This window comes from Budvicia aquatica DSM 5075 = ATCC 35567, from assembly GCF_000427805.1.
GTDB classification, from domain to species: Bacteria; Pseudomonadota; Gammaproteobacteria; order Enterobacterales; family Enterobacteriaceae; genus Budvicia; species Budvicia aquatica.
Genome location: NZ_ATYS01000018.1, coordinates 57672 through 115342 on the forward strand (window position 1 = coordinate 57672; position 57671 = coordinate 115342).

Sequence of the window (57671 nt, forward strand, 5' to 3'; positions counted from 1 at the left end):
CTATCTCTGCAGATAATCCGGCAGATGGCCCGACCCGTGACGTTTACTATATTTATACCATTAATGAAAATAAGAAGATCATGGTGTATCGCAATGAAGATACCGGATGGAGCTTCCCGTTCTACTTCAAATTCAATAGTGCAGATATTCAGGCTCAGGCTCAATCAGCTAACGATGCTAACCAAATATCCCGTATCGTTCATTACGGATGGCGCTTTAATATGATGAATATGTTTAAAAATATCGTCTCCATTAAGCCTGTCGATAGTTTTGAGGCATCAACCTTCTCTTTCTATACCATATTGAAATTTGCAGGCTGGTTTATCTGGCTGGCGTTAATTTTGGTTCAGTTGGCGATACCCGTCATGATTCGTCGCAGAAGGGAACGCAAAGAGCTGGCCCGCCCTGATGGTTCTATCGTCGAATAAATAAAGCATAACGGCGACTGAAATAAACTCAGCCGCCGTTATTTATTACCCGCCCATCTATTCTGCCATCAATCAAAAAAAACTAATGACGGACAGCAGAGCAGAGCTCACTCTGACTGAGTAACGCTTAGTTTAAGATACTCTTAACAAAAGCAATAATTTCCTGATTCTTGCCCTGCTCAAATAGACACTGCTGGAAACGTTGACCGCCAACGGCTGTTTTAACCAGCTCAGGATCTATTGCCTTCAAGGTATCCAGATAGTTGTCTTTAATAACGGCACTTTTCACTTGGTTTAAAATGCCGGCATTGCGCACCTGTGGTTCTTTACGCTCAACCGGATATCCTTCCCCTTTACGACCCGTAAAGGCTTTTTCAAAGATATAACGGACGTTCAGTTCCGCTCCCCAGCCAAAGCCTTTGGCGAAAGGCAAAGATAAAGCATTACCATTATTAATTTGAGCAAATAGAAATGCATCAGCCGGGTCAATACAATAACCACAAACTACGCCCGGGTGGATATTTAAAGACATTAACGCACCTTGCCCGGTACCACATCCGGTGACAACAAAATCAACCGCTTTAGCATTCAACAAGATGCTGGCCATAATACCCAAGTGAATATAGGTCAGGTGATGATCTTGTTCATCGCTCATACCAACGTTAAAAACGGCGTCATTATTACCAGCAGCCACAGCCTGAAGTTGCTCAAGAACTAAAGCATTTTTAGCCGCCTGGCTATTTTCCATCATCAGTGCAATATTCATTTTTTCTCCCCAAAATAACCATTAAACAGATATTGATAAATAAAATATATTTACATCAACTCAGCGTTAGCGAGCCAGCCATCCGCCATCAACAGCGATGGTGTAGCCATTAATATAATCAGATGCCGAAGAGGCAAGAAATACGGCCGGTCCCATTAGATCTTCAGGTAATCCCCAACGACCGGCAGGAATGCGCTCTAAAATTTCATCATTACGGGCCTGGTCGGCGCGCAGCTGTTGAGTATTGTTTGTCGCCATATAACCCGGAGCCAGCGCGTTAACGTTTATGCCATGCTTGGCCCATTCGTTAGCTAATAAACGGGTGACGCCCATAACGGCGCTTTTTGATGCCGTATAAGAAGGAACCCGAATTCCGCCCTGATAGGAAAGCATAGAAGCAATATTAATGATCTTGCCACCGGTGCCTTGTTTAATAAACTGGCGTGCAACGGCCTGTGACATAAAGAATACGGTTTTGATATTCAGGTTCATTACGTCATCCCAGTCTTTTTCACTGAATTCCAACGCATCCTGACGGCGAATAATACCCGCGTTATTCACCAGAATATCCACGTGACCAAATTGGTTTATCGCCTGCTCCAGCAACGATGGGAGTACGTCTAATTTGCTTAAGTCAGCCTTCAGGCTCAAAAAACGGCGTCCTAACGCGGTCACTTTTACGATGGTATCTGCCGGTTCTACAACGTTAATACCAACGATATCGCAGCCAGCCTGGGCTAAACCAATGGCCATACCCTGCCCCAAACCTGTATCGCAACCAGTCACAATTGCGACTTTACCTTGTAATGAAAAGTTATCGAGAATCATAGTGTTTCCTTAATACCCGGGCGTTAGTGGCCCAAAAATGGGGACTACGAGGTTTCCCCGCCATTCAAAGTGACTTAATACACCCACATTGATATTGCGTAATGGATGAGTGTGGATGTAGATCTAGTTTTGGCTATCTTAGTGGCGTTAAGTTTACCGCTAATTTAAGTTCCACTCAACAAAATAAAACATCGTTTTATTTTTTATGAAATAAATAACCAAGATTAATAGCTCGCTAATTTAATTAAAATTTATACTGCAACCCAATGCGTAAACGCGTTTGACGCTGATCGGTCGTTTTACTTGCACTTACGTTACCTACCTCGGTATATGGTGCCCAACTGGCATCATAGTTCCATAATACCTTTAGGTTATGCTCGTAATCCCACTTGTTATTATTAAAGCGAACCTGATCGCTGTGCTTATAAATATAGTTATATTCTAATCGCCAATCTTGATAGCGGTAGCCTAACCAGAATTCTCCGCGGTTAGTTTTTACATCATCCTTTCCTTTTTTAGTTTCACGCGTGTATTCATAGCGATAACGCCCATTTAAATAAATATCGTTATCAAAAGTATGTCCTACGGTGAGATAAGGCTTATAGGTACTATTGCTTTCAGAGGATTCAAGCGTAAATCCAGGCTGGATAAACCATTGGGGGGTGAATTTATATTGATAGCTTACGCTGCTTTCTGTACCGTTACTGACAATATCATTAAAGGCCTTGTTCTGGTCATCACCGCCAGATTTCCATTTTGTTTCCAATGAAAAGCCAAAACCATTGTCAAAACGATGTGAGATAGCAACGCGATCTTTATTAACTTTACTGACATCTAACCACTCATGTCGCATATCAATAGTTACCGCTGAAACTTGAACTGAGGTTAATAGTAGCCCCCAGAACATTAAAGTCTGTTTAGTCATGAAAATATCCCATCAGTATTTAATAAATAAATTTCTAAAAATGTTTATATAAAACATATTATTTAACGTCAGACTGGATAAATATATTATTATCGTTAATCTGACCAACGACAGCATCGGCATATTCCGCAGGTCGGCTGCGAAGTGAAATATTTTTCTCGAATATTCCTTGCTTTTCACTCTGAGTATAAGGGCCTGGTCTGAATATAAAATTAAAGCGTTTATTGTCTATTGCTGTGTTATTACGAACCACCAGCGCCCCGGGATTAAAATTATCAGTAAACCCGTCCATGCCATTTTCTATCGCTAAACTGTTAGATACCTGATGGGCCACCGGCAAGCCTTCACCGCCAAGTTTAAAACCATTATTCACATTGCGTAGCGCGATACTATTTTCAATAGTCACTTGGCCATTAGGACCATCTTCAATCTTGTTAAATAAGTCATAGCCGTCGTCAATATTGTCGTGTGAAAAACACGAAATCAGCTTATTGCCCTCACCTACTCGCATTTTCACTGCAAAACCATCCGCATTAATCCTGCCCGGATCTCTATTTCCATAGGACTCTGAATTAGAAATGACATTATGGCTAGCCCATAGCGGACGACCAATTCCTGCCGGAGATGCGACCCAAATTCCAGTGTCATCAGCATGATGAGCAACCACGCGATCGATCAGATTGTGGCTCCCTGAAATATTAAAACTCTTGGTGGTAACGCTAATACCTTGAATATCCCAATAGCTGGCCTCAAGATTTAGCCCATGAAATTCTACATTTTTACCCAAAGGGCGAAGCTTCTTAAGCTTTTGCGGCGTACTACTTACGGTGGCGGGCAAGGTAGTTAAAGGATAATCGCCATTAATCAACCAAACGGTCCCTCCGGGAACCACCGCGGCAAGCGCAGTCTCGATATCCAGAGGAAGTTCATTACTGCCGTCATTCCCTAAGGTTCCATTTGGTGATACGAAGATATTTGCCGGGTCGGCCAATTTAATTGGCTCTACCTTGATAACATCACTTAAATTTTGCCCATCTTCAGTGACGAATTGATAACTTAGCAAGGTTTGTTTCGGCCCCAACAAAACAGCAATAGATTGCATTTCTCCGGCAGCCACAGGTTGTTGCGTCACTAAGTTGGTTCCGTTGCCAGCAACGGTAAGTTTCCCACTCTGATTACTACGCAGTTGGAAGTTATACTCAGGTGTTGCAGAAATTCCCGCCGAGGCAATTTCAATTTTTGCTGGCAGTGGTTGTGCCACAAAGGTCTCATCTTTGGATGCTTGGTGTTCACTCATCGTAAGATTGGCTTGCTTTACGGTAATTCTGACATTGCGTGAAGCAAAAAAACCGACATAGTAACCCTCTTTGTCCAGTTTAGTGATGCGTTCGGTTCCGCCTGTTTTTTGAATCACCCAATCATCAGTGCCTATCGGGGCCCAAGATGATTCAAATCCATCATCACTACGTACCAACCGTAGCTTAAAGCTCGGCGTTTTATTGATATCTAAATCATGTTTATAGGGCTGACGCTTAATCTCTACTCCTGCATTTCCCCATGAGTTAACTACACCATTGCGTGAAATCATAGAGATCTGAACTTTATGATGCGACGTTTTATCCTGCGTCATTATCGCGTTCATCACCATATTCGATGCGGCCGGAAACTCTTCATACCCGGGCTGAACTTTCTCTAGCCGAGGCTGACCTAGAATGTCTCGCACCAATAATCCCGCGCCTTCTTGCCCGGCAGGTAAAGCGCCATTTTCCGGCCCAAACTGTTCAACATAAATTTCGGCGTCTAATTGCATATTTGCATTGGCCGGCAGGCGCGTGTAATAGAAGGTTAATCCATCATGACTGTTACCTATCTTTCCCCCCCGGCTTTCAATATCAACGGGCGTTATTAACTTACCGCCTTCAGATGGCACCGGTTGTCCATTAGCTAGTGTGACCTGATTTATTCCTATTTTGTCCGGTAAAACATTGGTAGCAAAATTGACATCGGTAGACTGACCAAAAGTCACTGTCTTCCATACCAAGTCATTTACGTCCGGTAACGTTTGTACACTCGCGCCGCTAAAACTCACCGCGGCCAATAGCAATAGAAGAATGCTCTTCATTTCCATTTCCTTCATGCGTAAGACATCATTCCCGCCCGATGTCGGGAATGCTCTTTATAATGTAAGTTCTATAAATTCGTCTGATTGGTTATGCGGGTTCTTGCTCTACGGTATCATCGTTTTCAGCAATGATGACCTCAGGCGCAAGTTTCATCTTCTGGCAAATATCACTCTTTCCCCAGCACTGCTCATAGGGGTAGCCAACCAAGGTTTCAATCACTTCGCGAACATCGGGTGCAATATCCCCTTGTCTACCACCGGCTTTAATACGAGCCACTTCGCCTAATATAATCAGGTGGGTTTTACGGTTAAGCGTCATTTGACGACTAAACACAATCGCCACCAGGGCTAAGACAATCACGCCGCCAAAGAAAACCCAGGAGATAGCATTCATTGCACTTTCAGGCTGAACGTGTGATTTAGACTGGAAACCGTAGTAACTAAGGATAGCTCCCATAATAAAGACAATGATTGACCGAACAATTTTTCCTGAGAATGTCATTGCCCCGGCAAAAATACCTTCACGACGACGACCGGTAAACACTTCATCAACATCAGCTAAGAAGGTATAAACAGTCCATGGGATATAGTAAACGCCCCCGGTACCCAAACCAAAAATCACCGTAATACCGATAATAGCAATAGTCGCAATGTGTGGTGGCAGGCTAAAAAAGTGCAGCAAGGAATAACAACATACGGCGAAAATAACAATGCTTAACGCCCATATATAGGGCTTACTGAAACCTCTTTTGACACAAATACCGATAAATACTGCGGTAGAGAATAGCTGTAATATGGCATTAAGACTATTCAGTCCGGCGAGAATAGCCGGATCGTATTGCAAAACAAAAATAACATAGTAAGTAAATACCGAGGCAAATAACCATTCGGCACCAAAGCCAAATAGATACATTCCTAAATGTTTACGAAAAACACGCAAATAAAACGTTGACTGCATATCTCTGAATAAAGAGACTAACGTCTCCCATAGCGACATTTTTTTCTTAATAACAGCAACACCTTCATCTATTCTTTCCCACGAAAATCGATGTAACATGGCAATAGCAAAGAATAAAATCAAACCATAAGTGATACCGGTGTAAAAGAAAGGCTGTGCAGATTCTTTACCATAAATAAGGATAAACTGACCGGGAATAAATGCGGCTAGAAAATTTGCCATTTTACCAAATATCGCTTTATATCCAGTCAGCTTGGAGCGTACGGCAAAATCCTCTGTCATCTCAGTGGCTAATGTTTCATATGGCACCATCACTGAAGTATAAATCAATTCAAAAATAACATAGGTGCTCAGATAATACCAAAAACCAAATCCTTCAACCCAAAGTAAAGGATAAAACATCATTAATGGTGCACCGATTAACAAGAAGAAACGCCGGCGACCAAAGCGTTTTCCTAGCCAAGTATTACCAAAGTTATCCGTTAAATACCCCATAACTGGATTACTGATCGCATCTATGACACTCGCGACAGAAAAGATAAATGATGCTTCCAGTAATGTCAGTCCACAAAACGTAGTATAAAAATATAACAACCATGCTCCGGCTATCGCGAGCGCACCACTACCAAGTAAATTACCCCCGCCATAAGCTAATTGATGCCCCAGTGTAACTCTTTTTCCATTTCCCAAAGGTACCGTGTTACTTGCCATAACATTTAAGCCTCATTTAATTGAAACATTATTTCATTTTTATAGGACCGACATTTTATACTTTTTAGCGGAAACGATTAATGTGATAACCATCACACTAAAATATAAATGAATTATATTTATTATATTTTTGGGAGATAGGTAACACGCATTAAAAATTAAATATTTAAAATTAAAAACAATTAATAAATAAAATTAAATTTATGATTATATAAGTTAATCAACCACATCATGAGGTTAAGTATGTAACTTAAATTAAATAAACAAATTTATATTCAATTAACATAACAACATTGATGTTATTACTTAGCATGCTTATATTCACAACCCATATCATGCAAACAATACTTAGAATAACATCTAATAAAAGAGACCTATATCTCCAAATAGATTTCAGGATATCTATAAACTAATACCCATCGGCTAAATATCATATTTTCTGTGATAACCATCACATAAACCATGCCCCCCCATTGGTCTAATTGATAATGTCGGTATTATTTTCTAATTATTGAAATATCGTTTCATTTTATATTGGCTAATAATTGCAATAGCTATTGAATAAAATTATGGAGAACATTGTGGCTAAAGGTTCAACGATTAAACTTGATTATCACCATTTTAAAGATGCCGAGACCGGTGCCGAGGTTGTGCGCCTGACTCCGACGGATGTCCTGTGCCACCGCAATTATTTTTATCAAAAATGCTTTACCAACGACGGCAATAACCTATTATTTTCCGCTGAATTTGATAATTATCGAAACTATTACCTGCTTGATTTGCAAAGCCAGCAGGCGGTACAGCTTACAGAAGGTGCAGGAGACAATACTTTCGGCGGTTTTTTATCTCCCGACGATCGCTTTCTCTATTACGTAAAAAATGAACGTGAACTTCGCCGGGTCAATATCGAAAATTTAAATGAAGAAACCGTTTATCGGGTTCCTGAAGAATGGGTTGGATATGGAACTTGGGTTGCTAACAGTGAATGTACAAGTTTAGTTGGAATAGAAATTGCCCGCGAAGATTGGGTTCCACTTACCGACTGGCAAGTTTTTCATACTTTCTTTACCAAAAAGCCGCGCTGCCGTTTATTACGTGTTGATCTTAGCAGCGGTGAATCCCGAACGATACATCAAGATACTACATGGCTTGGACACCCCATCTATCGCCCCAATCAGGATAGCTGTGTTGCCTTCTGCCATGAAGGCCCGCATGATTTAGTTGATGCTCGTATGTGGCTAATTAATGAAGACGGTAGCCAAATTCGAAAAGTAAAAGCACATGCTCCGGGAGAAAGCTGTACTCATGAATTTTGGGTACCTGATGGTTCTGCACTGATGTATGTTTCCTATATGAAAGATCAACAGGAACGTCATATTTGCCGCTTTAATCCCGATACTGGCATCAATGAAGTGGTTATGACGATGCCATCATGTTCACATTTGATGAGTAATCATGATGGCAGCATGCTGGTTGGCGATGGTTCAGGAACGCCGGTTGATGTACAGGATGCCCAAGGATACGCGATTCAAAACGATCCCTGGTTATACGTATTCGATGCAAAACAACAGCGTCAAGCTCGCCTGGCTGCTCATAATAGTTCATGGCTAGTATTGAATGGTGACCGACAGGTAACCCATCCCCACCCTTCTTTTACACCCGACAATCGTCAGGTTCTTTTCACCACTGACTATGAAGGTACGCCGGCACTTTATCTGGCAACCCTGCCACCAAATCTATTCGATCGGTAATCGTTCGATACTCTTAAGGTATTACTATGTTTACATTTAAACAAAACACCATTTTACAAGACTTAGGTAACGGCATAACCAGACGTATTCTCGCTCACGGCGGTGGAATGATGGCCGTTGAAGTCAACTTTGAAAAAAATGCTATTGGCCCGCTGCACAGCCATCCGCATGAGCAACTAACCTATGTATTATCCGGTCGATTCAGCTTTACCATTGATGGGGAAACGCACAATGTCGCAGGCGGTGACACGCTATATAAGAAACCTAACGTTGTGCATGGTTGTATCTGCTTAGAGGCGGGAACGTTACTCGATACCTTTACACCACAGCGTGAAGATTTTCTTAGCTGAGCTAGGTTAACTAAGCATTTTGGATTATTGGTAGCGGGATGCTTACTTCCTAGGCAGAAGCCCTTATCTTACTATTAGGGCTTCTGCCTAACCTACATCAACTCCCTTGTTTATGGCTATATCCCATATAGTCAAAAATAGTGTTGATAAAACTGGTTCCGGTTAGCCTTTTTAAGCTCCCTTCTGCACAGGCAATTTCATCATAGGTGAGGACGTGGTCTCGGCGAATATCTTGGCCATAAATAACAACCGGCACGGGTTCGCCGGTATGTTCCCGAACTTCACAAGGTGTTGAATGGTCCGCAGCAAGAGCAAAGTAGGTATGTTCCGGTAGCCGCTCAAGTATCGCTCCAACCATACGATCGTAACACTCTATCGCTTCAACTTTCTCAAAAGGGAGATTGTCATGCCCGGCAAGGTCGGTGGCCTTAATATGCACAAATACCAGATCGTTTTGTTCTATTGCCTTCAACGTCATTTCTGCTTTCAGCGCAAAGTCAGTCTCCAGATTAGCGGTAAAGCGAGCGTCCGTCTGAATGTCGAATCCAGTCAATTTAGCGACGCCAAGCACCGTGGTCTCACCGGCAATACAGCACCCTCTGAACCCTTGGCGCTGCGGGGTAGATTCAAGTTTCTTAAAGTTACCGGCCCCCCTGGTCAGAATAAAGTTTGCCGCCAGTTTCCCTTGAGCTTTACGGCGTAAATTCATTGGGTGGGCATCTAAAATTACATGGCTTTTTGCCAAAAACTCATTCAGTAATCTGGCGGTTTTTTGCGCTGAAGATGAGTTATCCGTAGCGGTCACTTGCAGATAGCGTTTCCCCTGATGTGGCTCTTTCGGGTCTGAGTCGGTAATTTTATCGCTTAAGTCAGGGCCCCTTAAAATTAATACGGCACGATGCTCTGTTGCCGGCCTGAAGTAAGCGGTAACGTCATCGCTCAGCTTCATACCGGTGATAGCCTTAGCCAGCTCTTCGGCACTTTCACTGATCCTTCCCGCTCGACGATCGATTACTACCCCCTGTTGATCGATGGTCGCCAGATTACAACGTAAGATCACATCACCTTCTTGTACGTCCATATCGATACCGCAGGCTTCAATTGGACCTCTTCCAGGGTAATCTGCCGGATCTCCGCCAAACAAAATCAGATGGCCCATATCGGTACCAACAGGAATTCCGGGGGCAAGAAGATCGACCATTCCACAAATACCCTGCGCTGCCAATTTGTCTAAGTTAGGCGTGGATGCTTTTTGTAATGGTGTTAAACCGTTAAGCAGTGGATTCGGCCTGTCGCCTAATCCGTCAGCTATCGCGACAATCGCTTTCTTATAATACATAGATACCACCCCTAACCTGTGAATAATCCGATAACTTTAAACCACGTGAATAAGGCGATACTGATAACAGACGCACCGATGAAACACGTAATCATAGCGTACTTAATTTGGTCGAGTATGCTGAAGTAACCCGTAGAGAAATATATGGCGTTAACTTTAGAATGCGGTGGCAGCGTAATGGTGTAGCTGGTAGTAATTGCCGCTGCCAATGCTAAACCCACAGGGTCCATATCTAAGGTTTTTGCCAAAGCGATAAACGAAGGAATTAAAATGGTGACTCGCACTGTTTTACTGGTAAAAATCAGGTGGCTATACATACTGATAAACACAACCAGCACATATACCGCCGTATGACTCATATTTTCCATACCTAAGGTATTGACGACTTTACCAATCAGCCACTCTGCCCCTTTTGATTTTTCAAGCGCATTACCCGCAGCGTAGGCTCCGGCAGCAAATAGCATCAGATCCCATTTTATTTTAGCTTCGGCCCAGCTCAATATCCCTATCCGAGGTAGCAGACAAAAAGTAGCCGCGATAATCGCCGTCATATAAACGCTGATGCTGAAGCCAAACCATGCTTTGTGGTAGTCAGAGGTTGCCCACAACATTACCGTACCAAGAAAAATAAATAGCGTTCTCAGTTCTATCGTTGATAGACCTCCCATATTCGAGAGTTCTGTACGTAGGCGCGTCATACCTTCGCCAAAGGTAGACTCACCCTTGAATGAAAATACCCGTAATCCGATAAAAAAGGTTATTCCCATCGTGATAATCGCGGTGGGCATCGCTGCCAGCAACCAGTCCATATAGCCAATAGTTGAACCAGTCAGGTCATTAATAAAACCTACGGCAATAATATTACCGGCGGTGGCGGTCAATACGCCGGAGGTGGCCAGAGCATCTGCCTGAACGCCTTGTAGCATCATAACGCGGCCAAGATTACTCTCGCCCGGCAAAGCCTTATACACTTCCAACAAAATAATACAGATTGGAACCATCAGCGTGGCGCGTGCCGTTGTCGAAGGAACAAAAAAAGCCAGCGCGAAGTTGATAAATACCAGAATGAACAGGGTCTTCTTGGGGGTTTTACCGAAATGAGTAACCATATACAGCGCGAAGCGACGCGCCAGATTCGATTTAATCATGGCTGAAGTAAGCACAAAAGCCGATACCATTAGCCAGATAACTTCATACCCTAGAGTCCCTAACACTTTTTTCTCTGCCCACGTATTGGTCAGGCTGAGTAAAATAATCGTAATCAGAGAGGTTAAATAAATCGGGATCGGACAGCTAACCCACATAACTAAAGCAAATACAAAAATAGCAATTGCCTGCTGGCCTTCTTTGGGCAGGCCTTCTGGCGTAGGCATAAAAAATAAAATAAGGAACAGAATAGCCGCGACAAAAAAGCCATACTTTTTCATCAAAGATTCGCCGCTGCCTTTTCCTGCCTTATCCGGACTGGTACTGGGATTTTGCATGTGTTTATTTTCCATTGTTATTTGCCGCCTGAGTTGTTGATTTTTTAATTATTTATTTTCAAATAACTTATTACTTACTTATAAATAAAATACTTTAGTACTTTTTTTATTATCGCTAATGTGTTTTAGTCATCATAGTTCCGTTGTTAAAGCTAAAACAATTCGATTTATTTTTAATAACTATAAGAAAAACCTATAGTAGAAATTTGAACGGAGAATAATAATGAATATTGGGCGACTTAAAACATTTATCGTTTTAACCGAGCATTTGAATTTTTCAGAAGCAGCCGAGCATTTATTTTGTTCACAGCCTAGTGTTAGCATGCAAATTCGTACCTTAGAAGAAGAGTTAGGCTGTGTTTTATTTGACAGAATAGGAAAGAAAATACATTTAAATCAACAAGGTGAGGCATTTAAGCCTTATGCTAAACAAATAATAAACCTGTGGCAAGAATCTAAGGACAACGCTCAACAAATAGGCTCTGGAGAACAAGGAACGCTATCTTTTGGCTCTAGCAACTTTGTTGGTGTTTATTTAATCCCTTCATTATTAAATAACTTTAAAACTCGTTTCCCTAAGGTAAAAATCAATATTCAAATTCGTTCTTCGCCAACATTACTTAAGCAACTTGAAAATAATGATGTCGAATTTTTAATACTGTCGGACAAGATAAAGATAAATGATAATCTTTATCAAACAAACCTGTTCTATCAAGATGAGTTAATTTTAGTTGTTCCTGCTGGCCACCCGTTAGCTGAAAAACAGAATATTCAGCCACACATGCTAGAGAATTACACCCTACTTTGGAAACCGGAACACTCGGCTACCCGTGAATTTTTAGAACAAACGTTGAAAGGCCAATTAATATCCATTTCAAACTATATGGAAATAAGCAGTCTTGAAGCAATAAAACAAGGGGTTATTCATTCGCTGGGCATTGCTTTTATTTCTCGATTTGCAGTAAGCCAGGAACTAAAAAGCGGGATCCTAAAACATGTCACTATTCCCGAGCTAAAAATCAAACGGGGAATTATGTACGTTACCCGCAAAGATAAAATTCTATCTCCGGCGGCAAAACAATTTATAGCGCTATTACAAATGATAAAAGAATAAGGTTAACATTAGGTTAGCCTTACTTTGTGCCCGCCATAATGGTTTAACGTGGTTTACCCAAAGACGTTTTACATCAGCTGCTTTTCGACATCGGGTATTGGTATAACGGTCGGTACGATGCTGTCCGGTTGGTGATTTGTGATATTTGACGATGGAGTAGATCGCTTAAATCGGACGGAGCTCCCTGCCTGTGACCGACTATTAAGTAACAACGGTTATTTAGACCACCCAACATAGCTATATAAATTTCGCCCTAAGATCGGTAGAATTCGCCCTAATTCCAAGCTGTCATCAACACCGAAGAATCCCTCTTCCGCTGTATGGCACGATATCTATGAGTTTTGAGTAATGTCTAATACTACATCCACGGCCCCAACTATCGGCTTTGTTTCACTCGGCTGCCCTAAAAACTTAGTCGATTCTGAGCGCATCCTGACTGAATTACGCACCGATGGCTATCAGGTGGTTTCAAGCTATGAAGGTGCCGATCTGGTGATCGTCAATACCTGCGGCTTTATTGAAGGCGCGGTACAAGAATCACTAGAGGCCATTGGTGAAGCCTTAGCTGAAAATGGCAAAGTCATTGTTACTGGCTGCCTGGGCGCTAAAGAAAACCAGATTCGTGAAGTCCATCCGAAAGTATTAGAAATTACCGGGCCACATAGCTATGAGCAGGTTCTAAAACATGTCCATACTTATGCACCAAAGCCTGAATATAATCCATTCACCAGTCTGGTTCCGGCTCAGGGGATTAAACTCACCCCGAAACACTATGCCTATTTGAAAATCTCGGAAGGCTGTAACCATCGCTGTACGTTTTGCATCATTCCGTCAATGCGTGGCGACCTCGACAGCCGCCCTATCGGTTCAGTCTTAGATGAGGCTAAACGTTTAGCCGAAGCCGGCGTTAAAGAGCTGCTGGTAATCTCTCAGGATACCTCAGCATACGGCGTTGATATCAAACACCGTACCGGCTTCTGGAATGGTCAGCCGGTAAAAACGGATATGGTCAGCCTGTGTGAACAGCTGTCTTCACTCGGCGTTTGGGTACGTCTACATTACGTTTATCCTTACCCGCACGTTGATAACGTTATTCCATTGATGGCCGAAGGCAAAATTCTGCCTTATCTGGACATTCCTCTTCAGCACGCCAGCCCGAAAATTTTAAAGGCGATGAAACGCCCGGGTTCCGTTGAGCGTACCTTAGAACGCATCAAACGCTGGAGAGAGATTTGCCCTGAGCTGACGTTACGCTCAACCTTTATCGTTGGTTTCCCCGGCGAAACCGAAGAAGATTTCGCCATGTTGTTAGACTTCCTGAGTGAAGCAAAACTGGATCGTGTTGGCTGCTTTAAATACAGTCCGGTTGAAGGCGCAACCGCCAATGAGCTGGATGACCAAGTGCCGGAAGATATTAAAGAACAGCGCTTCCATCGCTTTATGCAACTTCAGCAACAAATCTCTGCTCAACGGTTACAGGATAAAATTGGTCTGACCTATCCGGTTATCATTGATGAGGTTGATGAAGAAGGCGCAATTGGCCGCAGCATGGCCGATGCCCCGGAAATTGACGGTGTGGTTTATCTTAATGGTGAAACCAGCCTTAAGACCGGCGATATTGTTCAGGTTAGGATTGAAAACGCTGATGAATATGACTTATGGGGCTCTGTCGCCAGGTAAGTTTCTACTCTTAGTCAGATAGAATCAGGGCACTCTTCGGAGTGCCTTTCTTTTTTAACAAAAATCCCCCGCTTACTCTGTTCGGTACTATTTGTTACCGTTTTTGAAATAACACTTGCCTTCGATTACGTAATGACTATATATTCACTTTATTCGATTTTTTAGTCATTTAATTTGTATTATCTTCGGAGTTGTTGCTATGAAAAAAGTTGTTACTTCATTATTACTAGCCGGTGCTGTTTTATCTGCTCAGGCTGCAGAACCGATTCGTTTTGCCTCATCAGCAACTTACCCTCCGTTTGAGTTTATGGATAAGGATAACAATATTGCCGGGTTTGATATCGATCTGGCTAAAGCCTTATGTCATGAAATGAAAGCCGAATGTACTTTTTCCAATCACGCCTTTGATAGCTTAATTCCCTCTTTAAAATTCCGTCGGTACGATGCCGTTATCTCAGGTATGGATATTACCCCTGAGCGCAGCAAACAGGTGCTATTCAGCCAGCCATATTATGCAAACTCTGCGGTGTTGATTGTACGTAAAGGAACCATCACCTCGGCAGATCAAATGGCCGGAAAAAGAGTCGGTATGGAGAATGGTTCAACTCACCAAAAATACCTGAATGAAAAACATCCTGAAATTAAAACCGTTGCCTATGACAGCTATCAAACGGCGGTTATTGACCTGAAAAATGGCCGGTTAGATGCCGTATTTGGTGATACTGCTGCGGTCAATGAATGGCTGAAAACCAGCCCTGAGCTGACAACTGTCGGTGAGCATATTGCTGACCCGGCCTTCTTTGGCGCAGGCTTAGGCATTGCTGTACGCCCGGATAACACAGAGCTGATGGCTAAGATCAACACCGCGCTTGATGCAATGAAAAAAGACGGTACCTATAAAAAAATCAGCGACCAGTGGTTCCCGCAATAAGCCTATTTGCTGCAAACTAAACGGCCTCTTGATGGGGTAATGCTTGTCAGTTAAGCATTTCTATATGATGTGACTCCACTCAATCGTCATCCCGGCGAAAGCCGGAACGCGAGCCGTAGGTGAAGCAAACATTCGCGTAGCGAATGGCCCAAAGGGTGAGCGCCGCGAATCATCCAGGTTTTAGCTAACCCGCTGGCATTTAGCCTAAGGGCTGGACCCCGTTTTTCAACGGGGTGACGAGGGTAATGGTTCCGTGATAACTAGGCGAATCATTGGCTTAAGTTTATTGACTGCCCTTAACTGATCGGCATTACCTCTTTATGGGGTCGTTTTTCGTTATGCCATAGACAGATTCAAATGATATCCTGATGGCTCTTTTTCCCCCTGAGCAGAAGGATTCGGCCCGTGCATTATTTACTGTATACCTCACCCGTTGGCCCGCTACGAATTGTTGCTGATAGTATAGGCCTGCGCCAACTTTGGTTACCTAATGAAGTCGCAGCGCGCCAACCTGACAGTTCATGGACTGAAGATGCTAACCACCCGATGATTAAACACGTCGTCGAAACGCTAAATAGCTACTTTGCTGGTGAGCCGGTCAGCTTCGATCACATCCCTTGCGAACCGGTAGGCACAGAATTTCAAAGAAACGTCTGGGCACAGCTGAGAACTATCCGTTACGCAGGCGTTATCAGCTACGGTGATATTGCCGAGCAGCTCAATAATCCCAAAGCCGTTCGCGCCGTTGGCGGAGCCGTAGGTCGTAATCCTATCGCAATTATATTGCCATGTCATCGCGTGCTCGGGCGGGATAATACCCTTACCGGCTATTCAGGCGGACTGGATGTTAAAAAGGCGCTGCTGGCGCTGGAAGGCATCAATTACAAAGGCTAAAACGCGGCACACAAGATCTTTACTGCCGGCGTAATAGAGTCAGCACTTCGTAATGGGCGGTATGCGGGAACATATCAAACAGCTGGACCTTGATAACCTGATAATCCTGTAACCGCCGGAGATCGTTAGCCATCGTTTGAGCATTACAACTCGAATAGAGAATATAGGCCGGTGACATCTCGCTAAGATATTGACAAAGCAGCTCACCTATTCCCCGCCGAGGCGGATTAACTAAAACTAAATCCGGTACGGCATGGTGACTTTCAGCAAACCGGGTCGAATCTAAAGCATCAAAATGTATATCCGTTAACCCAATGGCCTGAGCTGATTTTTTAGCACACTCAATTGCTTCCGCGCTAATTTCAATACCGGTCAGTGAGATATTAGGCGTTTTGGCTGTCGCACAATGTAAGCCAAATCCGCCTACGCCACAAAACAGATCCCACATACTGCTGACGTCTAATACCGAAACCCAATCTCTGGCCGTTTGGTACAGTTTTTCGGCCACTAGCGCATTAGTTTGAAAAAAACTGCGCGGGCGGATAAACAACGGAATATGGTTAAACTGTTCTTCCAGCGACTCCTGCTTCGTCAGGATAATTTCCTGCTCACCTTCCAGCACCGCCATATGAACCGGCTGAATATTGACCGAAATAACCCGTAACTGAGGAAGCTGTGACTGCAACCACGGCAGCGCATTCCTCAGCTGTTCTAATTTAAGCTCTGAGCGTAAAACAAAGCGCAGCATCAGTCCGCCGCTGGCCCGGCTTTCAGTCAATAAAATAAACTTGAGCTCACCTCTTTTACGTTCGACGTTATAGGGTGTCAGCCCGGCCTTAGCGATAAAAGTTTTTAATAACGGAAAAACCGCACTCATCGACTGAGGGTACAAAGGACAATCACAAAGATCGATTGCCACGCCCTGTTTTATCGGTAAGCCTAAAATAGGACGCTCAACGCTGCCGCTGATAACCATTTTGGCTTTATTACGGAAAGCGGATTCTGCACCGGTGACCGGCTCGAGTAAGTTATCAATGATTCTTCCTGCCATCAACTCGGTCAGGTTTTGTTGTTTATCAGCCAGTTGCTGTGAATAGGGTTTATCTATCCACTGGCATGAATAGCAAAGCCCTGCGGTATGTAGCGCACACTGCATTAGATATGACTCCGGGGCTTATGGCTGGAAAAGGATATTGGAAAATAAAACAGAGACATTGATTAATGCAGAGTATGGATAACCGGTGAAATGACCTGAATGTCTTCCTCACCTTCATCGTTGTCACTGACGGTCAAAAGCTCATTAGCTCTTGCTTCCATAATAATTTGGGTGGTCTGAGCCTCACCTTCTTCCAATAGCAGACTGAACTGCTCAATGGTAATACCGGCAGTTACGCTCAGTGACTGGCAAATGACCATTTTAGGTAAATTATCATCCTGAATATCGATAAACACTTTGGTTGTCAGTGACGACGCATTGATTTGGCTAAGATCCGCAACTAACGGAATTAACGCAACCGGCCGAATTTCCGCCACGGCAGAAAACAGAATAACGTTTTCGAGCAAATCGACCTTTGCATCAAAAATACCATTAATGTTCTGTAAGTGCGGTAAATGCAACGCTTGGCATGAGTCACATTCAAAAAAGGAGACGCCCAACTGCTCAAGCCAGCGACGCATTAGGGCTAAGTCAGGGACGATCAGCGTTTCCATTGTGGTATGCCCTCGGTAAATCTAAAAAGAAAGTGCAATAGGATACGGAATATTACCTTATTTAGCACCTATTGAGGTAAGTTATTGTAAATTCTTACCTGAACCGGAGAAAAAAGTGGCCTTACAAAAATTTCAAAATATGGATCCTCATATGCTGTTAAGTATCGTAAATATGAAGTTGAGAGATCAATATTCATCGTTAAACGATCTGGCCCGCAGCTATGATATTGACGCAGAAGCATTATGCAAAAAGCTCTCTGAGGCGGGTTATCACTACCAAACGACCAGTAATCAGTTTAAGTAACATTAAGCACAGCGGCCACCCAGCGGTAACCGATGAGCTATCATGCCACCGCTCGGCAGCATGATAGCTCAATGTATCTGGCTATCGGGTTGCCCACCCTTGCTTATGCAGATATTCCAGAATAAACGGACGGCTTTCTTTGGCTACCGTCGCTGAGATTTGCTCGCTCCAGTTAGCGTGTTTTTTGTTGTCGGTTCTGGCTTCATAATAAGCCTCAATATGTGCATCATACTCAGCCAGAAGCGCTCTGTTTAGCGGCTGATAGTGATTTTCATGCATAATAATTCCAACAGGCAGCCGCGGTTTTAGTTCCGGCTGCTGATCCGGATGCCCTAAGCACAGGCCAAACAGCGGTAATACATGTTTGGGTAGTTCAAGTAACTCCGTTACCCTGCTGATATTATTTCGCAAACCACCAATATAAACGCCACCCAGACCAAGAGATTCTGCCGCCGTTAACGCATTCTGAGCCATGATTGCGGTATCAACAGACCCCAGTAATAACTGTTCAGCAAAACCTAATTGGGCCTCAGGGCAGATCGCTTGATTACGATGGAAGTCAGCACAAAACACCCAAAATTCAGCGGCCTGAGCCACGTACTTTTGGCCACCGCTGGCTTCAACCAGCGACTGGCGTAAATTATGATCGGTCACCCGAATAATCGATGTGCACTGTAGAAAGCTGGAACTGGAGGCGGACTGAGCGGCTCTGATAATTGCATTGCGTTGCTCTTCGCTGATAGCTTGTGGTGTAAAAGCCCGTATGGAACGGTGCGCGCATATTAGCTCAATAGTTGGTGTCATTAATAAAGCTCCTGCCACTCGATGACATGTTCAGAACATGGTTATTGTTGAATTTTAGACTGTGTTTGACCGATAGATATTGTTTATTAGACTAACAGGTAATTACTACTTTTTTTTATTGCTCATGGCGGGCATAGTAGGCTCAGTGTTATTATGTCATTGGCTAACGGCAAAAGGCCGTAAAAAATTTAAATCCTTAAGGAGCATTCATGTTTGTAGTTATTTTTGGACGTCCTGGTTGTCCTTATTGTGTTCGTGCTAAAGAATTAGCAGAAAAACTAAGTCAAGAACGTGAAGACTTCAGCTACAACTACATCGACATTCACGCAGAAGGCATCACTAAAGCCGATCTGGAAAAGACTGTCGGTAAGCCGGTTGAAACCGTACCGCAAATCTTTGTTGATCAGGTTCATATTGGTGGTTGCACTGATTTTGAAGCTTACGCAAAAGAAAATTTAAGCCTGTATCAATAAGTATTGGCTCTTTAAATAAAAAACCGGGTGCTCAATGCAATCCGGTTTTTTATTTGCCTGACTTTCTGTTGCCTGACACTCTGGCGACTGAATACCGTTAGTCGCGTTGTTCTCTTGAAATACCAAAGTGCCGATAAGCATGTTGAGTAGCCATCCGCCCTCTCGGCGTGCGTTGAATAAATCCCTGTTGAATCAGATAAGGCTCTATAACGTCTTCAATGGTTTCGCGTTCTTCACCAATTGCCGCGGCTAGGTTATCCAGGCCAACCGGGCCACCCATAAACTTATCGATAATGGCTAAGAGTAATTTACGGTCCATAAAATCGAAACCTTCAACGTCGACATCTAGCATGTCCAACGCCTTGGTTGCCACATCACCACAAATCTCGCCGTTAGCGCGAACTTCGGCAAAGTCTCTGACTCTTCGCAGCAAACGATTAGCAATACGCGGAGTGCCTCTGGCTCGACGAGCAATATGATGAGCACCCTCATCGCTCATTTCCAGCCCCAAACATTGGGCACTGCGGGCAACGATATATTCCAGATCTTTAACCTGATAGAACTCCAGCCGCTGAACAATGCCAAAACGGTCGCGCAACGGTGAGGTTAAGGAACCTGCGCGGGTCGTTGCCCCGATTAAGGTAAAAGGTGGCAAATCAATTTTAATCGAGCGGGCCGCCGGACCTTCTCCAATCATGATATCCAGTTGGTAGTCTTCCATTGCCGGATACAGTATCTCTTCAACAACCGGAGAAAGACGGTGGATTTCATCGATAAATAGAACGTCATGAGGCTCAAGGTTGGTCAGCATCGCCGCCAGATCGCCCGCTTTTTCCAATACCGGGCCTGAAGTGGTACGTAAATTAACGCCCATTTCATTAGCAACAATATTAGCCAACGTCGTTTTACCCAATCCCGGAGGTCCAAAGATCAGTAAATGGTCAAGTGCGTCACCGCGCAGCTTTGCGGCCTGAATAAAAATTTCCATTTGCTCGCGTACATGAGGTTGCCCTACATATTCACTGAGCAATTTTGGCCGCATGGCGCGATCAATAGGATCTTCTTCTTCAAACTGCGCTACGGGTGAAATCAAACGGTCGGCTTCAATCATGCTATGTCTCTTTCAGCTTAAAGTGCCGCACGCAGTGCTTCACGAATCAGGGTTTCACAATCCGTATTTGGCTTCATGACCTTACTGACCAAGCGGCTTGCTTCCGGTGGCTTATAGCCCAAAGCAACCAGGGCAGAAACAGCTTCGGCTTCAGCATCATTATCTGCGCTTTTCGACGGGCTCAGCGGTGGTAAATCTGAATTGTTATTGAACAGATCGCCATTCAGGCCTTTAAAGCGATCCTTCATTTCAACCACTAAACGTTCAGCCGTTTTCTTACCGACGCCCGGCAGTTTAATCAATACGCTAACCTGTTCTTGTTCAACCGCATGAACAAACTGTTGAGCAGACATACCGGAAAGAATAGCCAGAGCAAGTTTAGGTCCAACCCCGTTGACTTTTATCAGTTCACGAAACAGCGCCCGCTCTTGTTTATCATTGAATCCATATAATAGTTGAGCATCTTCACGCACCACAAAGTGGGTAAAAATAATCGCTTCCTGGCCCCGATCCGGCAATTCGTAGAAACAGCTCATTGGCATAAACACTTCATAACCGACGCCGTTAATTTCAATTAACACTTCAGGCGGCTGTTTTTCCAGAATAATTCCACGTAAACGTCCAATCACGATTCAGACTCCTTAATACCCACTCACAATGATGATGCATCATATCAATCTTTATACACAGATTACACAACAAAACTGTATATTCATACAGTCAAGCTATTAACCAAGCGGTTTCTTATTTAACTCATCCGCCCGCGCGCCAGCGTCAGCTTGCTATTCCCCATCCTGACTGCATTCTGATTCATATGGCAATGGGTAATCGCAATAGCTAACGCATCTGCAGCATCAGCCTGAGGGCTCGCCGCCAGTTTTAATAAGGCGCGGACCATATGCTGAACCTGTGCTTTTTCTGCAGCACCGGTACCAACAACGGTTTGTTTGACCTGACGGGCTGCATATTCAAATACCGGTAAATCAGCATTCACGGCAGCAACAATAGCCGCCCCGCGAGCCTGACCCAGCTTAAGGGCTGAATCGGCATTGCGAGCCATAAATACTTGTTCAATAGCAAATACGTCGGGCTGAAATTGAGTAATGATTTCACTGACGCCGGCATATACCAGCTTAAGTCGGGTGGGAAGATCGTCGACAGAGGTGCGGATGCAGCCACTGCCGAGATACTCTAACTTGCGCCCCGTCTGGCGAATTACACCATAACCGGTAATTCGCGAGCCGGGGTCAATGCCAAGGATAATGGCCATTAAAGGGTTGCCGCAACCTCGTCAGAAATTTCACCGTTGTGGTAAACCTCCTGAACATCATCTGAGTCTTCTAACATATCGATCAAGCGCAGTAACTTAGGCGCAGACTCTTCATCCAAATCAGCTTTGGTTGACGGAATCAGTGACACTTCAGCGCCAATAGACACCAGGCCAGCCGCATCTAAGGCATCTTTCACATCGCCAAATGCTTCCGGGGTAGTGAAAACGTCAATAGCACCGTCATCATAGGTCACAACATCATCAGCACCGGCTTCCAGAGCGGCATCCATCACTGCGTCTTCATCTGTCCCCTCAGCAAAGGAGATAACCCCTTTTTTGGTAAACAGATAAGATACGGAGCCGTCAGTTCCCAGATTGCCGCCGGTTTTAGTAAAGGCATGGCGAACTTCTGAAACCGTACGGTTACGGTTATCACTCAGGCATTCAACCATAACAGCGGTGCCACCCGGACCATAGCCCTCATAAATGATGGTTTCCATATTGGTGTCTTCATCACCACCAACACCGCGGGCAACCGCTCGGTTTAAGGTGTCGCGCGTCATATTGTTTGACAACGCCTTATCGATAGCAGCACGTAAACGCGGGTTCGATCCTGGATCTCCGCCGCCTAATTTAGCGGCGGTAACCAGTTCACGAATGATTTTAGTAAAAATTTTACCGCGTTTTGAATCTTGCGCCGCTTTACGATGCTTGGTATTGGCCCATTTACTATGACCTGCCATAAATAATCTCCAGTAGAAAGCCGCTATGGCTTAATGAGAAGTAACAAATTCTTCAATCGCCTGCCGGTTACTCCACGACTTTGTCAGTTGAGCAGCCTGAGGGGCATCGAGCCATTGATATGCCTGATGCTCCGTCAATATAATATTGCGCTCATTCGGTAACGCTAAGCAGAACCAGTGTTCCAAATTATGCGTAGTACCGGGTGAATAACGGTGACGATAATGTGCAAATATTTCAAATTCCACACTGCGCTGGCAATCTTGCAAAGCTAAACCTTCTGCTAAGATATCTATTCCAGTCTCTTCCATGACCTCACGCAGTGCAGTTTGTTGTACTGACTCTCCCTTCTCCAGGCTACCGGTTACCGATTGCCAGAAGTTGGGATCATCGTTACGTTGTAACATAAGCACCCGTTGACTGCTGCGACTATAAATAACAATCAGCACAGATTCCGGATGCTTATACTGCTTCATGCTACTTCTCAGACTTCGGTAAATTAACGCTAATCGCTAATTCATTCAAAGAGGCCTGATTAGCAAAACTCGGAGCATCGGTCATCAGACACGCAGCTGCCGTTGTTTTAGGGAATGCAATCACATCACGAATATTTTCCGTTCCGGTCAATAGCATCACTAACCGGTCAAGACCAAAGGCAATACCCGCATGCGGTGGCGTACCGTATTTCAATGCATCTAATAGGAAGCCAAACTTCTCACGCTGCTCTTGTTCTGTGATACCTAAAATACCAAATACGGCCTGCTGCATTTCACTGCTATAAATACGCACTGAACCGCCACCCACTTCATAGCCGTTTAATACCATATCATAAGCGTTAGCAATCGCCGTTTCAGGATCGGCAAGCAGTTGAGCCGGCGTCATATCTTTTGGCGAAGTAAACGGGTGATGCATTGCGGTTAAGCCGCCTTCACCGTCATCTTCAAACATTGGGAAATCAACCACCCACAGCGGCGCCCAAACGTTCTCTTTGGTAATTTTCAGGTCGCGACCGACTTTCAGGCGCAGTGCACCAATCGCATCAGTCACCACTTTAAAGCTATCGGCACCAAACAGTAAGATATCGCCATCCTGCGCCTGAGTGCGATCTAAAATCGCTTCGAGCACATCCGGGCTGAGGAACTTAGCAATCGGGCTCTGTACGCCTTCCATACCGGCTTTACGTTCATTGACCTTCAACCATGCCAGTCCTTTTGCCCCATAGATGGAGACGAACTGGGTATATTCATCGATTTGTTTACGGGTTAGCTGAGCGCCACCGGGGACACAAATTGCCGCAACACGTCCTTTAGGATCGTTAGCCGGACCAGAGAATACTTTGAAATCGACCTCTTTCAACAAATCAGCAACGTCAACCAACTCAATTGGGTTACGTAAATCCGGTTTATCAGAACCATAACGACGCATGGCTTCAGCAAACGTCATTACCGGGAAATCCCCCAGCTCAGCTCCTTTCACTTCATTCCACAGTTCGCGCACCATTTTCTCCATGATTGCCCGCACTTGGTCGGCACTCATAAATGAGGTTTCAACGTCAATCTGGGTAAATTCTGGCTGGCGGTCAGCGCGTAAATCTTCATCGCGGAAGCATTTTACAATCTGATAATAGCGGTCAAAACCAGACATCATCAGCAATTGTTTAAACAGCTGAGGCGACTGAGGCAACGCATAGAATTTACCTTTATGAACCCGGCTTGGGACCAAGTAGTCGCGGGCACCTTCCGGCGTTGCTTTCGTCAGCATTGGGGTTTCAATATCAAGGAAACCATTGCTATCCATATAGCGGCGAACAAATGCTGTAATACGCGCACGGGTTTTTAAACGATCGGCCATTTCCGGACGACGCAGGTCCAGATAACGGAATTTTAGGCGCTGCTCTTCCGTATTAGTTTGGTTAGAGTCAAGCGGTAGCGGCTCTGAACGGTTGATAATATTTAACTGATGGGCAAAAACTTCGATACCACCTGTTGCCATATCTTTATTTGACTGGCTATCCGGTCTGGCACGTACGATGCCGGTAATTTGTACGCAGAATTCATTACGTAGCTCAGAAGCCTGCTCAAAAGCAGCGTTGTGGTCCGGATCAAAAAACACCTGAACGATGCCTTCACGATCGCGCATATCAATAAAAATTAAACCACCCAGATCGCGGCGACGATTTACCCAGCCGCATAAAGTTACTTCTTGCCCAACGTGAGAGGTATTGAGCTGTCCACAATAATGAGTACGCATAACACTATCCTTTTATTCAGCCGATGCTGCGCCCGGGCAATTTGCCTGACAGGCCGATCCAGCACATGAGTTATCTGATGCAGTTTTTTTACCGGTTTTCGGAGCTTCACTCGCATACCAGCCGGAGCCTTTTAATTGAAAACTTCCGGGTGAAATTAGTTTTTTTAATGCCGCTTCACCGCACTCCGGGCAGTCAACCAAAGGAGCATCTGCAAACTTCTGTAGTTTATCCAAGCGATGGTGGCAGGAAGAACATTCATATTCGTAAATTGGCATAATGGTTATTCTGAGTGCAGGTAAATTAATAATGATTGTTTAATCGGGCTTAAGTGAGACATCGCTTTACCCAACAAAAAAGGGGATTATTATAAAGGAAATAATGCCCGCCGATAAGAGCGCATCCTCAACTCCCCGTCCCTATTTATGACTAATTTATGCCTAAACGCATAGAAAAGCAGCATTCAGGCTTTATTAACTAAAATATCAAGACGCTATAAGACAATTTTATTTAGGTAATTACCACAGTTAACGTTGATAAATGAGTACAAATGCTGAACAATATTAAGGAATTGTAAAATTTATTTAAGTTTTTTTTGTTATAAAATAAGCAGTAATGATTTCATCCTTGTTTTATAGCGGAAAAAATTATTATTCCCAGTTATTATTCTGGGTATAAATCAAGTTTAGTGAGGTAGAAAATGGTTAGCGCACTGTATGCTGTGTTGAGTGCACTACTCTTGTTTAAGCTGTCTCTTGACGTTATAAAACAGCGCACTCAATACAGAGTCCCCTTCGGTGACGGTGGCTTTTATGATTTGCAAACGGCCATTCGCATTCATGGGAACGCCGTTGAATATATCCCCATTGCGCTGATTTTAATGGTCATTATGGAAATGAATGGCGCGAATGTCTGGCTGGTGCATGTATGTGGCATCATGTTGATCATTGGTCGCCTGTGTCATTACTACGGTTTAAAACATCGCGACTGGCGCTGGCGTCGTTCGGGTATGAGCGCGACCTATATTTCTTTATCACTTATGATTTGTGCAAATATCTATTATTTACCGTGGGAACAGATTTTTATTCTTTATTGATACCCATAAGCCTGGCGTAAATTTAACATATTGATTCCTGCCTCAGGCGCTAGGGTTTAACAGACTTTTTTTTATCGCTCTGTTAAACTAGGCGCCTGTTTCATTTGCCCGATTTACATCTACTGCTATGCCAAACCGCGACACTCTATTTTCTGCCCCGATAAATAAGCTCGGTGACTGGACCTTTGATGCACAGGTTGCCGAAGTTTTTCCTGATATGATTCAGCGTTCCGTTCCCGGCTACTCCAATATCATTTCGATGATTGGCATGTTGACCGAGCGTTTTGCTCAGCCAAACAGCACTATTTATGATTTAGGCTGCTCTCTTGGCGCAGCAACTCTTTCTATGCGCCGCCATATTCAGGTAGATCATTGCCATATCATAGCCGTTGATAACTCAAGTGCCATGGTAGAACGCTGTCGGCGGCATATAGACTCATTCAGGGCAGAGACCCCGGTTCAGGTTATTGAGGCGGATATTCGTGATATTGACATCAAAAATGCCTCTATGGTGGTACTCAACTTCACCCTTCAGTTTCTTGAGCCTGACGATCGCCAGCTGCTATTGAATAAAATTTGCCGGGGGATGTTACCCGGCGGCGTTCTGGTATTATCTGAAAAGTTTAATTTCGCTGACCAACAGATTGGTGAGCTACTGTTTGATATGCACCATGACTTCAAACGCGCTAACGGTTATAGCGAGCTGGAAATCAGCCAAAAGCGCAGCATGCTAGAAAACGTTATGCGTACAGATACCGTAGAGACCCATAAAGCCCGCTTACATCAGGCCGGATTTATTCATTCAGAACTTTGGTTCCAGTGTTTTAACTTTGGTTCGCTTATCGCAATAAAAGACGGAGTAGTTCGATGATCGATTTTGGTGATTTTTACCGTTTAATTGCTAAGAGCCCGCTAAGCCACTGGTTAGATACCCTTCCACCGCAGCTGTCAGCATGGCAAAAGAATTCTCTGCATGGCAAATTCAAACAGTGGTTTAATGCCGTTGAATTTATGCCTGATGTTATGCCCGACACGCTGGATTTACTCAATGGTGTGACCGCTGACTCAACAGAATTAAGCGAGGGTCAAAAAAGAGGTATCGAAACCCATCTTCGACATCTGATGCCTTGGCGAAAAGGCCCTTTTGACCTCTATGGTACTCACATTAATACCGAATGGCGTTCAGACTGGAAGTGGGATCGTGTGCTTCCCCATATCAGTCCGTTAGCAGGCCGTACTATTCTCGATGTCGGCTGCGGCAGTGGTTATCATCTATGGCGGATGGTCGGTGCCGGTGCGCATTTGGCCGTGGGTATCGACCCAATGCAGCTGTTTCTATGCCAGTTCGAAGCAGTCAGGAAATTACTTGGCGGCGACCAGCGCGCCCACGTATTACCTTTAGGTATTGAACAATTACCTGAACTACAGGCTTTTGATACCGTTTTTTCAATGGGTGTACTTTATCACCGCCGGTCTCCGTTAGATCATCTTTATCAGCTTAAAAACCAACTGGTTTCCGAAGGTGAACTGGTGTTGGAAACCCTAGTCGTTGATGGTGATGCCCAACAAGTGTTAGTGCCGGGCGATCGCTATGCCCAAATGCGCAATGTCTATTTTATTCCCTCAGCAGCAGCGCTGGTTAACTGGCTGGAAAAATGTGGCTTTGTTGATATTCGCATTGTTGATGTATGCCTGACCACCACCGAAGAACAGCGTAGAACGGACTGGATGATCAGTGAGTCACTGGCTGAATTTTTAGATCCGACGGATAATAGTAAAACCATTGAAGGGTATCCTGCCCCGATGCGGGCTATCATTGTGGCAAAAAAACCATAGTGGTGTGCTCAATAGTTTCTTTATAAAGGATTTGAAATGAATCGTCGGATACCCCGTGTGATCGTGTTGGTTAGCACTGCACTGGTATGGCTTAGCGGTTGTACTATGAATATCTCAGGTAACGCGCCTGAGCAGGAAAACAAAGAAGAGTCACGCCTTCTGCCGGTTGATATTCAGCTGCAACGCATTCATTCCTATCCTGACGGCGGTAGCCTGGCTATTACCGAATCCTCAATGAACCCCGGCGATATCATTTTGTCTTCCACTGCCGGTGCTACATCAATGGGTATTCGTCTGTTCAGCACCTCTGGCGTCAGTCATGCCGCTATTTATATTGGTAATAGCCAGGTTGCTGAAGCCGTTGGCAGCGGAGTGCAGATTGTCACGCTGGAACAGGTTTTAGAACATAGCAGTAAAGTCATTGTATTTCGCTATCCGGGCTTAACCACCGAGCAGGCTCTTGCTATTCGTAGCTTTTCACAGCAAAAGGTCGGCGTTCGCTATAACTATAACGGCGTGGCTTTAATGGCCCCTTTTATGCTGACCCGTAAAGTTTGCGATCTAAACCCGTTTTCATCATCATTTCGCAACGGTTGTTTAAACACCTTAGCTAAATTGCAGTTGGGCTCAGATGAAGATGCTAAAGGAACCTTTTTTTGCTCTCAATTTGTATTAGAGGCTTATAAACAGGCTGGATACCCTATTACTGATTCAGCGCCGGTTTGGGTTAGCCCGGCTGATTTGCTACATATGCGAGAAGGTGACGTGGCATCACTAACGCCGATTAAACCCCTTGCCTATGTCGGGCACTTAAAGAAAGGCTCATTAGAAACCGCCACTGCTTCAATAAAAGATTTCTTTAGTTTTTAATTAACCGATTATCTATTGATTATTTGATTTTTTACTTTGAACCGATAATGATTAATCAATATTCAGTTCACACACAATAGCTAATAGAATGAATATAATGGCTAATTGAGTAGCAGTTTTGTAATTAAAATCGGAGATAATATGACGTTAAAGCTATCGGACTTTTCAATGACCCCTAAGGTATATGGAAGTATGCTCCTCGGATTATCTACCCTGACATCTTTTTCTACTTACGCCAATAAAGAACCTACAGCGCCATCCAGATTTGCCTACGTTGCCACCTATAATCCTAATGGTGAAGGCGTTTATTTAATGAGCGTTAATACAAACGATGGTCGTTTATATAAAGACAAAATTGTCAGTACCGCCCCCAACGCAGCGCAGTTAGTTCTGGATCAGGAAGGCGAACATCTTTACGTCGCCAGCGAAGTTTCCAATTTTAGCGATACCGGCCACGGCTCATTAATTGCTTATTCGATTAATAAACAAGATGGCTCCCTAACAAAGCTCAATGAGATCGAATCTCAGGGCGCGGGGCCGGTATATCTTTCTATCCACCCGGATGGTAAATATCTTCTTGTGGCTAACTATGTCAGTGGCTCGATTGCCACTTTCCCAATCAATCGGGATGGTAGCTTAGGCAAGCCGGCCTCCGTTAAGCAAAGCAGCGGTGAACCTGGTGCTGAACGCCCGGCGGCTGCGGTTGAAGGTAGCTTTGCTATCAGCGACCATAATGGTCCTCATGCCCATATGATTGCCAGCGATCCAAGCGGTAAGTTTGTTTACTCAACCGATCTCGGTCTTGATCGGATTTATCAGTGGAAATTTAACGCTTCAAACGGGGTTTTATCTGCGAATAATCCCCCTTATATTGCGGCATCATCGGCAGGTGCTGGCCCACGCCATTTTGTTTTTCACCCTACGAATAAACATCTCTATTTAATTAATGAAGAGTCATCAACCCTGACCTCTTATTTAATCGATCAGGATAAAGGGCTATTAACCCAGCAACAAACCCTGTCGTCGTTACCTGATAATTATAAAGGTACCAGCTTCGCCTCTGGCATTATATTAAGTCAGGACGGTCGGTATCTGTACGTAGCGAATCGGTTACACAACAGCATTTCCCTGTTTTCTATTGATGAAAGCGGTGATTTAACCATCATCGATAACGTCTGGACTCACGGTGACTATACCCGGACTATTGTCATTTCTCCGGACGGTGGTTCTCTTTATGCAATGAACCAACGTAGCGATAATATTGCCCAGTTTTCTGTCGATAAAGTCACCGGTAAACTGACGTTTACCAACCAGTTTACCCCGGTAGGCAGTCCGTCACAGATGGTGTTCTTAACCGAATAATCTGGTGATAAAAAAACCGGATACCGGCAATTTAGCCGCTATCCGGTTTTTTATCTTCGAAATCTAGAAAAAACTAACTGACCCGCTGTTGAAACCTGACTACGCTGGGTGCAAACACTTCTTTCATTGCGGCAACCATATCACTATCAACGCAGAACTGCGCAAACTCATCGGTATCACTGTCAGTATTCATATTCACGCCGGCCTTACGATAACGCATAACGGACGGAACCATATGCCCGGCAGAGGTATGAACCTCCTGAACGCCCGCATCAATAAACTTATGAAGGTTGGTTAAGCGGATCCCCCCGCCCGGCATAATCATTGGCCCTTGGCTGTGCTGAATAAGACTTTTAATCAGTGACAGACCAACCTCTGCCGTTTGCTGTTGACCTGAGGTTAAAATTCGGTCAACGCCAAGATCGGTAAGTTGCTGAAGGCCCAATAGCGGATTTACGCACATATCAAACGCACGATGAAACGTAATCGATAATCCCCGCGCTTCATGACATATCTGATGCATCTTCTCTAAGTCGATATGCCCGTCTTCATTTAAGACACCGATGGCAATGCCGGGAAAACCAAGCTCGCGCACCTGAGCAATATTACTTTTCATTATTTCAAATTCACTTTTGCTATAGCAAAAGTCTCCGCCACGCGGGCGAATAATAGGGAAAACTGGAATTGAAATTTGTTGCTTCACCCAGGTTAACATACCAATGCTAGGCGTGATTCCACCCTCCGCTTTACCGGAACAAAGTTCGATACGATCTGCGCCGGCCCGTTCAGCGATAACAGCACAATCAGCGTTATAACAGCATATTTCTAGCTTTGGCATTTCACCTCCTAAATCAAGTAAATTAAAACAATTCTTGAGCAAGAGAACCTATCTGACGTAGTCTACAACTCGGTAATTACATCCATCAAAGGCGCATTGAAGGTTTATTATGGCACTAAATTTTGAACCGTATGTGGAGCGACGTCACACCGATAGTGATAAGTGGCACAAATACGAAGGTAAAGAGATTATTCCTCTATGGGTTGCAGATAGTGACTTTAAATCTCCTCCTGCTGTCATCGATGCATTACAAAAGCGAGTCGCTCACGGCGTGTTTGGCTATGGTTTTCCGTCTCCTGAACTCATCGATGTTTTTATCCAAAGAATAAAACAGCGTTATCAGTGGGAAATAAAACCGGAATGGTTAGTTTTTCTGCCGGGAATGGTGTGTGGTTTAAATCTGAGCATCAGGGCATTAACTACGCCGGAGCAGAGCTCAATTGCGCCTCACCCTATTTACCCTCCCTTTATGAAGGCTGCCCGTGCCGCCGATCGGCATCAAATCTCTGCACCCATTAAGCTGCAGGGTAAGCGTTGGGTGTTAGATCTTGATGCCGCTGAGCAACAGCTTACCGGCGCAGAGCGGCTATTGCTGTTGTGTAATCCGCACAACCCCGGTGGAACCATCTATCGTCGCAACGAGTTATTAGCACAGTTAGATTTTGCTCAGCGTCATAATTTGATTGTCTGCTCTGATGAGATTCACTGCGATCTGATTCTGGAACCGGGCTTAGAGCATATTCCATTCGCTACGCTTAGCGAAGATGCAGCACAACGTTCAGTGACCTTAATGGCTCCGTCTAAAACCTTTAATATTGCCGGCTTAGGGGCAACCATTGCCATTATTCCTAACGTCAGCCTGCGAAATCGTTTTACTGACGCTCGCGCAGGTATTATTCCAAGCGTCGATATTTTAGCTTATGTAGCAGCGACGGCAGCCTATAAAGACGGTGAGCAATGGCTAAAAGAACAGTTAGATTATTTACGCGCTAACCGTGACTTAACCATGGAAAGAATCAATGCCATTCCCGGCTTAAAACTGATGCCAGTTGAAGCGACCTATTTGGCATGGATTGATGCCAGCGCGCTGCCGGTTGCCAATCCTCACGCCTTCTTCGAACAGGCCGGCGTTGGGTTGTCTCCGGGCAGTGATTTTGGTAACCCACACTTTGTGCGTTTAAATTTCGCCTGCCATCGGGACCTACTCGAACGCGCGCTGGATCTGATGGCTAAAGCCGTTGCTAATCTTCCGGTATCCGCTTAACCACAGTCGTTCCGTCAATAGCCAGGCAGCGTTTTTTTGCCTGGCTTATCAATCTTGACGAACAATCTCACGGATGCTGTATGGATGAAACTTAATCGTGATGCCATCCTCAGTAACTGCCAGCGTTGGGTTTTGTAACGCTTCGCCCTCACCTGCCGGATTACTAAATTTTAGCTTTAACTGTGGCATCAATAATATTTCATCAGAAAACAGTGATAAGGCGGTTTGATGGAAGTTCTCAGCATCGCCCGGTACAACCCACTCAATGTGTTCCCAGCTTTCTTTGGGATACAATTTTTCACCGGGGTACGGCAGCTCAACACAGTCGATTTGCCACGGGCCAACCTGCAGAGGCTGATTAAGGCTAAATAAACAGATAGGACGACCGTTAATATTCTTCTCGGAAATTAACTCCCCGCACCGCAGCAGCCCACTCTTCCAACGTTCTGCCGTCGACTGTTGAAAACAGCGCACTGAAATATGGTCAGCGTGGTGAGCCTGCAGCGATAAATTCAGCCGTTGAATCATAGTCAGTAATTTAGCCTCAAACTCAGGCAAGCTATGATGCAAATCGCTTAACTCCGCAATATTATCAAATGACAACACTCAAATACCCCCTGACAAAAAATTATTGATGTACATCTGGTTAACTCGTTGAATTTTCATAATCTCTTAACGTTATCATCACCCGAGTCTGCATTTATCTATATTCAGAACATAGCGAAAAAGATATAATATCATTTGATTTAAATAGCACGGTAATTAGTTGGTTGAGATATTATGCAGTAAAAGCGCATAAAACATACGGTTTGTATCAGTGTGATTATCACCCTGCTTAGCATGTCTTTAAAATGACGTTTTATTTACATTAGCTTGAACAGCTTATAAATAACTATTTACATTACAGAATGATAATAACACACACATCTAATTAGCCTTAGTAATACGCTCTAAGTCATTATAAGTAACTATTTTAACTTTCTTTGATCATAGACAAAAATATTTTCAAATCAACCCAAACAAAAACCATAAAAATCAATAAATTGTAAAGAAAAACCACTTATAATATAAGCGCAATAATTAACCGCTGCTGAACGATGTATGATGAAGCGGAATATTATGCAATCAGGATTGAGTATTACCCTATATTAAGGTAAGGTATAACGAGTATATCTATAATGGATGATAGATGAACATGCCCAATAGTAAAAATTTAGTGCACCAATCGGAAAATGCACATGAGTGCAATGATTCGTGCCATTTGACTAAAATGTCGCTAAAACATGCACAGAATATGAAAAAGTCGGAGACTAATTCATATCGGCGTCGTTGTATGTTTTTTTTAGGTATTAGCGCAGCCATTACCTTCTTTTTCTGTATCGTATTTTTTACCACCCCAACCTTAATCACTTACTTTATTGAGATGGTGATATCCATTATGGGCATTACAGTCTCCCATGCTTGGTATCGAACCACGCTTAATAACAACTACTGGCATAAAAGCTGGCAGCGACACGTTAACCAACTAGAAAACCAATTAGCTCAATGCAAAAAAAGTGCAATACGCGTTATCTCCGGCCTGAAGCCAAGCAACAGCCTGAATGACTCTCTGGTATTGAATCAAACGCTTAATGCGATTTTTTTTGGCTTCTGGTGCCTGCTGCCCGTTATCTCTTTATTTAAATTCTTTTACTATTTCGTCTATGTTAATGGCGTTTCGTTATCACTAATGAATACCTTATTTCTCTGCATTCCATTTTTGATTATGGTTTTCTTGTCTATCGCTCTGAATGTATTTATGTGTATGTTTTCTTCGAAAGATGATGCAGAAATTGATAATAAAGAATTAGACATATCGCTCCAGTACAAGAACCACCATCAGTAAGTTTTTCCTACCACACATTACTCCGTCCTGATTTTAGCCACGCATTCCCTCTTATTTAGTCACAATAATGCTTCTTTCTGCCCAAAACCGTTATTTCTTAAAATAATTACCGCCAGCGGCACCGTCTGGCACTGCGAAAGCTGACGACAAAGGCGATATCAGGTATCATCCCTCGGTTTTGTGCTTCAATATGAAAAAAATGGTGAGATAACCATCAATTGAACGTTATCATAGCCAGACTAGTTATAGCGTTTTACATCAAAAGACATTAAATCGTAATTAAGGTAACCCGGTGAATATACAGGCTCTTCTAACAGATAAAATTACTCAGGCACTCATTGCTGCTGGTGCACCTTCCGATTGTGAAGCGCAGGTTCGTCAATCTGCAAAAGCCCAGTTTGGTGATTATCAGGCTAATGGCATTATGTCCGTGGCTAAAAAGCTCGGTCTCCCTCCCCGCCAGTTAGCCGAGCAGGTATTAACCCATCTGGACCTTTCTCCGATTGCCAATAAAGTCGAAATTGCCGGCCCGGGCTTTATCAATATCTTTCTTGCCCCTGAGTGGCTTGCTTCTCAGGCAAAAATTGCACTGGCTGATGCCAAACTTGGCGTCACTCCGGCAGTAAAACAAACTATCGTTGTTGACTACTCAGCGCCCAACGTCGCTAAAGAGATGCACGTAGGTCATTTACGCTCCACCATTATTGGTGATGCCGTTGTTCGTACTTTAGAATTTTTAGGTCACCATGTTATTCGAGCCAATCACGTTGGCGACTGGGGAACCCAGTTTGGTATGCTGATCGCTTACCTTGAAAAGATGGAAAATGAACACGCTGATAATATGTCGTTGTCAGACCTTGAGGCATTCTATCGGGCTGCTAAGCAACATTATGACCAAGATCCTGAGTTTGCCGAACGCGCCCGTAACTATGTGGTAAAACTTCAGGGTGGCGATGAATATTGTCGGGCCATGTGGCGTAAGCTGGTTGATGTCACCATGTATCAGAACATCCTTACTTACAAGCGGTTAAACGTGACCTTAACCGTTGATGACGTCATGGGTGAAAGCCTCTATAACTCCATGCTTCCGGGTATTGTTGCCGACCTTAAAGCTAAAGGACTTGCCGTTCAAAGCGATGGCGCGACCGTTGTTTATCTGGATGAATTCAAGAACAAAGAAGGCGAGCCTATGGGTGTCATCATTCAGAAGAATGATGGTGGTTACCTATATACCACGACTGACATCGCCTGTGCTAAATACCGTTATGAAACGCTAAAAGCCGATCGTGTTCTTTACTATATCGACTCTCGCCAGCATCAACATCTAATGCAGGCATGGACGATTGTCCGCAAAGCGGGCTATGTTCCTGAGTCTGTCACTCTGGAACACCATATGTTCGGTATGATGCTAGGAAAAGACGGTAAGCCGTTTAAAACCCGTTCAGGCGGGACAATCAAGCTATCTGACTTACTTGATGAGGCAATTGAAAACGCCGATGCCAAATTGCACGCGCTGATTATGGATAAAAATCCGGACATGTCGGAAGATGAATTACGCAGCGTGATCAATGCCGTTGGTATCGGTGCGGTGAAATATGCTGATCTGTCTAAAAACCGGACCACGGATTACATCTTTGACTGGGACAATATGCTCGCGCTGGAAGGCAATACTGCACCTTATATGCAATACGCCTACACGCGTGTAGCCTCTATTTTCAAGCGTGCAGGCATTGAAGAAAATAGCCTGATCGGTGATTTACAGCTGGTTGACGATCGCGAAAAAGCGCTGGCAACGCGCTTACTTCAGTTTGAAGAAACGCTGTATGCCGTTGCGCGTGAAGGCACACCGCACACTATGTGTTCTTACCTTTACGATGTTGCCGGCCTGTTCTCTGGTTTCTACGAGAACTGCCCTATCCTGAACCATGACGATCAGGCTATCCGCAATAGTCGTTTACAACTGGCAGCATTAACCGCCCGCACGTTGAAGCAGGGTTTAGATACGTTAGGCATTGAAACCGTAGAGCGGATGTAGTTCTTCCTGAGACATTTGCAGAAATAATTAAGGCGCCTATTGGGCGCCTTAATTATTTCAAATTCGATAACTACGTATATCAAGGCAGCTATGGTTGATTGATTTCATCCGCACTAATTATTTCTGCAACAAAAATATCGCCTTTACTCTCTAAAAAATATTCATTTTCTTGCGGCAGTCGTAACCGTAGGTAGGCATTTTCACCAATTTGCATAGTATGATCGGCAGCTATCTGTGCTTTTGACTCAATCAGATAGCTGAGGATATTTGAGAACATATCCATGGTTTGCTGCCCTTGGTCATGTCCGTCAGCCAGCAGCGCTAAATCTGGCTGGCCAAGATGATAGACGCCATAAGTCCGCATCCATACGCCCTGTATCCCTTCAACTTCATATTTTACAAAACCACAGAACAGCATCAGCAGAGGTAAACCCTCGCGTAGAAACGATGAGAGGTCCAGATCAAAGGCGTCATCGGTAAATATCGCCGCAGGCAGCGTTGTATGAGCGGTTTCATTAACCACCGTCACCGCACCTAAACGAGCCAAAGCGCCGGCTACCAGACCTAAGGCGACATATTGCTCAAGCGGATCGGTTTCATATCCGGCATAGTAAATAATGATATAAGCCTGATGACTGCGCGCCAAGTCTTTCTGCTCTGCGCCATAGTGCGAGGGTTCTAAACAACGTTCCAGCGCCTCAGACGGCATCGGAGCAGAAAAACCAACCAACTGAACAACATGCTTACCCCAACCAATCAGGCCAAACGGCGTGCCCTGAGCCGTTAATTCGCTATCAAGCTCCACAATCGCCTTTGACAGTGATTTATCCGTTGCACATAAGGCCTCAGACAGGCGCTGATTATTCAGTTCAGAAGGTTGCAGAAACAGTAGCTCTAAACTGAGCGGATCGTTTAGCTGTGGATTGGCGACTAACGGTGAAGAAACTGGACTGTCAGCATCTTTTCGGCCAAAAAATCGAGAGATGATTCCCATTTATTCTCCTTAACAATGGTCGTATTCATTCAATTAACCGTTACCGGCTTCAGATCGTCTTACGGGCAAAATCTCTGGGTCTGAACCCCAAAACGCCCAATGTACCAAAATAGGCTACCACGCCCACCACCACGACGGCGAGCAGACGCATAATTCTGAACAGCATGCTGCCCGAATCCCAGTCAGGCATAACCCACATCATGCCAATCAGTGCGGCAGTCATCACTAACAGCGCGACGACCAGCTTAAACATAAAGACCGCCCAACCCGCTTTAGGCTGGAAATATTTACGCTTATGCAATTGCCAATACAGTAATCCGGCATTCAGGCAGGCGGCAATACCGATAGATAAGGCTAATCCGGCATGCTTGAACGGACCGATAAAGGCCAGGTTCATCATCTGAGTTGCAAACAGGGTGAAAATCGCAATTCTTACCGGGGTTTTAATATCTTGGCGAGAATAAAACCCCGGAGCCAGCACCTTCACTAAGATTAACCCCATCAGCCCGACTGAATAGGCAATTAACGCTCTCTGGGTCATCAGAGAGTCATGAGCGGTAAATTCACCATACTGGAACAATGATTTAATCAGCGGCTCTGACAACACCCCTAAGGCGACAGAACAAGGCAGGGCCAATAAAAAGCAGAGGCGTAGCCCCCAATCCATCAGGTTTGAGTATTCCTGCGCATTGCCGCTGGAAAAACTTTTAGCCAGTGACGGTAATAAGATCGTCCCTAAAGCAACGCCTAATACGCCGGAAGGCAGTTCCATTAGTCGATCGGCGTAATACATCCACGAAACGGAGCCGGACTGAAGGAAGGATGCAAATATCGTATTAATAATTAAGGAGATTTGACTCACGGACACGCCAAGAATGGCCGGCCCCATTTGCCTTAATACCCGCCATACTCCGCTATCCCGAACGTTGACCCTCGGCAGCACCAACATACCTATCTTTTTCAGATGGGGTAATTGATACAAGAGTTGCAGAATACCGCCAACCACCACGGCCCAGGCCATGGCAATAATCGGTGGATTAAAATAAGGGGCAGCAAACAGAGCAAAACCAATCATGCTGATATTCAGCAGCGTCGGGGCAAAGGCAGGAACCGAGAAACGGTTCCAAGTATTAAGAATGGCACCGGACAGCGATGCCAGTGATATCAATAAGATATAAGGAAAAGTAATGCGCAACAGCTGGGAAGTCAGTTCGAACTTATCCGGATTATTGGTAAATCCCGGAGCGGTAATCCAAATAATCCAAGGGGAAGCTATAATCCCGATCAGCGTGACCACCGCCAGAACCAGCGTTAATAATCCGGATACGTAAGAGATAAATATCTTTGTCGCCTCTTCACCCTGCTTAGTTTTATATTCAGCCAGAATAGGCACGAAGGCCTGTGAAAAAGCGCCCTCGGCAAATATGCGTCGCAGTAAGTTCGGCAATTTAAATGCAACAAAAAAGGCATCGGTAGCCATTCCGGCGCCAAACGCCCGGGCGACAATCGCATCACGGGCAAAGCCTAAAATACGGGAAACCATTGTCATGGAGCTGACGGCAGCCAGCGATCTCAATAAATTCATATAATTAAATTGTTCTTGTTTGAAATGGCATCGCATAATCACAACGATGGCTGACTGGTGGGTAGTTTACGGATACGCGGCAGAATCACCAGTTTAAAAAGGTATAAAAATGTTTTTTATCATGAATTTCTGGCAAATAGAAAGTTTAAACCTGATGTCATCATCAGTGGATCACATCAGGTTTATCATACTGCCTAATAATTAACAAATAAGTGACATCGTCACCTCTAAGTTTAACTGATCAAGAAATCGACTTTTTCAGTTAATTCAGCCACCTGCTGTTTTAGTATCTCTATCTCGCCTTCCAGGTACTTCACTTGCTCGGCTAGCTCCGTATTTTGCTGTAGTATCGGTTCAATACCCGTAGCAGAACTGATCAGATTGACATCAACAGGACCGCTGATTAAATGGGCAAACCGATTCTCTCTGCGCCCCGCTTCCCGAGCAAGCCTAACCACAAACGGGCCATCATCACGAGAGGTTAAATCCGCCAGCACCTGTTCAACTTCGCTGATATCTGAAAACTCATGTAAACGGTTAGAGCGGGTTCTTAATTCTCCGGCAGTTTGAGGCCCGCGTAACAGTAGCAAACAGATTACCGCCAGCTCAGCCGAAGAGAGTTTAAAATTACCAAATTCAGTATTACAGAAACGATGCACATACTTCACCACCCGACCACCGGTGCCGGCCGCCGTACGCACTAAGTGTTTTTTTTGCAGACTATCCAGCGTTTCTTGAACATCAGTTTCATTCAATTCCATTACCGGATCACGACTGGTCTTTTGGTTACAGGCGATCATCAAACCATTCAGTGATAGCGGATATTGGTCCGGTGTAGTGACCTCTTTTTCCAACATGCAACCAATAACCCGAGCTTCTTTATCCGTTAATTGATATTTCATAGGCGTTTCCTTAAGTAACTGGTTTCCAGTCTGAATTGGTTAATGCCATTAATACGTGGTCTTGCCATTGGCCGTCAATTCTTAAATAGTCTTTAGCATAACCTTCACGTTCAAAACCTAACCGGACCAGCAAATCACCGCTGCGTTTATTATGTGGCATATAATTAGCCATAATCCGGTGCATATTCTGCTGGTTGAACATATAGCGTAGGGCTGACTTTAGCGCTTCATACATCAACCCTTGCCCCTGCCATTTTTGCCCCAGAGAATAGCCTAAAATACAGGCCTGAAAATCGCCGCGCAGAACATGGCTAAAATTGGCAACGCCGATAACCTCTTTTTCATCAGGATCCAGCAACAAAAAATAGTAGGCATTGCCCTGCTTATGCAGCTCGTTGATCATGTTCAAACGCACCTGCCAGCCCGACGGATAACCGTAACTCTGATCTCTTACCGGCTCCCAGGGCTTGAGGAAATCTTTGTTCTCAGTGTAATAATCCGCCAGCCGGTATGCATCGCGTTCATTGGCAAGGCGAACAACCATCCGATCCGTGGTTAATGACACCTTAGGAACATTAGAACGATAACCAAACATCCGGAATTCCTTGTTAGCATTAAAAGATAAATATAGTTTACTAAAATAGTATCGTTATTCAGTAATTAAGTTCAAAATAAGCGGTTAAATTGCTCCTTATTTATTACTCTTTTCGCTTACGGTGAAACCATATGCCTCGGGTATCGCGGGTCAGAAACTTAGGTAAGTATTTTCTATTATTAGATAACCTGCTAGTTGTTCTTGGATTTTTTATTGTTTTCCCGCTTATTTCTATCCGATTTGTAGATCAATTGGGCTGGGCTGCCTTATTGGTCGGTTTCGCCTTAGGCTTACGTCAGTTTATCCAACAAGGCCTTGGTATTTTTGGTGGAGCGCTGGCTGACCGTTTTGGTGCCAAGCCAATGATCGTCACCGGCATGTTATTACGGGCCGCCGGTTTTGCCAGTATGGCCATGGCAGACCAACCATGGATTCTGATGTTATCCTGCGCGCTGTCAGCCTTTGGCGGCACCCTATTTGACCCACCCCGCGTCGCATTAGTTATTAAGTTAACCCGCCCCCATGAGCGCGGTCGGTTCTATTCCATCTTGATGATGCAAGACAGCGCCGGCGTGGTTATCGGTGCGCTGTTAGGCAGTTGGCTACTGCAATATGACTTCCAGTGGGTTTGCTGGTCGGGCGCCGCCTTCTTTGTATTAACCGCCGCACTTAACGCTTTTGTATTACCGGCCTATCGGGTATCAGCGTCAGTTCGTACCCCGATCATGACCGGCATTAAAACCGCCCTGCGTGATAAATACTTTCGCCGCTATGTATTAACCCTGACGGGCTACTACGTTCTTTCAATACAGGTGATGTTGATGCTTCCCCTTCTGGTCAATGAGATCTCAGGCACGCCAACCACCATTCGCTGGATGTATTTAATTCAGGCCGTTTTATCACTGTCTCTGCTCTATCCGATAGCCCGCTGGAGCGAAAAACATTTTCGTCTTGATCAACGCCTGATGACCGGGCTGCTGTTAATGACTTTCAGCCTGATGCCGCTTGGCTTTGTCACATCATTATCAACGGTGCTGTTCCTGATTTTCTTCTTCTACCTTGGGTTGATTATTGCTGAACCGGCAAGGGAAACGCTGAGTGCTTCACTGGCAAATCCATATGCTCGCGCCAGCTATATGGGATTCAGTAAGCTGGGCCTGGCCTTTGGCGGGGCTATTGGTTATACCGGCGGCGGCTGGCTATATGATATTGGCCATGAGTTTAGTGTTCCTCAGGTTCCATGGGTACTGTTGGGGGTTATCGGTCTGGCGACCGCGATAGCCTTACACCGTCAGTTTTCACCAAGAACCATTGCTCCTAAAGCGCTGGCTTCCTGAAGCCCTTAATTCAATTTGCCTGCCCCATAGCGTCATTGTTACTCTATGGGCATGATTTTATTACTTAACCCTGAAAGGTTTTTCATGCACAAGTTGGTTTCGCGTATTTTTGCCCTGTTCTTTATCAGCCTGCTGTTTGGCTGTAATCAGATATCACAATATTCACTGACCGAAAAATCGATTAATAACTACTTAGAAACCCATACTCAAAATGCATCACGCAGCTTTAGCCTTAATGGCTTAGTCGATGCAGACTTATCGTTGAATAACCTGAATACTAAAATTGGTCGCGGCGAGCCGGGTCAGATTACGCTGACCGGTAATGCCCTATTTGCGGTTTCATCCCTGCTAGGTAAGCAGGATGCTAATCTACAGGTCACGATCAATGCCCGTCCGGAATTTGATCCGGTAAAAGGTGCGGTTTATCTGCGCGACTTAGAACTGGCTGACTATGATTTAAAAACCAGTCAGGGTGCGGTAAAAAATGTAAAAACCTTTATTCCATTTCTTAATAAAGCCCTGCAGATTTATTTCAACGACCAGCCGGTGTATGTCTTAAATCCGGAGAATAGCGCACTGGAAGCCACCGCCCAAAAGCTGGCTAAAGGAATCGAAGTGAAGGAAGGCAAACTGGTATTCGCCTTTATTAAGTAACCCTGTGTTATCGTGGTATCAATACAAGAAAGGCGCAAATTAATGCGCCTTCAGAGTGATGACAAAGTAGTCTAATTTGATTCCAGTGCAAATTTCGTCCGCATAGTCAACATTGGAATATTGGCGTTTCCTCGCGGCCGAAGAGCGGCATTTTTGAGCTCAGCGGGCTTCGGGCCTACCTTGCCTAGGGGCACTCCGGCAACTAAAGTTGCTACGCCCCCAACAGACAAAGCCGTAGGGAACGGCTTTGAACAATACGTAGTGTTGGCCCGAAGGGCAGGCTACAGGAAGTAGCCTGTAAAGCTCTCCCTCCGTTTAAGTTTTTTAAGACCTAAATTTTAGTATTTGAGGTTTTTCATCAGCCTGAAGGCGCAAATTAATGCGCCTTTTATTTTGTCGATTGCGTAATTTAATTAGATCGGTAAACACAACACCGAAATATCACCATACTCTGGCGACCAGAGCCTAGGATTATTCATCCTCGGCTCTAGGCGTACGCTTTCTAGGTGCTTTTACTGAACGTAAAATCACAAACTTCTTATTGGATGCCACCATTTCACAGTTACCAAACAGACGCTTTAACTTCTGATGATAGCCAAGATGACGGTTACCGATAATGCGCAGTTCTCCACCAATTGCCAGACAGCGTTTGGCATCGTTAAACATCTGCCATGCAATATAGTCAGTCACTGAGTGATGCTGATGGAACGGCGGATTACAGATAACTGCCTGCAGCGAGTTTCGGTCAATATTAGCCAGTGAATGGTCAGCCTCAAAGAAACAGCGCGCAACATCGTCCGGGCGATTCTGTTCCACGTTCAGGCGGCTAGATTCTACTGCCATATAGGACTCGTCACGAAAAATCACTTCGGCCTGTGGATTTTGCTCCAAAGCCCGTAAGCCTAATACCCCGTTACCACTGCCTAAATCGACAATAGTTCCGCTTAACCCTGACGGTAAATGCTCAGAGAAGAACCGGGCGCCAATATCCAATGCGGTACGCGAGAACACATTAGGATAGTTATGGATGACATAATCTGTGCCATCCAGCGGCCAGGTCATGACTTCAGTCATAGGGGCAACATCTGGCTGATTGAACTGACAGAATATTAACCGGGCCTTCTTCCATGCCAGGCTGGTATGAGTAGGACCAAGAATTTTCTCAAACAGCTGAATAGTTGAAGTATGGATATCTCGAGTTTTAGCCGCAGCAATAATCTGAGTATCGGCGCTAACGACTTTACGCAAGGCGTGCAATTGATACTCAAGCAATGCCAGCGTTTTAGGGATCTTAATCAATACCACCGCAGGCGTACCTGACAGCGGCGAAATACCATCAACAAAAGTGACAGCGTCACTAGGTAAGTTATTCTGCTGTAAATTGCGCAGCGTGGCTAATTCACTCACATAGGAGTCACCATAGCTGACCGGGTTAAACGCCGCCAGCTCACAGGCTAAAGCACCAAAAGTATCATTGAGGATAAATACCGGGCCTTTGGCTAACAGCGCCTTGTCTACCGTATTCATCAGATACTCATCGGCAGCATCCCATGCCTGTAAGCTGGTCGGGGTATCAAACTCAGGATAACGGGATAACATTAAATGAGAAAAAATTGAGCTCTGTAGTTCTTGTGGCTCGTTTAGCTGCTCTGTTTCGTCACTCACTCTGGGGTATTTCCTTCTGATTCGTATCCTGATTCTTCACCGGCAACTTCAGCCAGTTCATCACGCATCGCTTGCAATGCTTCACGGGTGATAATGGCTAATGTGCGATAAAAAGCATGGTTAGCATGGGCTTCGACTTTTCCAAGAAAACGCCCGCACCATGGAAACAGATACTCATCAAACAGCGCGATCTGAGCCTGAATCTCATCAGATTCTTGTGCATTGTCTTCAATCCATGAAGCGGCCAGCAGTAATAAACCAAAATGGTCTGCTGGCGCATCCGTAAGCGGCATTCCGCACTGGGTTAAATATGCACGGGTTTCAGTTTCGCCAATACCCTCATAGCTAGCGCCGTAAGGAGAAACACTCCCCTGCGCAGCAAACATCGCCTGATAGTCAGCTTCTAACACCTGACGATCCGAATCCTGCGCCAGACGATCTAACAGCTCATCCTGTTCTAACGGCCAATGCTGCTTTAATTTACCTTCACTGATTAAGGCAAACAGCGGATCCAGAACCGTATCCTGAGGTGAGCGATAAAACAGCGACCCCAAAATACGGCAGACTACAGAAAACTCATTCATCAAATACAACCTGTTATCTTAGTTATAAACCTGTTACACGTTGGTCTTTCGGATATTTCACCGTATAAGACAAACTTAATTTTTGCGCCTGGTTCGGCGTTAAGTCCAGCGTCCATTGAACTTCACCCGTGTCCTTATTGTAGCTGGCACCATCATACTTAAGGCCGTCAACCGTAATAGCGGAATCACGGCTCATCGGTACTTGATCCAATACGACTAGCTTAATTGGCTCTTTACGGGTGTTTTTCACATCCATCACATACGAGTACTGCTGACTTACCGAGTTACCAAAGAATTCAGATTTAGCGGTCATCTGTTTGTCATTTTCGCGGTTAATGATAATTTTCTTATCCCGGCCTAATGACAAATCAAGCGTCTCTTTTGCATTCTTGGTATTGATATAGCCCTGGCCGACAAAAGAGCCTTCAAAGAAAATGCTGGATTTACCCGGCAATAAGTTGAGGTTCTCCCAGTCTTTTAGCTGAACTTGTAAAAACGCGTCCTGTTCAATTTTCGGCACCACGACGTAGCGATACTCACCCTGAACGTCCGCTTCTTTAATTAACACTGAGTGCCCTTTACCATCGGCGGCAATATTGTACGGCAAAGAAATACTAAAACGCGTATTTACACCGCCAACGTCAGTCACCACATATTCTGACAAGGACTTACTCTTAGCTCTTTTTTCATTGGCTGCTTCTCTGGCTACCTTTTCAAGTTCAACTCCGGCTACTGCATAGTCGTTAACTTCACCAACAATCATATCTGCGGCCGGAGCAGCTACCGGCATTGGTGCCGATTGTTTGGCACTCTTCGACATAGCATAGTTCTTTGGCAAATCGATATACCAAGGATTAAGTCTAGGAGCCTGTGCGCCTTCACTTGGGTTTCCGCTGGAAAGCGTCAAATTGACCTTGTCCCAGTTAATACCGCTGTTCTGGAATACGTTAGCCTTATAGCTCAGCTTTACCGGCTGATTGATATTATCAACCCGTACGTCGTAAGTTGGAACCCAACCGGCGTCGCGAATCACATAAGACAGCTTAACATCACTGGTCACCGCTTTCGGGGTATAAAACTTCACGACCACCTGGTTAACCGCCTGGCCGGTTTTTTCCTGAGCTTCATTTAACTGGCTGTTAAGCTTTTCAATATTCTTATCGATAACGGCGATCTTTTCTTTAATGTCAATGTCGGCCAGCAGCGCGTCACTCATGCGTTTGCTGACCAGCTCAAGCATTTGATTAATTTGCTCGACGCTGGTGCCGTCTTTCTCACCGCCCAGTGACTTATTGCTTTCCAGTACGGAAAGCTGCGCCTGGATCACTTCCCGCTGAACGTTTAACTTGTTCTGCTCACGGACTTCAGCTTCAATCTGTTTTGTTAGTCGGTCAACTTCCGGTGATACATTTTCAGTCAGAAAATCTCGCCTGACGCTTGAAGACTGCACCACAACGCCGTTATCAGCATCCAGCATCAGGCTTTGTTCGTTAAGTCCGCTGGCTATATTGGTAAAGATGACTTCACTTTCTCCGGCCGGTAATGTGACTTTACCGCTGTTAAACAGCTCGGCACCGCGAATAAACACCGTCACATCATTCAGCTTAACGTTCTGTACCTGAGCCTCGGCATAGACTGCGCCTGAATAGGCTAAAGCCACAGAAGCACACAATAACGTCGTTCTAAATCCCTGAAATACATTAATAGCCATTTATTTATCCTTAAATATTAACCAATAACATGCATGAAACTACCAAAAAGACCCACTAACGATCACAAACAATTATCTCAATTAGAGAAGCTATAGCGAAGCAAATTCTTCGATAGGCTGCCCGCCGTGAGACTCAAGAAAATCCAGCAGCCGGCGCGGGCTGACGTTTAAAATTCTCTCTTCCGGGAAATTAACCTGTTTAATGACTTCAAGCGCTTTATCAAAACCACCCAGCGCATAGGCTACGTGGGAGTCTGAACCTATTGCTAGCCAGCCGCCTGCATCGCGTATCGCCTTAGCAACTTCAATACAGTTCTGTTCGCTGCCGGTACGGGAGTGAACAAAAGAGGAGTTATTAATTTCCAGCGCAACGTTATGCTTAGCGGCCGCCTCGGCAACCGCCTTAATATCTATCGGATACTTAGGGTTGCCCGGATGGCTGATCATATGTACCTTTCCGCTGGAGATAGCGCCGATCATCGCCTGAGTATTACCTTCAAATCCCAACGATCCCATCACCGGCTCATGGAACCCGGCAATAATCAGATCGAGCAATTCAGCCATGCGTTCATCGCAGTCGGTTTCGCCCTGAATATTTTTAATATTCGATTCAATACCGTACAAAATGCCCACGCCATCAACAATGCGCGGAATAACCTTCATATTAAGAAAATGCCAGCGGTGAGGCGCATCTGCCATATCCGGACCATGATCGGTAATGGCAAACAGCTTAATACCCTTTTCTTTAGCAACCGCAAAATAATCACTCACGGTACTATAAGCATGAGCGCTGGCAACTGTATGAGCATGTAGGTCAACCGGGTACATAGCAGATTTCCTTAAATTTATAGCTAAAACTTATTAACACTGAAACGGGGTTATGGCGTGAAAACGGCCGTTAAACTTAATAACCCGAAGTTAATATCCCTGAGCCAGATCGACGATTCCGCTAACCGGTTGGCCGCTATCAAATGCAGCAATATTGTCGCATATCTGATCCATCGCATTATCGGGTAACGTCATGGCGGATATATGAGGCGTTAGCGTTATTTCCGGCCGTTGCCAGAATGGATGATTCTCGGCTAAAGGTTCTTGAGTAAACACATCAAGGGTTGCGGCCCGCAGTTGACCGGAGTCCAGTGCGGTTAGCAGATCTTGTTCAACCAAATGCCCGCCACGGGCGATATTAATAATATAGGAGCCCGTAGCCAGTTGTTCAAACAACGAAGCGTTAAGTATACCTTGAGTCTCTGGCGTCTTGGGTAATAAATTCACGATTAGGCGAGTTCCGCTTAAAAATTCAGCAAGCTGGCCGCCGCCATAACTGATTACGCCATCAATGTGCTTTTTATTCCGGCTCCACCCGCGTACGTTAAAACCAAAGCGGGCCAATTGAGTGGCTACATGACGCCCTAAAATGCCCAGCCCCATCACGCCAATAGTAAAATCAGCGTAAGCATGCGGCTCAAGCAACTGCCAGCGCCCTTGCTGTTGGAGGTGCTGATATTCATCCATTCGGCGAAAATAGCGTAACACCGCAGCAAAAACGTACTCCTCCATCTGCAGTGCCATACCGGCATCTTGCAAACGAATCAAAGGAACGCCGGCTGGAATAAACCCCGGATTAGCTCTATCCTGCTCCACAATGGCATCTACGCCTGCGCCTAATGCCAGTATCGCTTTTAACCCTTGCCGCCCGGCCAGCATTTCATAAGGCGGTCGCCAGACAATTGCATAGTCTGCGTGCTGGTTATCACCGGGTTGCCATACGCGGATATTCGCCTGAGGCAATCGGGAACCAATACCCGCCAGCCATGGCGCAGTATCATAAAAAGGATGGTAAAAGATAATGTCCATCATTCCTCCGCGTTACGATAAAACCAACCCAAATAGAGGGTTAAATAAGCTGACGGGTTAATCTACCCTATTCAACTCACATACTTAAGTACCAATTTGCCGATAGCTTAACCAATTAAATTCAGAACATTAATTTATACTTGACCGCACCCCGCCTTCTCCCTATAGTAGCGCCCGTTCCAGCGTGATTGTGATATGCGTTGAAACCAAAATTTGGTGAGGTGTCCGAGTGGCTGAAGGAGCACGCCTGGAAAGTGTGTATACGGCAACGTATCGAGGGTTCGAACCCCTCTCTCACCGCCATATTTAAAGACCTGCTTTTTAGCAGGTTTTTTCATTTATGAATCAATAACATGCTGGTTTATATCCATTTTCCTTTATGACCCCATTTGCCCGTCGCTTTGCAAGTGGTCCAAAAAGGTGGTACAAAATGGGTATTATGAACTACATAAAACCTGACCGACATGGAACATATTACGCCCGTCTAATTGTTCCTAAACCGCTACGACAAATCATCGGCAAAAATGAGCTGAAGAAATCCTTACGCACTAAAGATTGGCGTGAGGCAAATGACCTTGGCCCCGAAGTCCTAATTGAACTTAAAAATCAATTCAAAGCCGCTGAGCTGGATGCTAGCATTACGCTTTTAGACATCAATCATGCGGTTAAGCTATGGAAAGATAGTCAATTAGCCCATCTTGATGATGATGAAATCTTAGCGCGTTATGTTCGCAAAGAGATCGAAACTGACAGCAACGGAAACGCAATCGAAGTAACGGTTTCTAACGCTGATATACATGAATTGTGTCTAGAAAGAAGCCAAACGCTTCGCGAATACCAGATATCACCCGAATCTGCGGTAAAACATCCTCCACGAATAAAACTGAAGGATGACGACGTACTCATTTGTTTTCTAGATCCTGTAATAAAAGAAGCATTGAACCTATCTGGTTTAAAACTGCTGAAAGACAGCAATCACTACTCTAAGTTAGTCATGGAACTAAACCGCGCGTTTTACCAGGTGACTAAAGCAGCCTACAAAAACGCCATCCAAAATGAAAGTAACCTATATTCAGGCTTACCAAAAATGGCGTTCGTGGTTCCTAATGCACCAACCACTACAACCGACAGCAAATCATTATCGGCCCTATTTAAAGATTATGAAGCAGCCATGCTCCGGCGCGGTAAAGAAACGCCTAGTTCAGCGCTTAAAGAATATCGCGTTGCTATAGAACGCTTTATTGAACTTCTCGGGGATTTAGATATTCAACTCATCACGAAAAAGCACGTTTCTGAATTTAAAACTAAGTTAGAGCAGCTACCTGCCCGCCCCAAATCAAACGTTACCAAACTCCCACTTACTCAGCAGATTGCTTATGCCCGTCAGCACGATTTACCTGTACTGACCGCTTCAACAGTGAAGAAGCTCATCCGTGGATTTTCAGCCGTATGCAGCTATGCTATTGAAAGTGGATTAATAGAAAGTAACCCGGCGGAAAAAATTAAATTTCAAGCAGTAAGGCGTACTCTGGTAACCATCGCTACTACAAAGAACTTTATACCTTCTGAAATAGAAACAATCTTTAGTAACCCGTTATTCACCCATAAAACCGCACCTGAACGAGCAGATTATGGTGACGCACATTATTGGTTACCTTTGATTCTTTACTACACAGGTGCTCGTGTAGAAGAAATCGCGCAGCTCTACGTTAGTGATATACGGCAAGATGATAATATTTGGCATATCCGCATCACTGATGAATCCGATGACCAAAGCGTAAAAAATGACAATAGCCATCGAGAAGTACCGATACACCAGCATCTGATTGATTTAGGTCTGCTTACCTATCGGGACTCATTGCCAAACAATGGCAGGCTATTTCCTAAGTTGCAAAAAGCAAAAGGTAAATACCATAGTGCCGTCGGTGTTTGGTGGGGGAAATATTTACGTTCAAAAATTGGAATAACTCGGCCCGCAATTAAACCCTATCATGCATTCAGACATACCTTTATTACATTATGCCGCGATAATAACATTCGTGAAGATGTGCAAAATGCCATTACCGGTCATGCCCAAAGCGACTTCTCATCACAAAACGTTGGCAGAGAATACGGTAGTTTTAGTTTGACGATGAAGAAGAAAGAGATTGATAAGATCCCTAGGTTGAATGTCAGTTGCCCTAAACACATAGCTTCAGCGAGTAAGTCTTAAGAAGTTATGATTTCATAAGAAAAAACACCCCGGTCATGGTCATGGTCATGGTCATGGTCATGGTCAAAAATATGACTCGGGGGGTTTCCTTAGCCAGAGATGTGTTCCCGCTCCCGCTCCCAGTCTGCGTCCAATACTGTCATGATTTGACTGACTAATTGCTCTGCATCCAGCTTAGCGATGTCAAAAATGTAATACCCTGATGGCATGACCATATTTGGATGCGTCTTGAGGTTAGAGCCCCAATAACAGGGATTGTCTTCAGGGCCTACAATCAGCAACCGGAGTGAAGCCACCAGCGCTGGTGATACCGCGCCATCAATCTGGAAGTCAATTTCATAATCGTACTCATCCTTAACTCTTTTTTCGGTTTCATCATAAAAGATTATCTGATACCGTTCTGTTCTCGTTGCTGTCATCGTGGTCTTGCTCCGTGGTCATGGTCGTGGTCTTGGGGTGGGTCTAGGTCTAGGACGATGTCAGCTGAAACAGGCAACACCGATTTTTCCGTCACGAAGCATTAGCGCTGCCTCATAACGGTCCACCGTATTCTCGGCATAGAAGACATAGTCGATAACGTCACCATGCGCTTCACACGAATAGCAATGATAATGCTGAGAATCAAGATGGATGGTGAATCCACTGCCTGGACAAAAAGGACAACTTTTATCGTCAAGATAGGCGCGCTTTTCACCGTGATACACTAATGGCTGCCCTTCTATTGCGGCGATGGTGGCGGCCAAATCTATACTTGACTTAATTTCATTGAAATTGACTTTCATACATTTAACATTCTTCATGGCAACTCCTAATTAGCTAAATTACCCATTGGCCGGCCAGGGATGCAGTAATACTAATCGCAAAGTTATAAAATCATCAACCAGATGAAATGGTAAAATGTCGCGACATAATATTTTAGAGCTTACGTGGAAGGAGCCTTAGGCTTAGGCCGAGGCTGAGCTCGGTAGGGGTCTCACCAGGAGAAGCCTGATTTCGTTAGCGCAGGCCGCTGTACCTTACGAACGAACCTCTGGATGACATAAGATATCAACTGAGTGAAGAACCTTTCCTGATGGCTTACAGATGGGTTGCTTGCCCCTCCCCCTCCGGTCCCGTCCATGCCGATTCTGCTGGTGCCTGTTTTCGGGAAAAAGCCTTACAGGGCACCGGTAAAAAGAAATTCCCGTCTATATGATGCCGATTAATAGACTGTTTTAGTAAAGTTCCTATAGGGATTTCCCACAGAAAAAGTTTACTTATAAGCGAAATTATCGGGATTATCAGCACGGAGATTGCCAATGAGATTGATATCACTGGGTTATGGGTAAAAGAGGGACTCATGCGAATCGGCAGCACTCAGGCCAAGGGGAGAAGGAGCGCGTAGCAAGACGAGGGCCCGTCCGACCGACCACAAGAAAACAGCCAGTAGGAAACCCCACCGGCTGTCTGTCTGTCGCTGTCGCTGTTTTAAACTGTATAATTAACCGATTTGTCAACACCTGCGATAAGCGTTGAGTAAGGCCCTAACTCACCATCAACGAGTGATATACCTTTGATACCAACACGGTTGTTCCGCCTCGCTTTGCTGTACCCTCGCTCTGCTAGCTTTTTGATTAATAGCCGCTTATTCATCTGATACTCATTTCCGGCGCTGGCAAAATTCCGATAGGCATCGTATAGGTCGTCAGCATAAACAAACGCTAACTCACTATCAACCTGACTAACCCGCTCAAGTAGAAACTCACCAACCAAATCACTTTCAGCCCTATACTCGGTATTTGCCTTCACGATCTTCCCAGGGAAATTAGCCTTTAGCCCTTCAGAAGCCTGCAAGTCAAGGCACCCTTGGATTGCCCAATTTAATATACCCGGGAGTTCACGACGTAATATGTCTGGCAACTTAGGGTCCATCTGCGCTTTACTAAACTCAGCATCAAAACCGATTAAGCAAATCCGTCGCCACATACCGTGTGAGTTATCATAAATATTAGGCTTATGATTACCAATCATGACCAAACTAAATTCGGGTCTAAATTCGGTTTCCCGCTTGGCATAAACCCCTCTGGCGACGATAACATCATTTCCGGTAATGCTTTTTATCAGGTTCTCATCCATTCGAGCGCTTTCTGATAGCTCATTTGCGACCACTAAGCGCTTTCCCGGTAATTTAGCAATCGCGGCATTAGGTCCACCTTTATTGTCATTACGGCTTTGCATCAAGACTTCACTGTTAATCTGTGAACTATACGCTGAGCCCAACATTTCCTGTATCAATTGAATAAAGGTCGACTTGCCATTACTACCATGCCCATACAAAAAGAATAACAGTTGCTCATCACACCGGCCGGTTATCCAATAGCCTACGCAAAGCTGAAGAAATTTAACCATTTCAATGTCATTACACATGATTTCAGACAAGAACTGTAGCCACCGTGGGCACGTTGCACTGGCATCAAAAATAACTGGACAGTAATGGGTGATTAAGTACTCTCGTCTGTTTTCGCCTAGCATTCCAGTGGTTAGATCAATCACGCCATTCTGAACCCCTAAGTGCATGGGATTACTATTCAACTGAGCGTGAGATCTTGCGACATGGTGTTTAACCAGTTCTATTGCACTTTTTATTCGGCCTAAGTTTAGCGACGATTGCCCATGAGACAGCCACCGCAATGCTTCTTTCCTCTCTGAGTCACTTTTGGCTTTCATCAACATGCATTCGGCTTCGAGTTCAATGCTCCTCGCCATACGTTGTGCTAACGCATTCATATAAATCGTAATGTAAGACCATCGGTAGCAACCGTGACCATGACCATTACTCTCTTTAAAAAGAATAAACTCATCCGTTTCTACGACATATCCAAGGTCATGGCCAAACATTCTCGCCATTCTATTGGCATTACCCGAATCCGTTGTGCCTTCATCACCAAAGTAATTTGGCGGATATGCCTCAATAACCTCATGCTCAGGGATAAAAGATGAGTGAATAAGCTCAGCCTCAACCCTAGCGGGTGCGGGTAACTGTTTATTGGCATCCAGTGAGAGTAATTTATTTAAGGATGCGCCATCAACACGACAAAAATATTCATCGACATCCTTAACCTCTGGAATTAACACTTGCGTAACCTGCGGCAATTCCAGTTTATCAATCTTCTCTCTGTATTTATCGCCAGAACTATCACTATCAAAGAACGTATAAATATCCCTTTCAGCTAAGTTCTTTTCAATCCATGCGTATTGTGTTGAACTGATTTGCCCTATGGTCGAAATTATCGATCCATTCCAACCCGACCTCATTAATGTAAGTCGGTCGTTCTCCCCTTCTACGATAGCCACTGGCCCATCTAAATTGAGTGAGTTCACCCCCCAAAAATCAGAATTGGGTAACCAAAAGCGTTTAGCCTGTTGATACATTTTAACTTTATCGGGGTCTTTAGTCGTAAATCGACCAATATTATTATCTAAGTCATAAAAGGGGTACACAAAACAATTTAGGGGTAACGCATCAATAATTTTATTTTGATAACGTATCGCTAATCCGCTAGATATAATATCCTCAGGGTCATGGCCTAGCCTAAGTAAATGTCTAGATACTCGACCATTTGTATACCCAACTTTTTCCTGTTTCAGTAATTCCTCTGGGTGCTGTCGCGTTTCCGTCTGATAAGATAATCTGTCTTTATTCATAAAAAGAATACAAGAACAGTATTCAGCTGCATCATGATTAATCTTTTGAATAACCGCATGGTCACGGGTATCTGGAATATCGTCTCGCTTGCCTCTGGTGGTATCGGTAATGATTGGTCCTGTCGTGTGGGAAGCGACATCAGCGAGACTGGCCTTTATTTCCTCAAAATCACACCGACTACTCTCTACGTTACTCATTTAAGTTAACTCCCTTCAATTGATTAATATTCAAGATAAAAATCCGTTGACCGGTCAGGGATGCAGGCATAGTAAACGTAAAAGGTTGGACAAGCCATTAGCCCAGCTGATAATATGTATGGACATACTTGATCAGAAAATAGGCAAATGCCAATGAAGAACGACGATGATGAGTTAGTCCCTTTTGAGTACGCGCGACAATATACCTTTGAAAATGAATCCGCTTACATCGATTACGTGAGTAGCCTTATGGCTGTATATGGTAATAGCAGCACCTTAGACCCACACTATGCTATCCGATTACTTAAAGCATTCTCGATTGGAATTAAATCTGGGTATAAAGTACCTGATAAGCTAAATACTCATATAGCTGACGCTATTTCGGTATACATGAAGAAAGTTGAGTATTCAGAACTGTTCTGGGGCAAGGATAGTGATAAAAAACGTCGGGCTTATAAGGGGGACCTGGAAGATGCCTTGGGCATTAGCTTGGGGAAAGGGGAAAAGTATCGTGATAATTGCAGTCTGGATTGGGAAATAAAAATAGCGGCTTATTGCATCATCACTGAGCATTGGCAACGTTGGCGTAAAATCGACGCGAACAAAACAAAGAAATACCGGATCTCAATCAAAAGAGCCGTTTCCGACATCGTTCAGAAATACAAGCTCAAAGAAGAAAAGGTGGAGACCATCTTGCGCGAAAAAACATGGCGAGATCTTGTTAATATATACATAGAAAACCAAGAATCACAGGAACTGGACCTTGTGGAGCCAACTTTAACGTCGGTCAAGCCACAGAAAGGCGACTAGCTATTAACTGGGGACCAGGACCATGGCCATGGCCCCCATCGACGCTGCCGATTCGGATGAGTCCCTATTTTACCAATAACCCAGTAACATCAACCTAAATGGCAATCTCAGTGCCGATAATGCCGATAATTTCGCTTATAAGTAAACTTTTTCTGTGAAAACCCTCTATAGGAACTTTACTAAAACAGTCTATTAATCGGCATCATCTAGGTCGGAATTCCTTTTTACCGGTGCCCTGCAAGGGTTTTTCCCGGAAACAGGCTCAAACAGAATCGGCATGGGCTGATACCGGCGAGAAAGGAACCTTCCTGCCACCAACGCCTAATAGGCAGGCGGCTCCTACTGTATTGTCAATATGGCTCAGGACCAGGGCCGCACGCACAGTGACCTTCATCGCTACTCCCGATTGACATAGACCGAGGCTCAGGCCTAGGGTCGGTTACCATGACCCCACACTGATGAGCCCCCTGAGACTCAACCCAAACACAAACACAATGCCGATTCGGATGAGTCCCTATTTTACCAATAATGCAGTCATATCAACCTTAATGACCATATCCATGCCGATAATGCCGATAATTTCACTTATAAGTAAACTTTTCCCGTGAAAACTCCCTATAGGAACTTTACTAAAACAGTCTATTAATCGGCATCATATAGGTCGGAATTCCTTTTTACCGGTGCCCTGTAAGGCTTTTTCCCGAAAACAGGCTCAAACAGAATCGGCATGGGCCCAGACCCAGGGGTATAACGTAAGGTTACCTCAGGGGTCAGCCCGTTCGGGACTAGGGACTAGGTCCTAGCCACCAGGTCCCAGTCCTGCTGTACTTCACCAATACCTGCCTTAGGCCGCTGCTGGGCTGGTGTCACCCTTGTAGTGATTCGATGGCATACATATAGATGTCCCAAAATGAGCGGGAGTGATCCTCATTAATGTTATTGGGTGGTCTTTTTAAGTGGTAATACGCACCGACCCCGAACCCAAACCCAATGCCGATTCGCATGAGTCCCTCTTTTACCAATAATGCAGTCATATCAACCTCATTGGCAATCTGAGTGCCGATAATGCCGATAATGCCGATAATTTCGCTTATAAGTAAACTTTTTCTGTGAAAACCCTCTATAGGAACTTTACTAAAACAACCTATTAATCGGCATCATCTAGATGGGAATTCCTTTTTACCGGTGCCCTACAAGGCTTTTTCCCGAAAACAGGCTCAGGAAGAATCGGCATGGCATCGGTGCAATACCACAGGAAAGAGACACACACAGTTCTTACCGGATGCACCAGTGTACAGTAACGTTGCGTTGCGTTGCGTTGACGTAAGAGATTGGTTCTGCATGAAACCCCGAACGTCACTACCTGACCCATTCCATCCAGTCAGCCACCAGATAAAACACGCCACCCAATAAGATGAAAGCCACATAATAACCCGTATCCTGCATCATTTCGTTCCTCATTTTACCTGCCCTGCCTCGGGTCCGGACCGATTAACCACGACGGTAACGGGCAATACTGTCTATCACCAGTACGGTACCGATACCCAGCATCCCGCCGAGCAAGACCCCCAATACCCCTATCAGCGCTTTCTTAGGCCGGTCTTTTTTCACGTGCTCGCCCGGCGTAAGCTGATAACGATAAACCTGTGCGGTCACCTGCTGTTGCAGTAACGGCGCAAGCAAACTCAGTTCCCTGTCGATATCATGATACCGAACGGGGTACACTATCGGACTCTCCGTCAGGCTGTTGATTTCCGCACTCAAAAAGTTCTCACCCAGCATGTATTTGTGTACCGAATTCGCCAGCTCAATCTTGGTTCCACCGTTGCTGGCTGAATTAGCGTAATAATCCTTAATCCCGGCACGCTGAGCCGTACTGCGTGACCGGGTCAGGTTCGCCAACTGGTTCGTCCTGTCAGCTTGCAGGCTAAAGTCGATATCCTGCTGTTCCTTTTGACGCGCCAATATCATGGCCTGAAGATTGTTTTGAAATTCAGCCTCATCTTGCGCAATCACCTGGTCATTGATGCGGCTCACATAATCGGTTAGCAAGGCCAGCGCGGTCTGGGGATTATCCGCCGACGCCGACAGCATAAAGTAAGGGAGGGTTTTCTTTTCATCCGGCGGGGACGTCACCAGCCCTTTTTCAGCCATCTCCGTTAGCCAAAGGCGTTTCGCCTGCGAGTCCATCGATTCAGTCTGTTGCTTAACGTAGGCCGTCTCGGATAAGTAAGTCAGCTTCTCGTTGGGGCTGGACACCATGTCGGTGAACCGGTTGAATAAATGGTTGGCTATCGCCTGTGGGTCGGCGTTAATGCCACTAACCCGGGCAAAGGCCCGTCTTAATGTCAGGTAATCGTCCATCTGGGCCATTCTCGGCGGGGAGACATAGGCTTTGACCGTCCACTGTTCTTTAGCGGTAAACGCATACATACCGGCTATCAGGGTGGTAACCAGCGTCACCAACACAATCAAGCCTTTCTTGTCCCAGAGTCGAAGGAGCAATTCAAACAGGTCTATCTCATCGTTCGGGTTAGCATAACGAGACCCTGCCTGATTGGTGGCACGACCTGACGGTATATTTAATTGTTTTTGACTTATTTCACTCATCGTCATACCTCATCTGATGCCATAACACGGGTTCTTGGTGTTGTGATACTGCAGGATGGGCACTGGGGACAAGTATCGAGCAGTCTCGTGCTGGCTTGACCGGGGCCGGGAATGACGCCAGCCATAACGCCGTAATGGAAGCAGG

General features: G+C 44.8%; 54 protein-coding genes and 1 tRNA gene (2 of these 55 cut by a window edge). 22 read left to right on the plus strand and 33 right to left on the minus strand.

Annotated elements, in window-relative coordinates; translation table 11 throughout:
• Positions 1 to 428, plus strand: the 3' portion of a protein-coding gene (locus tag YWE_RS0109030) for a DUF1523 family protein (RefSeq protein WP_029094234.1). Its footprint begins 142 nt before the window's first position; the window shows 428 of its 570 coding nt (coding positions 143–570); its start codon lies off the left edge, out of view; it ends in the stop codon at positions 426 to 428.
• Between the two features lie 127 nt (positions 429 to 555).
• On the opposite strand, the gene YWE_RS0109035 is transcribed toward YWE_RS0109030, so the two are convergent.
• From YWE_RS0109035 to YWE_RS0109055, 5 genes are all read right to left on the minus strand, one after another.
• Positions 556 to 1194 carry an RpiB/LacA/LacB family sugar-phosphate isomerase gene (locus YWE_RS0109035; RefSeq protein ID WP_029094235.1) on the minus strand — a complete coding sequence of 213 codons (639 nt, stop codon included), beginning with the start codon at positions 1192 to 1194 and terminating at the stop codon, positions 556 to 558.
• A gap of 66 nt (positions 1195 to 1260) precedes the next feature.
• On the minus strand, positions 1261 to 2022 hold the full coding sequence (kduD, locus tag YWE_RS0109040) for a 2-dehydro-3-deoxy-D-gluconate 5-dehydrogenase KduD (RefSeq protein WP_029094236.1): 762 nt from the start codon (positions 2020 to 2022) through the stop codon (positions 1261 to 1263).
• A 244-nt stretch (positions 2023 to 2266) separates the two neighbouring features.
• On the minus strand, positions 2267 to 2947 hold the full coding sequence (locus YWE_RS0109045) for an oligogalacturonate-specific porin KdgM family protein (protein ID WP_029094237.1): 681 nt from the start codon (positions 2945 to 2947) through the stop codon (positions 2267 to 2269).
• Positions 2948 to 3005: 58 nt separating this feature from the next.
• Entirely contained in the window at positions 3006 to 5069 is a 2064-nt protein-coding gene (locus YWE_RS26965) for a right-handed parallel beta-helix repeat-containing protein (protein ID WP_227659951.1), read from the minus strand.
• A gap of 88 nt (positions 5070 to 5157) precedes the next feature.
• Entirely contained in the window at positions 5158 to 6738 is a 1581-nt protein-coding gene (locus tag YWE_RS0109055; RefSeq protein ID WP_029094238.1) for an MFS transporter, read from the minus strand.
• A gap of 581 nt (positions 6739 to 7319) precedes the next feature.
• Here YWE_RS0109055 and YWE_RS0109060 point away from each other — a divergent pair.
• Together YWE_RS0109060 and YWE_RS0109065 are read left to right on the plus strand one after the other, a co-directional pair.
• A complete protein-coding gene (locus YWE_RS0109060; protein ID WP_029094239.1) occupies positions 7320 to 8489 on the plus strand; it encodes an oligogalacturonate lyase family protein in 1170 nt (389 codons plus the stop codon).
• Positions 8490 to 8515: 26 nt separating this feature from the next.
• Positions 8516 to 8839, plus strand: coding sequence for a cupin domain-containing protein (locus YWE_RS0109065; RefSeq protein WP_029094240.1), 324 nt, complete (start codon positions 8516 to 8518; stop codon positions 8837 to 8839).
• A gap of 97 nt (positions 8840 to 8936) precedes the next feature.
• Here the strand turns inward: YWE_RS0109065 and apgM are convergent, their stop codons facing one another.
• Positions 8937 to 10178 (minus strand): 2,3-bisphosphoglycerate-independent phosphoglycerate mutase, encoded by a 1242-nt coding sequence (gene apgM, locus YWE_RS0109070; protein ID WP_029094241.1) that lies wholly within the window; start codon positions 10176 to 10178, stop codon positions 8937 to 8939.
• An 11-nt stretch (positions 10179 to 10189) separates the two neighbouring features.
• Positions 10190 to 11677: an SLC13 family permease gene (locus YWE_RS0109075; RefSeq protein WP_071605851.1), complete on the minus strand. Its 1488-nt coding sequence runs from the start codon at positions 11675 to 11677 to the stop codon at positions 10190 to 10192.
• Positions 11678 to 11885: 208 nt separating this feature from the next.
• Between YWE_RS0109075 and YWE_RS0109080 the strand changes: the two genes are divergently transcribed.
• The 4 genes from YWE_RS0109080 to YWE_RS0109095 all read left to right on the plus strand — a co-directional run bounded on the left by YWE_RS0109080 (position 11886) and on the right by YWE_RS0109095 (position 16281).
• Positions 11886 to 12776 carry a LysR family transcriptional regulator gene (locus YWE_RS0109080; RefSeq protein WP_029094243.1) on the plus strand — a complete coding sequence of 297 codons (891 nt, stop codon included), beginning with the start codon at positions 11886 to 11888 and terminating at the stop codon, positions 12774 to 12776.
• 348 nt (positions 12777 to 13124) lie between these two features.
• Positions 13125 to 14456, plus strand: coding sequence for a 30S ribosomal protein S12 methylthiotransferase RimO (rimO, locus tag YWE_RS0109085; protein WP_029094244.1), 1332 nt, complete (start codon positions 13125 to 13127; stop codon positions 14454 to 14456).
• Between the two features lie 199 nt (positions 14457 to 14655).
• Entirely contained in the window at positions 14656 to 15387 is a 732-nt protein-coding gene (gene artJ / locus YWE_RS0109090) for an arginine ABC transporter substrate-binding protein (protein ID WP_029094245.1), read from the plus strand.
• 405 nt (positions 15388 to 15792) lie between these two features.
• Positions 15793 to 16281 carry a methylated-DNA--[protein]-cysteine S-methyltransferase gene (locus tag YWE_RS0109095; RefSeq protein WP_029094246.1) on the plus strand — a complete coding sequence of 163 codons (489 nt, stop codon included), beginning with the start codon at positions 15793 to 15795 and terminating at the stop codon, positions 16279 to 16281.
• A 19-nt stretch (positions 16282 to 16300) separates the two neighbouring features.
• On the opposite strand, the gene rlmC is transcribed toward YWE_RS0109095, so the two are convergent.
• Complete coding sequence (gene rlmC, locus YWE_RS0109100; protein WP_029094247.1) at positions 16301 to 17437, minus strand: 23S rRNA (uracil(747)-C(5))-methyltransferase RlmC; 1137 nt, start codon at positions 17435 to 17437, stop codon at positions 16301 to 16303.
• A 62-nt stretch (positions 17438 to 17499) separates the two neighbouring features.
• Entirely contained in the window at positions 17500 to 17991 is a 492-nt protein-coding gene (locus tag YWE_RS0109105) for a YbjN domain-containing protein (protein ID WP_029094248.1), read from the minus strand.
• Positions 17992 to 18130: 139 nt separating this feature from the next.
• Here YWE_RS0109105 and YWE_RS0109110 point away from each other — a divergent pair, with 139 nt between their 5' ends.
• A complete protein-coding gene (locus YWE_RS0109110) occupies positions 18131 to 18295 on the plus strand; it encodes a DUF4250 domain-containing protein (protein WP_084167037.1) in 165 nt (54 codons plus the stop codon).
• An 81-nt stretch (positions 18296 to 18376) separates the two neighbouring features.
• Here the strand turns inward: YWE_RS0109110 and nfsA are convergent, their stop codons facing one another.
• Positions 18377 to 19099 carry an oxygen-insensitive NADPH nitroreductase gene (gene nfsA / locus YWE_RS0109115; RefSeq protein ID WP_029094250.1) on the minus strand — a complete coding sequence of 241 codons (723 nt, stop codon included), beginning with the start codon at positions 19097 to 19099 and terminating at the stop codon, positions 18377 to 18379.
• Positions 19100 to 19308: 209 nt separating this feature from the next.
• Between nfsA and YWE_RS0109120 the strand changes: the two genes are divergently transcribed.
• On the plus strand, positions 19309 to 19572 hold the full coding sequence (locus YWE_RS0109120; protein ID WP_029094251.1) for a GrxA family glutaredoxin: 264 nt from the start codon (positions 19309 to 19311) through the stop codon (positions 19570 to 19572).
• Positions 19573 to 19669: 97 nt separating this feature from the next.
• Here the strand turns inward: YWE_RS0109120 and ruvB are convergent, their stop codons facing one another.
• The 7 genes from ruvB to YWE_RS0109155 form a co-directional block, all read right to left on the minus strand.
• Entirely contained in the window at positions 19670 to 20683 is a 1014-nt protein-coding gene (ruvB, locus tag YWE_RS0109125; protein WP_029094252.1) for a Holliday junction branch migration DNA helicase RuvB, read from the minus strand.
• Between the two features lie 17 nt (positions 20684 to 20700).
• Positions 20701 to 21312: a Holliday junction branch migration protein RuvA gene (ruvA, locus tag YWE_RS0109130; protein WP_029094253.1), complete on the minus strand. Its 612-nt coding sequence runs from the start codon at positions 21310 to 21312 to the stop codon at positions 20701 to 20703.
• 119 nt (positions 21313 to 21431) lie between these two features.
• On the minus strand, positions 21432 to 21953 hold the full coding sequence (gene ruvC, locus YWE_RS0109135) for a crossover junction endodeoxyribonuclease RuvC (protein ID WP_029094254.1): 522 nt from the start codon (positions 21951 to 21953) through the stop codon (positions 21432 to 21434).
• A complete protein-coding gene (locus YWE_RS0109140) occupies positions 21953 to 22696 on the minus strand; it encodes a YebC/PmpR family DNA-binding transcriptional regulator (RefSeq protein ID WP_029094255.1) in 744 nt (247 codons plus the stop codon). The genes ruvC and YWE_RS0109140 overlap by 1 nt, the downstream gene beginning before the upstream one ends.
• 30 nt (positions 22697 to 22726) lie before the next feature.
• Positions 22727 to 23170: a dihydroneopterin triphosphate diphosphatase gene (nudB, locus tag YWE_RS0109145; protein WP_029094256.1), complete on the minus strand. Its 444-nt coding sequence runs from the start codon at positions 23168 to 23170 to the stop codon at positions 22727 to 22729.
• Between the two features lies 1 nt (position 23171).
• Entirely contained in the window at positions 23172 to 24944 is a 1773-nt protein-coding gene (gene aspS, locus YWE_RS0109150) for an aspartate--tRNA ligase (RefSeq protein ID WP_029094257.1), read from the minus strand.
• Positions 24945 to 24956: 12 nt separating this feature from the next.
• Positions 24957 to 25220 (minus strand): FmdB family zinc ribbon protein, encoded by a 264-nt coding sequence (locus tag YWE_RS0109155; RefSeq protein ID WP_029094258.1) that lies wholly within the window; start codon positions 25218 to 25220, stop codon positions 24957 to 24959.
• A 422-nt stretch (positions 25221 to 25642) separates the two neighbouring features.
• On the opposite strand from YWE_RS0109155, the gene YWE_RS0109160 reads away from it, so the two are divergent.
• The 5 genes from YWE_RS0109160 to YWE_RS0109180 all read left to right on the plus strand — a co-directional run bounded on the left by YWE_RS0109160 (position 25643) and on the right by YWE_RS0109180 (position 30106).
• Positions 25643 to 26038 carry an MAPEG family protein gene (locus YWE_RS0109160; protein WP_029094259.1) on the plus strand — a complete coding sequence of 132 codons (396 nt, stop codon included), beginning with the start codon at positions 25643 to 25645 and terminating at the stop codon, positions 26036 to 26038.
• A 127-nt stretch (positions 26039 to 26165) separates the two neighbouring features.
• A complete protein-coding gene (cmoA, locus tag YWE_RS0109165; protein ID WP_029094260.1) occupies positions 26166 to 26909 on the plus strand; it encodes a carboxy-S-adenosyl-L-methionine synthase CmoA in 744 nt (247 codons plus the stop codon).
• Positions 26906 to 27874, plus strand: coding sequence for a tRNA 5-methoxyuridine(34)/uridine 5-oxyacetic acid(34) synthase CmoB (cmoB, locus tag YWE_RS0109170; protein ID WP_029094261.1), 969 nt, complete (start codon positions 26906 to 26908; stop codon positions 27872 to 27874). The genes cmoA and cmoB overlap by 4 nt, the downstream gene beginning before the upstream one ends.
• A 36-nt stretch (positions 27875 to 27910) precedes the next feature.
• Entirely contained in the window at positions 27911 to 28744 is an 834-nt protein-coding gene (locus YWE_RS26970) for a YaeF family permuted papain-like enzyme (protein ID WP_036015566.1), read from the plus strand.
• A gap of 141 nt (positions 28745 to 28885) precedes the next feature.
• Positions 28886 to 30106: a lactonase family protein gene (locus YWE_RS0109180; RefSeq protein WP_036015570.1), complete on the plus strand. Its 1221-nt coding sequence runs from the start codon at positions 28886 to 28888 to the stop codon at positions 30104 to 30106.
• A 73-nt stretch (positions 30107 to 30179) separates the two neighbouring features.
• On the opposite strand, the gene cutC is transcribed toward YWE_RS0109180, so the two are convergent.
• A complete protein-coding gene (gene cutC / locus YWE_RS0109185; RefSeq protein ID WP_029094263.1) occupies positions 30180 to 30944 on the minus strand; it encodes a copper homeostasis protein CutC in 765 nt (254 codons plus the stop codon).
• 109 nt (positions 30945 to 31053) lie between these two features.
• On the opposite strand from cutC, the gene YWE_RS0109190 reads away from it, so the two are divergent.
• Complete coding sequence (locus YWE_RS0109190; RefSeq protein WP_029094264.1) at positions 31054 to 32208, plus strand: MalY/PatB family protein; 1155 nt, start codon at positions 31054 to 31056, stop codon at positions 32206 to 32208.
• A 48-nt stretch (positions 32209 to 32256) separates the two neighbouring features.
• Here the strand turns inward: YWE_RS0109190 and YWE_RS0109195 are convergent, their stop codons facing one another.
• Complete coding sequence (locus tag YWE_RS0109195; RefSeq protein ID WP_029094265.1) at positions 32257 to 32814, minus strand: VOC family protein; 558 nt, start codon at positions 32812 to 32814, stop codon at positions 32257 to 32259.
• 664 nt (positions 32815 to 33478) lie between these two features.
• On the opposite strand from YWE_RS0109195, the gene YWE_RS0109200 reads away from it, so the two are divergent.
• Both YWE_RS0109200 and argS read left to right on the plus strand, forming a co-directional pair.
• Positions 33479 to 34093: a RipA family octameric membrane protein gene (locus YWE_RS0109200; RefSeq protein WP_438358113.1), complete on the plus strand. Its 615-nt coding sequence runs from the start codon at positions 33479 to 33481 to the stop codon at positions 34091 to 34093.
• Between the two features lie 292 nt (positions 34094 to 34385).
• Positions 34386 to 36128, plus strand: coding sequence for an arginine--tRNA ligase (argS, locus tag YWE_RS0109205; RefSeq protein WP_029094267.1), 1743 nt, complete (start codon positions 34386 to 34388; stop codon positions 36126 to 36128).
• 88 nt (positions 36129 to 36216) lie between these two features.
• Here the strand turns inward: argS and YWE_RS0109210 are convergent, their stop codons facing one another.
• From YWE_RS0109210 to rimJ, 4 genes are all read right to left on the minus strand, one after another.
• The gene (locus YWE_RS0109210; RefSeq protein ID WP_029094268.1) at positions 36217 to 37122 is read right to left on the minus strand and encodes a DUF4261 domain-containing protein; all 906 of its coding nucleotides are present in this window, start codon (positions 37120 to 37122) and stop codon (positions 36217 to 36219) included.
• 49 nt (positions 37123 to 37171) lie between these two features.
• Positions 37172 to 38707 carry a murein biosynthesis integral membrane protein MurJ gene (gene murJ / locus YWE_RS0109215; RefSeq protein ID WP_029094269.1) on the minus strand — a complete coding sequence of 512 codons (1536 nt, stop codon included), beginning with the start codon at positions 38705 to 38707 and terminating at the stop codon, positions 37172 to 37174.
• 233 nt (positions 38708 to 38940) lie between these two features.
• Positions 38941 to 39609 carry a YceH family protein gene (locus YWE_RS0109220; protein ID WP_029094270.1) on the minus strand — a complete coding sequence of 223 codons (669 nt, stop codon included), beginning with the start codon at positions 39607 to 39609 and terminating at the stop codon, positions 38941 to 38943.
• Positions 39610 to 39619: 10 nt separating this feature from the next.
• Positions 39620 to 40204 carry a ribosomal protein S5-alanine N-acetyltransferase gene (rimJ, locus tag YWE_RS0109225; RefSeq protein WP_029094271.1) on the minus strand — a complete coding sequence of 195 codons (585 nt, stop codon included), beginning with the start codon at positions 40202 to 40204 and terminating at the stop codon, positions 39620 to 39622.
• A gap of 131 nt (positions 40205 to 40335) precedes the next feature.
• Between rimJ and mdtH the strand changes: the two genes are divergently transcribed.
• Complete coding sequence (mdtH, locus tag YWE_RS0109230) at positions 40336 to 41541, plus strand: multidrug efflux MFS transporter MdtH (protein WP_029094272.1); 1206 nt, start codon at positions 40336 to 40338, stop codon at positions 41539 to 41541.
• A gap of 84 nt (positions 41542 to 41625) precedes the next feature.
• Positions 41626 to 42195 (plus strand): lipoprotein, encoded by a 570-nt coding sequence (locus YWE_RS0109235; protein ID WP_029094273.1) that lies wholly within the window; start codon positions 41626 to 41628, stop codon positions 42193 to 42195.
• Between the two features lie 471 nt (positions 42196 to 42666).
• On the opposite strand, the gene rlmG is transcribed toward YWE_RS0109235, so the two are convergent.
• The 5 genes from rlmG to YWE_RS0109260 all read right to left on the minus strand — a co-directional run bounded on the left by rlmG (position 42667) and on the right by YWE_RS0109260 (position 48012).
• A complete protein-coding gene (gene rlmG / locus YWE_RS0109240; RefSeq protein WP_036015583.1) occupies positions 42667 to 43794 on the minus strand; it encodes a 23S rRNA (guanine(1835)-N(2))-methyltransferase RlmG in 1128 nt (375 codons plus the stop codon).
• Positions 43795 to 43856: 62 nt separating this feature from the next.
• Positions 43857 to 44444 (minus strand): TorD/DmsD family molecular chaperone, encoded by a 588-nt coding sequence (locus YWE_RS0109245; protein WP_029094275.1) that lies wholly within the window; start codon positions 44442 to 44444, stop codon positions 43857 to 43859.
• 22 nt (positions 44445 to 44466) lie between these two features.
• Positions 44467 to 46155, minus strand: a complete 1689-nt coding sequence (locus tag YWE_RS0109250; protein ID WP_029094276.1) for a DUF4139 domain-containing protein — start codon at positions 46153 to 46155, stop codon at positions 44467 to 44469.
• 90 nt (positions 46156 to 46245) lie between these two features.
• Positions 46246 to 46983, minus strand: a complete 738-nt coding sequence (locus YWE_RS0109255) for a phosphatase (protein WP_029094277.1) — start codon at positions 46981 to 46983, stop codon at positions 46246 to 46248.
• A gap of 90 nt (positions 46984 to 47073) precedes the next feature.
• Positions 47074 to 48012, minus strand: a complete 939-nt coding sequence (locus YWE_RS0109260; protein ID WP_029094278.1) for a 2-hydroxyacid dehydrogenase — start codon at positions 48010 to 48012, stop codon at positions 47074 to 47076.
• Positions 48013 to 48227: 215 nt separating this feature from the next.
• Between YWE_RS0109260 and YWE_RS0109265 the strand changes: the two genes are divergently transcribed.
• A tRNA-Ser gene (locus tag YWE_RS0109265) sits at positions 48228 to 48315 on the plus strand.
• A 127-nt stretch (positions 48316 to 48442) separates the two neighbouring features.
• A complete protein-coding gene (locus YWE_RS28965; protein ID WP_051323262.1) occupies positions 48443 to 50224 on the plus strand; it encodes a site-specific integrase in 1782 nt (593 codons plus the stop codon).
• An 89-nt stretch (positions 50225 to 50313) separates the two neighbouring features.
• Here the strand turns inward: YWE_RS28965 and YWE_RS0109275 are convergent, their stop codons facing one another.
• From YWE_RS0109275 to YWE_RS26980, 3 genes are all read right to left on the minus strand, one after another.
• On the minus strand, positions 50314 to 50643 hold the full coding sequence (locus tag YWE_RS0109275; RefSeq protein WP_029094279.1) for a hypothetical protein: 330 nt from the start codon (positions 50641 to 50643) through the stop codon (positions 50314 to 50316).
• Positions 50644 to 50703: 60 nt separating this feature from the next.
• Entirely contained in the window at positions 50704 to 51024 is a 321-nt protein-coding gene (locus tag YWE_RS0109280; protein ID WP_029094280.1) for a CHC2 zinc finger domain-containing protein, read from the minus strand.
• Between the two features lie 667 nt (positions 51025 to 51691).
• Positions 51692 to 54106, minus strand: coding sequence for a phage/plasmid primase, P4 family (locus tag YWE_RS26980; RefSeq protein WP_051323263.1), 2415 nt, complete (start codon positions 54104 to 54106; stop codon positions 51692 to 51694).
• 153 nt (positions 54107 to 54259) lie between these two features.
• On the opposite strand from YWE_RS26980, the gene YWE_RS0109290 reads away from it, so the two are divergent.
• The gene (locus YWE_RS0109290; RefSeq protein ID WP_029094281.1) at positions 54260 to 54916 is read left to right on the plus strand and encodes a hypothetical protein; all 657 of its coding nucleotides are present in this window, start codon (positions 54260 to 54262) and stop codon (positions 54914 to 54916) included.
• 1491 nt (positions 54917 to 56407) lie between these two features.
• On the opposite strand, the gene YWE_RS26985 is transcribed toward YWE_RS0109290, so the two are convergent.
• The gene (locus tag YWE_RS26985) at positions 56408 to 57526 is read right to left on the minus strand and encodes an LPS O-antigen chain length determinant protein WzzB (RefSeq protein WP_051323264.1); all 1119 of its coding nucleotides are present in this window, start codon (positions 57524 to 57526) and stop codon (positions 56408 to 56410) included.
• Positions 57519 to 57671, minus strand: partial view of a hypothetical protein gene (locus YWE_RS0109310; RefSeq protein WP_029094282.1) — the final stretch only. Its footprint extends 165 nt past the window's final position; 153 of the gene's 318 nt are visible here — the last part of the coding sequence; the start codon falls outside the window, past its right edge; its stop codon occupies positions 57519 to 57521. Before YWE_RS0109310 ends, YWE_RS26985 begins: the two co-directional genes overlap by 8 nt.

Bases quoted from the DNA above. Each gene is read 5' to 3' on its own strand.
- nfsA (WP_029094250.1), bottom strand. From the start codon at position 19,099: ATGACACCAACTATTGAGCTAATATGCGCGCACCGTTCCATACGGGCT.
- cutC (WP_029094263.1), bottom strand. From the start codon at position 30,944: ATGCCAAAGCTAGAAATATGCTGTTATAACGCTGATTGTGCTGTTATC.
- YWE_RS0109055 (WP_029094238.1), bottom strand. From the start codon at position 6,738: ATGGCAAGTAACACGGTACCTTTGGGAAATGGAAAAAGAGTTACACTG.
- YWE_RS26965 (WP_227659951.1), bottom strand. From the start codon at position 5,069: ATGAAGAGCATTCTTCTATTGCTATTGGCCGCGGTGAGTTTTAGCGGC.
- apgM (WP_029094241.1), bottom strand. From the start codon at position 10,178: ATGTATTATAAGAAAGCGATTGTCGCGATAGCTGACGGATTAGGCGAC.
- cmoA (WP_029094260.1), top strand. From the start codon at position 26,166: ATGCCAAACCGCGACACTCTATTTTCTGCCCCGATAAATAAGCTCGGT.
- rimJ (WP_029094271.1), bottom strand. From the start codon at position 40,204: ATGTTTGGTTATCGTTCTAATGTTCCTAAGGTGTCATTAACCACGGAT.
- nudB (WP_029094256.1), bottom strand. From the start codon at position 23,170: ATGAAGCAGTATAAGCATCCGGAATCTGTGCTGATTGTTATTTATAGT.
- YWE_RS0109260 (WP_029094278.1), bottom strand. From the start codon at position 48,012: ATGGACATTATCTTTTACCATCCTTTTTATGATACTGCGCCATGGCTG.
- YWE_RS0109065 (WP_029094240.1), top strand. From the start codon at position 8,516: ATGTTTACATTTAAACAAAACACCATTTTACAAGACTTAGGTAACGGC.
- YWE_RS0109290 (WP_029094281.1), top strand. From the start codon at position 54,260: ATGAAGAACGACGATGATGAGTTAGTCCCTTTTGAGTACGCGCGACAA.
- rlmG (WP_036015583.1), bottom strand. From the start codon at position 43,794: ATGTTATCCCGTTATCCTGAGTTTGATACCCCGACCAGCTTACAGGCA.
- kduD (WP_029094236.1), bottom strand. From the start codon at position 2,022: ATGATTCTCGATAACTTTTCATTACAAGGTAAAGTCGCAATTGTGACT.
- cmoB (WP_029094261.1), top strand. From the start codon at position 26,906: ATGATCGATTTTGGTGATTTTTACCGTTTAATTGCTAAGAGCCCGCTA.
- YWE_RS26985 (WP_051323264.1), bottom strand. From the start codon at position 57,526: ATGAGTGAAATAAGTCAAAAACAATTAAATATACCGTCAGGTCGTGCC.
- YWE_RS0109140 (WP_029094255.1), bottom strand. From the start codon at position 22,696: ATGGCAGGTCATAGTAAATGGGCCAATACCAAGCATCGTAAAGCGGCG.
- ruvC (WP_029094254.1), bottom strand. From the start codon at position 21,953: ATGGCCATTATCCTTGGCATTGACCCCGGCTCGCGAATTACCGGTTAT.
- YWE_RS0109075 (WP_071605851.1), bottom strand. From the start codon at position 11,677: ATGGAAAATAAACACATGCAAAATCCCAGTACCAGTCCGGATAAGGCA.
- YWE_RS0109110 (WP_084167037.1), top strand. From the start codon at position 18,131: ATGGATCCTCATATGCTGTTAAGTATCGTAAATATGAAGTTGAGAGAT.
- rimO (WP_029094244.1), top strand. From the start codon at position 13,125: ATGTCTAATACTACATCCACGGCCCCAACTATCGGCTTTGTTTCACTC.
- YWE_RS0109235 (WP_029094273.1), top strand. From the start codon at position 41,626: ATGCACAAGTTGGTTTCGCGTATTTTTGCCCTGTTCTTTATCAGCCTG.
- YWE_RS0109280 (WP_029094280.1), bottom strand. From the start codon at position 51,024: ATGAAGAATGTTAAATGTATGAAAGTCAATTTCAATGAAATTAAGTCA.
- YWE_RS0109035 (WP_029094235.1), bottom strand. From the start codon at position 1,194: ATGAATATTGCACTGATGATGGAAAATAGCCAGGCGGCTAAAAATGCT.
- rlmC (WP_029094247.1), bottom strand. From the start codon at position 17,437: ATGCAGTGTGCGCTACATACCGCAGGGCTTTGCTATTCATGCCAGTGG.
- mdtH (WP_029094272.1), top strand. From the start codon at position 40,336: ATGCCTCGGGTATCGCGGGTCAGAAACTTAGGTAAGTATTTTCTATTA.
- YWE_RS0109245 (WP_029094275.1), bottom strand. From the start codon at position 44,444: ATGAATGAGTTTTCTGTAGTCTGCCGTATTTTGGGGTCGCTGTTTTAT.
- YWE_RS0109190 (WP_029094264.1), top strand. From the start codon at position 31,054: ATGGCACTAAATTTTGAACCGTATGTGGAGCGACGTCACACCGATAGT.
- YWE_RS0109200 (WP_438358113.1), top strand. From the start codon at position 33,479: ATGTCGCTAAAACATGCACAGAATATGAAAAAGTCGGAGACTAATTCA.
- YWE_RS0109155 (WP_029094258.1), bottom strand. From the start codon at position 25,220: ATGCCAATTTACGAATATGAATGTTCTTCCTGCCACCATCGCTTGGAT.
- YWE_RS28965 (WP_051323262.1), top strand. From the start codon at position 48,443: ATGGGTATTATGAACTACATAAAACCTGACCGACATGGAACATATTAC.
- YWE_RS0109255 (WP_029094277.1), bottom strand. From the start codon at position 46,983: ATGTACCCGGTTGACCTACATGCTCATACAGTTGCCAGCGCTCATGCT.
- YWE_RS0109160 (WP_029094259.1), top strand. From the start codon at position 25,643: ATGGTTAGCGCACTGTATGCTGTGTTGAGTGCACTACTCTTGTTTAAG.
- YWE_RS0109180 (WP_036015570.1), top strand. From the start codon at position 28,886: ATGACGTTAAAGCTATCGGACTTTTCAATGACCCCTAAGGTATATGGA.
- YWE_RS0109250 (WP_029094276.1), bottom strand. From the start codon at position 46,155: ATGGCTATTAATGTATTTCAGGGATTTAGAACGACGTTATTGTGTGCT.
- YWE_RS0109105 (WP_029094248.1), bottom strand. From the start codon at position 17,991: ATGGAAACGCTGATCGTCCCTGACTTAGCCCTAATGCGTCGCTGGCTT.
- YWE_RS0109275 (WP_029094279.1), bottom strand. From the start codon at position 50,643: ATGACAGCAACGAGAACAGAACGGTATCAGATAATCTTTTATGATGAA.
- artJ (WP_029094245.1), top strand. From the start codon at position 14,656: ATGAAAAAAGTTGTTACTTCATTATTACTAGCCGGTGCTGTTTTATCT.
- YWE_RS0109120 (WP_029094251.1), top strand. From the start codon at position 19,309: ATGTTTGTAGTTATTTTTGGACGTCCTGGTTGTCCTTATTGTGTTCGT.
- YWE_RS0109220 (WP_029094270.1), bottom strand. From the start codon at position 39,609: ATGAAATATCAATTAACGGATAAAGAAGCTCGGGTTATTGGTTGCATG.
- ruvB (WP_029094252.1), bottom strand. From the start codon at position 20,683: ATGATTGAAGCCGACCGTTTGATTTCACCCGTAGCGCAGTTTGAAGAA.
- aspS (WP_029094257.1), bottom strand. From the start codon at position 24,944: ATGCGTACTCATTATTGTGGACAGCTCAATACCTCTCACGTTGGGCAA.
- YWE_RS0109080 (WP_029094243.1), top strand. From the start codon at position 11,886: ATGAATATTGGGCGACTTAAAACATTTATCGTTTTAACCGAGCATTTG.
- YWE_RS0109210 (WP_029094268.1), bottom strand. From the start codon at position 37,122: ATGGGAATCATCTCTCGATTTTTTGGCCGAAAAGATGCTGACAGTCCA.
- murJ (WP_029094269.1), bottom strand. From the start codon at position 38,707: ATGAATTTATTGAGATCGCTGGCTGCCGTCAGCTCCATGACAATGGTT.
- YWE_RS26970 (WP_036015566.1), top strand. From the start codon at position 27,911: ATGAATCGTCGGATACCCCGTGTGATCGTGTTGGTTAGCACTGCACTG.
- YWE_RS0109045 (WP_029094237.1), bottom strand. From the start codon at position 2,947: ATGACTAAACAGACTTTAATGTTCTGGGGGCTACTATTAACCTCAGTT.
- YWE_RS26980 (WP_051323263.1), bottom strand. From the start codon at position 54,106: ATGAGTAACGTAGAGAGTAGTCGGTGTGATTTTGAGGAAATAAAGGCC.